The sequence below is a fragment of the Sphaerochaeta sp. PS genome (genome assembly GCF_032144095.1).
Lineage (GTDB): Bacteria > Spirochaetota > Spirochaetia > Sphaerochaetales > Sphaerochaetaceae > Sphaerochaeta.
In genome coordinates this window covers 230,687-288,357 of sequence record NZ_JAVSNJ010000002.1, presented here as the reverse complement: position 1 = coordinate 288,357, position 57,671 = coordinate 230,687, and the positions used below count along the sequence as shown (strand labels likewise).

Genomic DNA, 57,671 nt, shown 5'->3' with positions numbered 1-57,671 from the left:
GCAAGACGGTCAACTCCTGCATGGTCCTGGCTGCCGAGGCTGATGGTGCTGTCATCGAGACGATAGAGGGTGAGGCTACCGAGGGCATGCTCTCAGCCTTGCAGAGTTCTTTTGAGAAGCATTTTGCTGTGCAGTGCGGCTTCTGTACTGCGGGTATGATCATGAGCGCCCGTGAGCTCATCCATCACCATCCCCATCCGACAGCTGAGGAGATCAAGGAGGGGCTAGAGGGGAATTTCTGCCGATGCACCGGCTATGAGCAGATCGTGGAGGCCATCCTCGATGTGACTGGCTCCTTTGTAGCCAAGGAGGTGCTGACCTATGTATGATACCCTCGATCGTTCCCAGCTGAAAAACGTAGGGAAAAGTGCAGTCCGCCTCGATGTCAAAGAGAAGCTTACCGGTGAGGCTGTCTATGTCAGTGATATGGTGCTCCCTGGGATGCTGTACGCACAAATAAAGAAGAGCCCCCATGCCAGGGCAAGGATCCTGAGCATCGACACCTCCAAGGCAGAGGCGTTGCGAGGTGTGCGCGCTGTCCTTACCGGTTCTGAGCTCGATTACCGTCTCGGCCTCTATGTGGTGGACAAGTACCTGCTTGCCAAGGGGGAGGTCCGCCACTACGGGGAGGCCGTGGCCGCTGTGGCTGCTGAGAGCTTGCAGATAGCCCGAGAGGCTGTGGACCTGATAGAGGTGACCTATGAGGTCCTCGACCCTGTCCTGAACCACATGGATGCGATGAAGGAGGATGCCCCCCTGGTTCATCCTGACCTTGGCTCCTACGACTACATCAAGGCGGTCTTTACCCCCATACCGGGGACAAATATCGCCAACCTGACAAAACTGCGCAAGGGCGATGTCGAGCAGGGGTTTGCCGATTCTGCCTTTGTCGTCGAACGTGAGTATGACAATCCCAGTGTGCAGCATGTCCCGATGGAGACCCATGTATCCATCGTGAAGTGGGGTAGTGGCGACAGGGTTACCATCTACACCAGTGCCCAGTCACCGTTTACCGTCAGGAACCTCTTTTGCAGGACCTTCAGCCTCCCTTTCAACAAGGTACGGGTTATCATCCCCTACGTGGGAGGAGGGTTTGGGGGAAAGGCAGGCATCCACATCGAGCCTCTGACCGCCTGCCTTTCGAAGAAGGCTGGGGGTGCTCCTGTCAAGTTCCAGGCTTCACGGGAGGAGGAGTTCTCCCTCCTGCCCTGCAGAAGTGCCTTGACCTACCGTATCAAGACTGGTGTTTCCGAGGAGGGAAAGATCCTTGCCCAGAAGATGGAGATGTACTGGGATGCTGGGGCGTATGCCGATTACGCGGTGAACGTTACCCGAGCCTCGGGCTATTCGGCTTCAGGGCCGTATGAGATCCCCAACGCCTGGGTCGATGCCTATACGGTCTATACCAACAAGCCCTATGGAACGGCCTATAGGGGCTTTGGCCATGTGGAGTTCCACTGGGGCATCGAGCGGCATATGGACCTGGTTGCCAAGACCATTGGAATGGACCCGCTAGAGTTCAGGCACCTCAATGCCTTGAGACCTGGTTCCATCACCCTCACAGGCGAGAAGATCACCTCCCACTCCGGGGATGTGTTGGCCTGCCTGGATGCTGTTGCCAAGGCGATCGGCTATGGCAAGAAGAGCAAGGAGGAGAAGCTGAGGGAGAAGGAGAGTGGGCTTAGGATCGGCAAGGGCATTGCCATCCTGCAAAAGGCCCCTGCGATGCCTTCCAACACAGCAACGGCAGCCATTGTGAAGATGAATGGTGATGGGACTGTCTCGGTCGCAGTCGGGCTGACCGACATTGGGCAGGGTTCCACTACAGCCCTAGCCCAGATTGTGGCGGAGCGGCTTGACTTCCGGTTGGACCAGGTGTTTGTCAAGGTGGAGAAGGATACCGACAGCGACCCGTATGATTGGCAGACTGTCGCTTCCAAGGGTCTGATCATGAGTGGCAATGCCTGCATCCTCGCCTGCAAGGATCTGTTGCAGAAGGGGTATGCCGTGGCCTCCCATGTCCTGAAGGCCTGTGTGGACGATCTTGGCCACGACAGTGAGGCTGTGTTTGTCCGACACGACCCTGAGTCAAGGATCTCATGGCCACAGATTGCCCTTGGGTATGCCTATCCTGATGGGAAGGCGATAGGAGGGCCTCTCATTGGTATTGGCAGCTACATAGCCCAAGGCCTATCCAACCTAGACAAGGAGACAGGGCAGGGCAAACCCGCCCTTGATTGGACCTTCGGAGCCCATGGGATCATCTGCGAGGTGAACCCGGTTACCGGTGAGTACACCTTGAGGAAGATTGCCTCTGCCTTTGATGTTGGTAAGGTGGTCAATCCCCAGTTGCTTCGGGGACAGATCATCGGTGGCATGCTCCAGGGTTTGGGCACAGCGATGTGTGAGGGGTATATCTATGACGGCTCTGGCCATCTTCTCAACCCTTCCTTTACTGACAACAAGATTCCCACTGCCAAGGACCTTCCCTTTGAGGTGGAGACGATCGCGGTGGAGAATGCCCAGGTCGATGGGCCCTATGGTGCACGTGGGGTTGCCGAACACCCGATGATCTCTGTTGCACCTGCCCTTGGAAATGCTATTTATCAGGCCGTCGGAGCTGACCTCAGTCATATGCCCATCAGGGCCGAGGATGTTTGGAGAGCCTTGCACAACAAACAGCCCATTGACAATTGGATTACCAAGACTCCTGTCGGGTCGTGTCGATCGACACCTGTTCTTGGCTCTCATTCGCCCTCTCACGCACTCGAACCCTAAAAGGAGGATGCAAAAGGAAAAACTGGACTGACTGAGAAACAAAAAATTCCGGGCTTATGTCTATGTGCAGAAGATTCGGATTTTGTTGGAGGTTACTAAGGAGGAATGTATCGTGGCTAATAAAGATTTGACTGGAAAAAACATTGTGTTTGGTCTCCAACACACGTTTGTCATGTTTGGTGCTACCGTATTGGTTCCCATTCTGACAGGCTTGGATGTTGGCGTAACCTTGTTTGCTGCTGGTATCGGAACACTCTTGTTCCATGTCATCACCAAATTCAAGGTTCCCGTATTTCTTGGAAGTTCGTTTGCTTACATCCCTGGTATCATAGCCATAGGGGCATCCCAGGGCCTGGCATATGCCCTTGGAGGCATAGTGGTCTCTGGTTTCCTCTATATCATCGTATCTATCATCTTCAGGTATGTAAAGTACGAGAACTTGCATAAGATCCTCCCACCCCATGTGACAGGACCCATGATCATTATGATTGGGTTAATCCTTGCCCCTGTAGCAATACAGAATGCAAACGGTACCAACTCTCCCGCCATTGCACAGGCTATCGGGGTGAATGGTTGCTGGCTTGTCGCTCTCGTTACCTTCGCCACTGGCGTTTTTGTAAAGATCGGTTTCCCGAAGTTCGGTTGGAAGTTTGCCTCTAACCTTCCTGTCCTCATCGCCTTGGTGGTAGGGTATGTATTTTCCATGATCCTCGGGATCATAGACTTTTCTGCAGTATCAAAGGCTGCCTTCATAGGGATCCCTCATTTTACCTTCCCGAAATTCTCCGTCAGTGCCATCACAGTCATGGTTCCTATAGCCATCGTAACCATGGTTGAACACTTCGGTGACATTCTGGCAATCGGCAATGTGGTCGGCCAGGACTTCATCAAGGACCCGGGCATCAAGAGAACCTTGTTGGGCGACGGTCTTGCAACCTCTCTCGCTGGTTTGATCGGCGGTCCTGCAAACACCACGTACTCTGAGAATACTGGAGCTATCGCACTTACTGGCGTATCAAACCCCATTATCATGCGTATCGCTGCAATATTTGCCATTTTCCTCTCTTTGATCCCAAAGTTTACCGCAATTATCGGAACCATTCCGGCTCCAGTAATCGGTGGTATCTCCATCCTGCTCTTTGGTATGATAAGCAGCATTGGTATCAAGAACATGGTCGACGCAAAGGTCAACCTCTCCAATCCTAAGTTGTTGATGGTAAGCGCATCGATGTTGGTCTTGGGTCTTGGTGGTGCTACGTTCTACCTAGGTCCTGTCCAGCTTTCCGGTCTCGGCCTTGCAGCTATTTTCGGTATTGTTCTCAATGCAATACTCAGACCTAAGGACATTACGCTTTCTGAAGGTTGATGGTTTCGGGCACTGGCAGATGTAGTTGTCTAGAACTATCTTCTTGGTCCAAAAGGCCAACATGACAAAATACGACCCTATCTCACCTAGAGGTAGGGTCGTTTCATCTCTACACACGAAGGAAAAGGGAACGACGACGCTTGCCGTCAGGAGAGCGGGAGGCGTGCCCTCTTCCGAAGGTGTCCTCCACCAAAACGATAGAACCAGGGGCAAAGACCCTAGTTTCCCCATCACTGACGGTAATCTCAACCAACCCTTCAAGCATCACTATGTACTGCCTGCATGGGGCGACGTGCCAGGGAAAGTCATACCCTGGTTCGTTCTCCCTCAAGACCATGGAGGAGAGTGGAAGTGGGGCTGACATCAGGCCCAACGGTCCTGACGGGGTGGTCTCTATCTGGGTGTCCTCGAAATGGGAGGATCCGTCAGGGTCTGCATAGATGCGGGTTATGAGCATGGTATCCTCCAGGCAAGCAAAGGACGGTATTGCTATGCAGCACTCAACCTACTGCAAGACTAGCATGGCAGGGAGCCAGCATCTCCTTTCAGGAAAACAGGAGGCAGACTGGCTGGCGCACAGCTACGGTGCACACTGCTTGCAGAGGCACTCCTGTCTGGGTGTCAAGGGGGAATACCACTACAGAGTCTGATGATCCGTTTGCTGCCAGGAGCCATCTTCCGCTTGGGGAGAGGGTGAAGTTTCGTGGTTCCTTGCCCAAGGTGGGGGTGATCGACACCAGGCTGAGCATTCCTGTTTCCTTCTGTACCGCATAGGTGGCTATGCTGTCATGGCCACGGTTTGAGCAGTAGAGGAAGCGGCTGTCAGAAGAGAGATGGATGTCTGCCACGGTGTTTTCAAGATGGTAGAGCGACGGTAGTGTGGGTATGGTCTGCAGATGGGTAAAGCAGCTGTCATACTTGTCGATCTGGTAGACCAGCACCTGGTTGCTGAGTTCACAGCCAATATACAGGAAGCGTCCGTCAGGGGTAAGGACCATGTGTCTGGGCCCCGATCCCAGAGGGAGTTTCTTGAAGGATGGGAAACCCCATTCGGGCTTGGTGTAGTGAATGATGCGATCGAGCCCAAGGTCTGCCACAAAGAGGTTCTTGGAGTCGACTGTCCAATTGGATGAGTGGATGTGGGGGCCCTCCTGCCTGGCAGGGTTGTGACCAACCCCTTTGAAGGATTTATAGCTAACGACGGTTGCTATGGTTCCTTCAAGATCCAATGCGTAGAGGGTGAATACTCCATCACTATAGTTTGATACTGCCAAAAAGGAGTTGTCAGGTGACAGGGAGAGGTGGCAGGGTGAGGTGCCGCCTGTGAGTATGGAATGGGTGGGGGTGAAGGGAGTAGGGGATGAGGGGTTAACCTTGAAGGTTTGGACAGAGCCCTCCTTCTCCAGTATTTCACTGACCGAGTAGAGTAGGGATGCCTTCTTGTTGAATACCTGGTAGGTTGGCATCTCGATGCCACTGTATGATCCTGTAAGGGTGAGTTGCCCTGTCGCTTCATCAAAGGAGAAGAGGGAGAGTCCCTTCTCAGCAGAAGAAACGCGTGATCCTACGATAACAAAACTGCTAGTCATGATGTTCCTCTCTTTACTGGTATTGTACCATGAGAAGAGGAGGTGGGAATGAAATTTATTGAGGGGAGCGAGGCCTAACCAACCATTCCTTGGTGAATATACTTCTTTACTATGTACCTTAGTGGTATACTTTATATACAATCTTGAATTTTGCTATACCTAAGGAATAAAACGAGTGAATACTATCAATGAACGTATCTTTGCAATCCGAGAAAAACATGGGCTGACTCAGAGGGAGTTTGGCCAGAGGCTTGGGATTACCGCCGCATATGTAAGCAGGTTGGAGAAGGGGAAGGCCATCCCCTCAGAACCGCTTGTCAGGTTGATCTGCTATAGCTTTGGCCACTCCCTCTCGTGGTTGCATACAGGGAAGCAAGATACCTTGGATAGTCCAACGAGTGCACAAGGCTTTGACCCTCAACTCCTGCAGGAAGTCCTGCAATTCCGTGATGACAGAGACTGGAAACAGTTCCATACCCCTAAGGACCTCTCTATTTCCCTGACTCTTGAAGCTTCTGAACTTCTTGAGTGTTTTCAATGGTCTGGTTCGGATATGCAGGTACCCGGTAAGCTTGAGGCAATGAAGGAAGAGCTTGCAGATGTGTTTATCTACAGTATTCTCATGGCTTCTTCGTTGGAGCTCGATATCGGGGATATCATTCGGGAAAAACTCGGGAAGAATGGGTTGAAGTACCCTGTATCCAAAGCATTTGGGAGTGCCAAAAAGTATTCGGAGTTCGAGGAAGACTAGAAGATAGGGTAACCACAGGCCTTTTGGGTGTGGTATATTGTACCCTATGTGTAGATGGAGGGTGTGCTGTGCTGGTATATACGGGAGATAAAGAAGAGTTCCTTGACGATGTCTTGTCTGGAAAGATAGAAACAAGGATTGAGTCCCAATTGAAAAGCCGCATGAACAAGCGTGTTGCACAGAACGAAAAGCGATCATGGCTCAATTCCATGCAGTTCATGTATATGATCCTTTCCGATTCTGAAATACCCTCTGATTCAGGAGTAGCCATAGAGTTCAATATCCCTCAGACCAACAAGCGGGTCGATTTCATCCTTTCTGGGTTTGATGGGAATGCAAGGAACCAAGCGGTCATCATTGAACTGAAGCAGTGGAGTGAAGTGAATCGCATCCCCAATATGGATGCGTTGCTGGAAGCAGGCTCTGTTGGAATGGATCATATGGTTGAGACTTTTCTGGGTAAGGGCCTTCACACGACGGTTCATCCTTCCTACCAGGCTTGGTCATACAAGACCCTTATTGGTGATTACAATGCGAATGTGCAGGATAAACCGATAGATCTTGTTCCTTGCTCATACCTGCACAATTATGTACGGAAAGAGGTTGATGACCCTCTTTTCCTTCCGCATTTCAGCCAATTCATCGAAGAGGCACCGGTGTTCTGTAGGCAGGATGCAGACAAGCTTCGTTCGTTCATCAAGAAGTTTATCAAACATGGAGACAAGAAGCAGACACTCGTCTGTATTGAGAATGGCATCATACGGCCCTCCAAGAGCTTGCAGGATTGCCTGTCTTCTATGCTTGCACACAATAAACGGGAGTTTACCCTTATCGATGAGCAAGAGGTTGTCTACCAAAAGGTGCTTACTACAGCAATGCAATGCACCCTTGATAAGAAGAAACGGGTCTTTATCGTGAAGGGCGGTCCTGGTACGGGAAAGACTGTCGTTGCGATAAACCTCTTGGTGCAACTGACTAACTCTGGGCAGTTGGCCACCTACGTAACCAAGAACAGTGCTCCCCGTAATGTGTTTGAGGCCAAGTTGAAGCAGGGGAAGATGAAAAATCGGAACATCTCGAACCTGTTTAGGACCAGTGGTGCTTTCATAGAGGCTGAAAAGGATGATTTTGGTACCATCCTGGTCGATGAGGCCCACCGTTTGAACAAGAGAACCCAACTGGGGCCGATGGTGAAAGGTGAGGACCAGATCAAGGAAATCATCAATGCAGCCCGTTGTTCGGTATTCTTCATTGATGAGGCGCAGAAGGTTACTGCCCAGGATTATGGGAGCATCGATACTATCAAGGGATGGGCAAAAAAATTAGGGGCCGTGGTATATGAAGATGAACTTATGTCCCAGTTTCGATGCAATGGTTCAGATGGGTATCTGGCATGGTTGGACAATACCCTTGGCATCCGGGATACAGCAAACTATACCCTTGATGGCATAGAGTATGATTTTCAGGTATTTGATGATCCAAATGAGCTCAGGCATATCGTTACTGAAAAGAATGAAATCGATGGGAAGGCAAGGTTGTTGGCAGGGTACTGCTGGGAGTGGGTATCGAAAAAACCCAATGGGCCCCAAACTGACATAACCCTCGGAGACTTCTCGATGAAATGGAATTTGAGTGGTGACAAGACGTTTGCTATCTCCGAAGGTTCCATTGATCAGGTTGGTTGTATCCACACCTCCCAAGGTTTGGAGTTCAGCTATGTCGGTGTTATCATCGGCGATGACTTGCGGTATGAAGATGGCAATGTCGTTACGGATTTCACCAAACGAGCTACATCGGACAAATCCCTTCACGGGCTTCTTGGCCCTGCAAAGAAACATGATAGTGAAGCACAAAAAGAAATTGACAGGATAATCCGCAATACCTACCGAACACTTATGACAAGAGGCATGAAAGGCTGTTATGTCTACTGTACAGACAGGGCCCTTGGTGAATATCTGGCAAGCAGCATCAAAAATACACCCCTGTATGATGAAGGGGAGGATGCAATGGGGGATACTGCTGCTGATTTGTTCTGATTGAATAGAAAAAGAAACCAAAAAACAGTACTGGACAAGAGCCTATCTTTTCCGTATTATGGATTGAGTAGCTGGGCGCGTAACTCAGCGGGAGAGTGCTACCTTCACACGGTAGAAGTCGTTGGTTCAAACCCAATCGCGCCTATAGGCAACTAGTTCAAAAGAATTGGTTGCCTTTTTCATTTCTTGTGAAGGTATATGGATTCAAAGGGAATCTATATCAGGAGCAGGAGCTTATACGCAATGAAAGAGTGGAGATAGCAAGAGTGAAAATAGATTATCTCGACTTAGCATACAAAGCTGCTAAAGCATTGCCATATCCTGATTCTTTTGCTTCTGAGTTTCGCTCATCAGAGAATTATGAATACCAATAGTGCTTTTTTCATGGTAACGATCACGTATACTTAAGTTCGCAATTTGGAACCGAACTTGATTTCAAATGCCCCCCAGAGCCCATCAGGCATTTCTTCTACGGTATCTATTACCCATCCTGTGTGGAAAATATCACTAGAGGTTGCAAAAAAGGACGGCATTCCGATATGTTGTAGTTACCAAACACCAACAAAGGAATAGCCGTCCCATGCATGACACTATCATATTTGGCCATGGCCTAGCAAGCTTTGACGTGCACCGCCGACCCCATAACCGTACTGACAAGAACCAACAGGAAACAGACACTGACCTGTGGGACAATCACCGAAGAGCTTCTCAGGATCTGTCCCGAATGTGGAGGGAAGATGGATATTCATCAAGACCACGATATCCTTCTGAGGCACGTCCTCCTGCAGACAAGGCCCCACAACCTGCGTATCAAGAGAAGCCGGACACGATGCAGACATACAGTGATGCTGGCCATTCCTTTCAAGGAGAGGGGCCCCAAGGTCGCCGGCATCTTCGACAAATTCCTTTTTCTGATTCAATATTTTGAACCTATGTGTAGTCACTCCTTGGAGGAACTCAATCCCCTTCAACCTCTCTGATCCTTTTAATCGTTTCAGCCATAAGGGATATCCAAGCAGCCTCATGTTTTAGGTAGGCTTGTATAGGGAAGTACTTTCTGTCCTTCTGCCTAACTGACCAGCTGAAGATGTTGGTTGAATCATCGACGAAGCCACCTACAAGCGAAGCAAGCTTGTGAAGATACTCCATACCTATTTCCTTATGCCCCAACTCTGCAGTTCGTTCTACAATCCCAAAGAAGTATACTTCACCAGTTTCTTGCAATGAGGCAAAGTTGTATAAGTCTCCAGTTGTTTTCAGATTCAAGGAAAGTTTCTTGCCTCTACCGAGTGTTCCCTTCATCCCTAGTTCATCATCAAGGCGCTGTATGAATCTCTGCACCGCTTGGGTTAGGGCAGTGCCAATATTCTGTTCAATCCGTTCGAAAAATACTTTCTCAGAAATGGTTCTGCTCTCATTCTCTTCTTGACCACTTTGTACCTCTTCAGGAGAACCTTCTGAAATACGATAGATAATCCGCTCAATTTCTTTGGTCTTTGCTATAATCCTCGGAGTGATGATGAGCTCTTGGGTTCCTGGAATTCTGTATATGGGCAATTCAACAAGAGCAAGGGTAAATTGCAAATTGCCATAACGCTGAAGGAAATCGGAGAGTTCTTCCATGCTTTCACGTATACCATCTCCGATGGCCATCAGGACGAACCTCCCTCGCTCAAGGTTCCTCTGTACTGCATCGACAAAGCTTGCTTCATCTAATTCTGTATCCTGCTGCGATACTATCTCATACAGGCTTTTTGCGTTGTTGTCCTTTCGAGCTTTCAAGCATGCTCTTTCAAACTCCTCATAGCTCCATTTGCTCAGGTCTTTGGCATATTCCAATATTTGCCCAATGACCGCTCTTCGAGCCTCTGGGTTCCTCCAAAGCTTGCATTCCCCGATCGCAATAAATCCATACTCATTTACATATACCAGATCCATGCTTCCTGAGGGAGATCTCAATTCTTTACAGATGGGAATCATATCGCTGAAGGTCTGCTCTATTTCTGTTATGGGGAGTACACCAGGATTGTCATAGCAGATATCTTGTACCCAAGATTCATTATACTCCTTTGAACCTAGAGATATCTTACTCAGGTATTCTGTGTTCCCATCTTTAATCTTAACCGGAAGAGAGTGTTGTTTCATGATAATCGCCTGCCTCATACTGGATAGACACAGTATAGGGCAGGGGTGATAGGGTAGCAATGTTGTTTTTGAGTGGCACATAGACAAATAATCAATTAAGCGTTATGCCTTTAGTATTCAGGTTTGGTTTTTTCTGTCGTTCCAGTTCAAGAGCTTGCCATGTTGAGATTTCCATTGATTCCAGTGACACTGTACTCTCAAGGGCCAATAGCGTATGATTCCTACCTGATAACAGAGTAGCCAATACGTAGTCTAAAAAGGATCAATCATATATGTCATTTATTTCTTTGGGGGTCTCAGAATCTCTTGTAGCTTCTTTGGAGCGTGAAAACATAACCACGCCCTATCCGATTCAGACCGAAGTAATTCCAGCAGTCTTGGCCAACAAGGATATTCTTGGCATTGCAAAGACAGGATCTGGCAAAACCCTTAGCTATGTATTGCCCATTCTCATGCAACTACAAAAAAAAGCAGTTCAGAAAAACAATAGATATATTCAGGTATTGGTTGTTGTCCCTACCAGAGAGCTTGCAGCCCAGGTACATTCTGTATTTTCCACCTATATCCAAGAGTCTGGGTTTTCTCTGAAAGCCCTTGCAGTCTTTGGTGGAGCTTCGATAAATCCTCAAATGATGGCTATGTCCAATGTGAATATTCTCATTGCAACACCTGGCAGGCTGTTGGAACTGGTCTCTGTGAATGCTGTCCATTTGTCAGCTACTGAGATACTGGTCCTGGATGAGGCAGATAAGATGTTGACTGTTGATTTTGAGGCAGAGATGGATCAAATATTGGCCCTGCTTCCCAAGCAGCGCCAGAATTTGTTCTTTTCTGCGACCTTGAATGAGGGAATCCACTCCCTGGAAAAGATTCTCCTCCACGATCCTGTGGTGATTGAGATGGAAGAGGAAGCCGAGTCAATTGAGCTCATCAAGCAGAGTGCGTATTTTATCCTAGAGGAAGAGAAAGGTCCTCTTCTACGCTACCTTATAAACAGTCAGGATATGAAGCAGGTGCTGGTCTTTACCTCCTCTGCAGTCAGGGCTGATAGGGTAGCTGCCAAACTGCACAAAAACGGTATTGATGCCAAGTCAATCCATAGCAAGAAGAGCCAGGGAGCGAGGACCGAGCTCCTGAGGGCCTTCAAGGAAGGAAAGCTACGGGTATTGGTTGCTACGGACCTCCTGTCCCGAGGAATTGACATTGAGTCTCTTCCCTTTGTCATAAACTATGAACTACCCCGTTCTCCAAAGGATTACATCCATAGGATAGGAAGGACAGGAAGAGCAGAAAATTTTGGGGAGGCCATTACGCTCATCTGTCCTTCTGAAGAGCCCCATTTCTATGTGATAGAAAAGAAGATGAAGAAAAGGGTCCCGATCATCTCCTGTGATGATTTTGATAAGTCAAATCTGTAGGTTGCTCTGTCCCAGTCCACTGGCTCATCGGTGTACTAAAGACCTGAACTATGTATAAGAGGAAAAAGGTATACCATTGAGCAATACAGGGGAGCAAACCTATCTTTACGTGATCAAGTATCCCGACCAGGAACGGGAGTTATGCCTTTTGGAAATGAAGAGCCTCTTTGGTAAGGAGCTTACCCATACATACCTTTTTTCTTCCAGGGATATCGACCCTTCGCGAAGCCCCTACATAAAGGTAAGGATTACCCTTCTGCATACCGCCTCTTCTTTGGAAGAGTTGGTGCAAATCCTTGTTGATGAAAAAATAACCTGCAATGATTTCAAGTTCGAACGGTTCAAGGTTGAGGAAGGGCAGCTTGGGTATGCAACCTGGATAGAGAGTGTTACCGAGTTGGGTAAGGTCATCCAAGGTGAAGTGGATATGAAGAACCCTTCTGTGCAATTTGGCCTTACCCTTATTGATGGCCTGTGGCTATTCGGGACCTATGAAAAGAATGAGAATCCTTGGGAACAGCACAACCTGAAACCCTATACCAACAGCAACTCCTTAGACACTCGTGTAGCACGGGCCCTTGTGAACATTGCTGTTGGCCAGCAGCTCCAAACTCGATTGGTGGACCCCTGTTGCGGAATAGGTACGGTAGTGCTTGAGGCCCTTTCCTTGCATATTCCCGTTACTGGGTATGAGATCAGCTGGATCATTACTGAACAAGCCAAGGTAAATGTATCTTTCTTGGGGTATGACAATTGTATCTCAAGAATGGATATACAAGAGGTGACCGAGAAATATGATGTGGCAATACTTGATTTGCCCTACGGCTTGTTTGCCCATATTACCCATTCACAACAGCAGGATATCATTACTGCTGCAAGGCGTATCACAGAGAAACTGGTGATTCTTACCTTCTCCGATATGGATGAGGATATCGCTTCAGCAGGCTTTTCCATTGTTGAACGGTGTACGGTCAACAAAGGGAAGTTTGTTCGCTTTGTAAGGGTGTGCTCTTAGGCAATGTGCTGACCTGGTCTTTTGGATGGGGAGACGAAACACACAATAATAGATTTATCTAAAATAAACCGATTGCATTAACCATGCCCATGTGGCACAAATGCTTCAGGCCGAATGTATCGGCATTTGTAGCTAATCTGGACTTGCTGTCATAGTGACCTAAATAGTGAAATGGTATTGCTCTTCTCGATCAATAGATCGTTGGTGCAAACGTATCGCGGACATTAAACCTCTGATCAAAGAGATTGGTTTTTGGTTTTAGTGTATTCTTGCAAAAATCTTGGAGTATTCTGCCAATATGGTAGTAGCGATGATCAAATTTGTTACTCCAGGATAGAGATCGTTCAAAAAATATCATTATCGAGGACGTTCATCTATGTATGGTTTCAATAAATACTATTTTTTCTTGGTACTTGAATTAGAAGTAAGATAGACTACGAATGGAATGAGGAGAAAGAAATGGATACTGATATACTCATAACTACAACCAACATTATTGAAGGCTCACAGATTACTCACTACCTCGGTGTAATCAATGCTAGTATTGTTGTCGGTACTAATCTATTTAGTGATTTCTTTGCCGGCTTATCTGATATCTTTGGGGGTACTTCAAAAACCTATCAAAAGCAATTACAAAACTTATACTCATTTGTATTAGAAGAACTTATCGGTAAGGCTAAACTTCTACATGCTGATGCCATAGTGGGACTTCAAATTGATTTTGATGAGTTGTCAGCGCAAAATAAAAGCATGTTCATGATGAATGCAGTTGGAACTGCCGTAAAGACCTTGAGAACCAGTGACCACTTTAATCATAAAGTTCCAAACCAGGTTTTAGATAGAGAGAGCTTTGAAAATATACAAATCATCTCTCAAATTAGGGGAAAAATTACCAGTGGGATAGTGTTGGATGATGATGAAATTCGATTCATGTTATCTAACAGGATCTCTGGTTGTGAAGATTATTTTTATAAACGATTATTCAGTAATGTGTCAAATTATGGTTATTCAACAAATGACTATACATTTGATCTTGATATGTTAAAGAATTATATAGGGTTGTTTTCAGTCCCAGAAAAAATCAAAATGATATATCCTTATCTAGAGCAATATACCAACCAAAGTGATTTTTTCTTGGAGTTGCTGAAAGAATTACACATACTCGATTATGCATACATTAAGAGGGCTATCAACTCAAGAGACATGGAAAGCCAACTTTTAGCCCTCAAACTAATTGGCATATCAAATGAATCCTATACTCAAGAAAATATATCAGACTATATGGAGATAGCATCTCAAATAAGAGCAAATATTCCTTATAACTATGAAGAAGAAGCACCCCAAAAAAAATGGGCTTGTTCTTGTGGGAAAACGAACTCCCCAGATAGACAGTATTGTACTAAATGTTCAAAGGATATGTTTGGATTTACTGAAAAAGACATAAACCCAAAACAAGCGATTGAGGGCATTCAAGAAACGATTATGATTCTAGAATCATATTTTGAAATAAAATAAAATCTTCTTTTTAGCAGGAAAATCATGATACAACCTGATGGGTGTAACTATGCCCATATGGCCCAAAAAAGTTTGGCAGATTTACCGGCATCTGTAGCTACTCTGTAATCAGATGGAAAGCTGACTCTGCCAAATCAAACTTCTCCTTTTCTGTTTGCTAGTACCAATACGAATGTGTAGGACAATTGCTCCTCTTTTCAGGATATGAAACAAGGGAGGCTATTTGACCAAGCATTTGGATTTCAACAATACCTTTCTCCCCCCCATTTATTCTCCACAGGGGAAATATCTATGCTATGATACCGACAGTACATTTTTGATTTTGCTTACGTATTTTTGGCATGGTGTTGCAGGAATAGGTTGCGGCTTGTACGTCGAACAGCTTTTTTCTCAGCAAAAATGCAGGATAAGAGAGGTGAACTCTCACACCTGCCTGTTTCTTAGAGAGTCTATGCATCAATACTGTTTGCTGTATGGCAGCAGAAAATGATAAAAAAGAGGAAAAAAGAAATGAAAAAAACTGTCAGGATCGTGTGTATCGTCGCCAGTTTCCTTTTGGTAGGAAGCATGCTCTTCTCTGCAGGTGCCCAAGAGAAAGCACCCAAAGAAGTATCAACGGCAATGGAAGAGAAAGTCTCCCTCTATGCAAGCATTACATCCATCGAACCCCTTCTTGCTGCATTCCAGGATGATACAGGCATCATAGCTGAGAATACCCGACTCTCCACAGCTAATTTTGCCTCAACCGTGCTTACCGAGTTCCAGGCAGGGAAATTGATGGCTGATGTCATACAGGCACCACTGCCAGTACTGGAAATTCTCAAATCCTATGGTGTCGTCAAGGACTATGTCTCCAAGGTTGGGGAAACCTATCCAGAATGGGCCAGAAAGAATGGTGGTATCTACCAGTTTGGCATCGAGTATGTCGCCCTGATCTACAATACCGAGCTTGTAAAACCTGAAGACGTTCCCAAGCGGTATGAAGACATCACCCTTCCAAAATGGAAGAACAAGATTGTCATGGCAAACCCAGGCAACCACGCCACAACCATCTCCTGGCTGGTAGGGCTGAAAGAGAATAATGTATTTGGTTCTGATGCCAAATGGATGGATTTCCTCAAAGGCCTTGCTGCAAACAACCCAATGTTCGTTGCATCCTTTGGCCCGACCCCTGCACCCATTGAGAGCGGGGAGAAACTCATTGGCATTTCAATGCCCAAATACATCGTCACCAAGGCTCCAGCCCCGCTTGCCTGGGCACAGGTTGACCAGCCGATGCTGGGTTCCCCCCGCGCAATAGCCATCACCAGCAAGGCTCCCCATCCGAATGCTGCTGCAGCCTTCATGGAGTACTGGCTTGCTGACAAGGCGATGTCTATTCTTGCAGATGATGTTGGCGAATATGTACTTACCCCAGGGGTATTCCCCCCAGTTGAGGGTATCGAGAATGCCAAGGTGATCCCTATCCGTGACCTTTCCGATGAAGAACTCCTGAAATGGGGTGCTGAGTTTGAAAAGATCTTTGCTCTGAAATAACCATACCAACGAGGGGACGTTTCTCATGGAAATTCAAATTCGAGGACTTAAGAAGTATTACTATTCAGAGGGGAAGACCATCAAGGCACTTGATGACGTGAATCTTACGATTCCGGCAAACAAGATCTTCACCCTTCTTGGACCAAGCGGATGTGGCAAAACCACACTCCTGAGAAGTATCGTTGGATTGGAAACCCCTGATGAAGGGGAGATAACCATTGGCGATACCATAGTGTGGTCGAGCGAGAAAAACATCTATGTCCCTACCGAAAAGAGGGGACTGGGGATGGTTTTCCAGACCTATGCCATTTGGCCCCATATGAATGTATTCAACAACGTCGCCTATCCTTTGCAGAACCAAGGCATGCCCAAGGCTGAGATAGAGGAGAGGGTGCGTGAGACCTTGAGATTTGTACAGTTGGAGGGATTTGAGAAACGTCCCGCTACCAGACTTTCCGGTGGGCAGCAACAACGGGTGGCCCTTGCAAGGGCACTCGTTGCCAAGCCCAAGGTCATCCTCTTCGATGAACCGCTTTCCAACCTTGATGCCAAGCTCCGCGAGGAGACCCGTAAGGAGCTTCGCTCGTTCCTCACCGAGCTTGAGATCACCGCTGTCTATGTCACCCACGACCGGGTGGAAGCTCTCTCCCTCTCCGATTCCATCGGTGTGATGCGCTCTGGCAAGATTGTGGAGATTGGAGCTCCCAAGAAGATCTACTTCAATGCCGAACACCAGTTTGTTGCCGATTTCATCGGTCGTTCCAACCTGCTGCCTGCCGTAGTACAAAAACAGGTGGGTGCCTATACCATAGTGGAAACATCCTTAGGTAAGTTTGAGTGCAAGGAGAGGGACTATCCTTTGGGCAGCAGCCTGACCCTTTGCATACGGCCTGAATTCATAGATATCGAAACACAGGAGGGTGCCAAACAGAAGAATACCCTCACCGGTGTGATGGAGACCATGGTCTTTGTAGGTGATGTGTATGAGAGTGAGATCAGGGTAGGGGATGTCTTGTTCATGGCAAAGGTCGACCCAGAGACAACGATAGAAGTAGGCGATAGCGTAACCTTCTCCGTCAAGCCCGAACACTGCCTTCTGGTTTCAGAGTAGGGGTGGGAGCATGAGAAAACGCCAATCCAGACTTACCTACCTTCTTATTGTAATCCTTGCACTGCTTACCCTCAGTCCTGTGGTAATGCTAGTTGTCGGTAGCTTCTCCAAAGGGTTGAACGCCTTTGGCAATTTTACCATTTCCAAATATGTTTCTGTCTATAGTGACCCTGCATTTTATGCTGTACTGGGCAATACCCTGGTGTTTGTGGGTTTTTCAGCCCTGTTTTCCACCATTCTCGCCCTCTTTCTTGCATATTTGAACAACAGGACAAACATACCCGGCAAATTCATGTTCAAGGTAATCTCCGTGGTTCCCATGATGATCCCTCACGTGCTCTTTGCTGTCAGTTGGGCCTTGTTGCTGAATCCCTCAAATGGGATACTCAACCTGCTGCTCATGAATATCTTCAAGCTTGAGAATGCCCCTTTCAACATCTATACCATCAGGGGAATGATCATGGTTGAAGGCTTGCTGGACCTTCCCATCGCCTATCTGATCATAGCCCCGGCAATGGCTTCCTTTGACATCTCCCTCGAAGAGTCATCCAGAGTATTTGGGGCAGGAAACATGAAGACCCTGTTCAGGGTAACCCTGCCTGTTCTGCGTCCTGCCATCCTTGCTGCCTTCATCCTCTGTGTCGTACGATGCCTGGCATCCTTCGCAGTTCCCTCAGTACTGGGGATGCCTGGTAGGACCTATGTATTGGCTACCTACATCTACCGTACGGTCACCACAGGCTTCATTGCTGACTATGGCAAGGCTGCGGCTGTCGGGATGAGCATTCTGGTACTCTCCATCTCTCTTATCTATGTCTATCGGTACATGACCCGATCCAGCGAAAAGTATGTCACAGTCTCAAGCCGTGGTTTCAAACCGGTAGTGATCGAGCTGAAGAAAGCAAAGGTGCCCTTGTTCATTATCCTGCTCATCTTCTCGTTTATCCTTATCATGTTACCCATACTGGTGCTGCTGTACACCTCCTTTGTGCCATATTCCATGGTACCCAGCGCAAAGGCCTTTGCTTCGATGAACCTATCGCATTGGAAAAATGTCCTGAATGACCCCATTTCCCTGCTGTCCCTGAAGAACAGCCTGTTCCTCTGCATTGTAGGGGCCTCCCTGGGAACGCTCCTTTCCATATTCATCTCCTATGTCATCGTCAAGGTGAAAACCAGGGCTTCAGGGGTATTGGAGTCGCTGAGCTTCCTTTCCTTCTCCTTCCCCGGTATCGTCATTGGTATCGGGTTCATGTGGTTTTTTGTCAGGACCCCGCTCTACTCAACCATCTGGGCCCTGCTCATCGGCTATATTGCCACCTATCTCCCATATGGAATTCGCCCGATGACCAGCGCCTTCATTCAGATCCACAGCCATCTGGAAGAGTCATCCACTGTTTGTGGTGCTTCCTTTCTGACAACCATCAGGCGCATTGTTGCACCCTTGCTGGTGCCTGGAATTGTTTCGGGTTGGATACTGATGGCAACCATGTTCTTTAGGGAACTCTCCCTGTCTGTGGTGCTCTCCAGGCCAGGGACAGAGACCATGGCAGTCCAGATCCTCAAGTTCTCCAATGACGGGCTTTGGGGAAGGCTTTCTGCCTTGGGCATCATCATGATAGGGATCTCGATCCTTCTTGTGGTAACGGCCAACTTGGTAGGAAACCATTTCAAGCCTGTGACTGACTGATCACTCAAGGGACAGAAAAAGAGAACCTATGCAGGAATTGACACCTGCATAGGCCGATGTCTGGGTCTGTATCTATATTCTTATTCCACCAAGAGAAACCTTATTTTCGATCCCTTTCTATTTCATGGGCATTGACTCCCTCTATGCCCAATTGTATAGTTTCAATCTACCCTTTCCATGCGATCTTCCCATATATTTGAACAGATGGTTCTTGGTGAAGTGGTTCCCCTCATACGATTCCTCACTCTTTTCAGGGTGGGTATGTATAGGGAGATTCCACAACGTTCAAAAAAATGGAAAGGAGAGAACAGTATGGGAAAAAGCTATTCAGTGACTTTCATCAAGGCAGCACACAAGGCAACCATCTTTCATGAGAAGGAGGTATTGGCCAGCAGTTCATGCACCTGCTTCTATTGTGGTCATCAGTTTGATCCCCAACAAGAAGAACACCTGTATTGGACGGACCTCTCCCATCCCCAGAGCAAGACATTGGTTTGCCCCATGTGCGGTATCGATTGCATCATTGGCTCGGCATCAGGCTTTCCGATAACAGACCCTGAGTTCATCATGGCCTGTACCGAACAGTGGTTCGGAGGCATCAGTCGTATCAGCGACGGGCTTGCAGTAGAGAAGGTACGGCAGTGGCATATCACTGTAGAGTGATGCCACTGGCTGTTACTGGTTGCTCCCCTTGAGATCCAGCGCCCTATTGAGGCTTCCCTCACTATCCTTCAGCAGCTTTTCAGCATCATGGGTTGAGAGGTTCAGCATGAAGGATAGGATGGCGACCCGTACATTGCCCTTGCTCGCCACATAGAGTCGCTCAGCTTCAATGCGGTCACAGCCTGTAACCTCGCTGATAAGGCGCTTGGCACGGTCCACTAGCTTGGCATTGAGGGGAAGCAGGTCAACCATGAGGTTGTTGTACACCTTGCCGATACGGATCATTGCAGCGGTTGTGATCATGTTCAGCACCAGCTTCTGGGCTGTCCCTGATTTCATCCTGGTTGAACCTGTAATGATCTCGGCATCGACAGCAAGGTAGATCTTGTGGTCAGCATGGTCGAATACCTGGGAGTGCTCGTTGCAGGAGATGGCCCCCACCTTGGCGCCAATACCCTGGGCCCAGGCCATTGCCCCTATCACGTACGGTGCCTGGCCTGAGGCTGTGATGCCTACCAGCACATCGTCCTGGGTAAAGCCACGCCTTTGCAGCTCAGTCACCCCAGCCTCCGGGTCATCCTCAGCTGATTCTATCGCATTGGTAAGGGCGGGGAGGCCACCCGCTATGAGGCCCTGTACCATTGTGGGCGGGACCCCAAAGGTGGGTGGACACTCTGAAGCATCCAAGACCCCAAGCCTGCCTGAAGTGCCGGCTCCAATGTAGTAGAGGCTTCCCCCTTTCCTGAAGGAGGCCACCACATCGTCGACCAAGGCTGCGATCTCAACAAGCCTCTCTCCGACAGCCCTGGGGACCTTGTGGTCCTCCTGGTTGATGATGGTAACTATCTCAAGAGTCGATTTGGTATCGATTCGGTAGGATGCAGGGTTTCGTTGTTCGGTTGTAGGAAGTGATGCTTTCAAGATGGATTCTCCTATTTGACCGCACCAGCGGTCATTCCCTTTATGAAATATTTCGACATGAACAAATAGAGTATGAGCATCGGCAGTATTGCAATGGAAAGGCCGGTAAAGAGCAGGCTCCAGTTTGTGCTGTGCTGGCCAAAGAATGTACTCAATCCGACAGGCAGTGTCTTCACCGAGTTGGACTGGAGGAAAACCAGGGGGAAGAAGAAATCATTCCAGATCGGCACTGCATTGTAGATGGTCACCAGGGCCATGGCCGGAGCCACCATCGGCATGACTATCTTGCGATAAATCATGAAGTCATTGCAACCATCTATCTTGGCTGCATACTCAAGTTCAAGAGGAATGGTCTTCATGAACCCTGCCAGGATGAATACGGTGGAAGGCAACCCCATGGCAAGGAATATCAGGATGACCGACCAACGTGAATTGATGAGACCCAACGTCTTTATCAACAAGAATAGCGGTATGATGGCCGCCTTCAGGGGCAACATGATGCCGCTGAGGAATAGCATGTAGACCAGGGTGTTTCCCCTGTAGATATAGCGGGAGATGCCATAGGAAGCCATGGACCCGAAGAGCAGTACAAAGGTCATTGAGATGGTGGTGACAAAGAGGCTGTTTGCAAAGTAGTGGGAAAAACCCTTGTCGACCCAGACCGTCTTGAAGGTGGCAAAGGAAAAGGTTTCGGGAAGGGCAAAAGGAGTCGAGATGATCGCCCTGTTGGTCTTGAACGAACTGAGGACCATGTTCATCAAGGGATAGAGGATCAACAGGACATAGCCAGCCATGACAGCGATCGACAGGGTAATGAATACCCTCTTGCCTGTAGAGGCCCCACGGTAACGAAGGTCAGTTATCATAGCTGTACCTCCTTGCGCTTGGTCACAAAGACAGAGAGCAGGGAGGTGGCAAAGGTCAACAGGTAGATGACCAGCCCGATAGCTGAGCCTATCCCTATCTCTGGGCTACCCGCATCGATGGAACCGAAGGCAGTCCTATAGAAGAGGGTACCTATGGTATCGGTAGAGTAGTTCGGGGCCCCATCAAGGCCTGTCATCGTATAGATCTGCTCAAAGACATTGAGGCTGCCGATGATGGTAAGGACCATGATGATGGTAATCGAGGGGATGATGAGTGGGAAAATGATCTTCCAGAAGAGCTTCCACTCACCGACACCCTCAAGATAGGCGGCCTCCAGACACTCCTGGGGGACGCTGTCTATGGCAGCGAGAAAGACGAGGGAAGGGAAGCCTACCCATCGCCAGATATTCACAAGGATAATGGAGGGGGTTGCAAGATGCTCAAGCCCAAGCCAGGGCCGTTGCAGTGATGCAAGCCCAACGAGCTTGAGAAAGCTATTCACCAAGCCTGATGGCTTGAGATACATACCCCAGAGAAACCCCACTGCAACAATGGAGAAAAGCACCGGGATGAAGAATACACGTTTGAAGAACTGGGCTCCCGGGAGGTTCCTGCTCAGTAGGTAGCCAAACAGCAGGCCGAGGGAGTTCTGGATAAGGGTGGTGGAGAGAAACCAATAGAGGTTGTTCTTCATCGCATTGAAGAACCTCTGCTGATAGGGAAAGGTAAACAAGAGCCGCTTGAAGTTATCAAGGCCGACGAAATGGAGTCGGATAAGCTGTCTCCACGAGAAGAGGCTGTTGTAGAGCGACATGAAGAGCGGCAAGAGGATGAAGAGCCCTACAACCAAGAGGCCCGGGGTAATGAAGAAAGCTATCCACCTTGCTTTGCTGCGCTGGATTCTGTGCATGGCAGTTCCTTGGGAAAGAGTGTTGATGGGAGAGATCCTACAGGGGCATGCCCCTGTAGGAGTGGAGATTAGGCCTTATTTCTTGAAAGGCTTGTAGTATGATGCGATACCATCCTGGACTTGCTTGGCTGCCTGTTTTGCAGTCAAGGTTCCAGCCATGACGCCTTGGGCAGCAGCTTGCCAGAGTGAGGAGCCGGTAGGCTGCTCATAGCGGAAACCGACGAGGAAGAGGTATGGGGTTGCATTCTTCTGTAACTCCAGGACTCTGGAGATGAAGGGGTCTGCCGAGGCATCGACGCCAGGGACTGCACTTACCATCTGCATCTCAGTGACCATCGACTTGCCAAAATCCTTGCTTGAGAGGAACTTCAGGAATTTGATGGCTGCATCTTTTTTGGCTGAGTGTGCGTTCATAGCGAAGTTCATGTCAGCATAGACAGAAACATAGGCAGGGTCGGTCGCCTTCTCGCTTGGGACAGCGAAGATACCGAAGTTCAGTTTTGGGTTCTGGGATTTGAAAAAAGCAGCTTCGTAGGAACCGGCAATGAGGTGTGGGCTCATCTCGTTGATGAAATTTGCACGCATATCTTCATAGCTGATGCCCATGAACATGTCTGGCATGTACTTGGTCAACGATTTCATCTGTTCGATCATCCGGATGAATGCAGGGTCCTCAAAGGTCTTCGTACCGGCAACTACTGCATTGTAGAAATCAGAGCCACCGTAGAAACCGGCGCCCATTCCACCAAGGAGGGTCTCAAGGCACCAGCCATCCTTGGCACCGTTGCCCAAAGGAATGTACCCGGCTTTCTTGACTGCCTCGAAGTTGCTTATCATCTCATTCCAGGTCTTGGGAATGGAGAGTCCAAGCTTCTTGTAGACATCCATGTTGTAGTACATGAAGACTGTCTGGCTTACCGCAGGGCTTCCGTAGATCTTGCCATCGGTAGGGCTGGTAGCACCTAGCAGGGCGTTTGCAGAGTAGTTCTTCAGTTCTGGCATCCAACCTTCAAGGGGTTCAAGAAAGCCAGAGTCAGCGAAGGTCACCAAACCGCCATATGCACGGCCCTGGAATACATCAGGTCCTGCGCCACCAGAGAGGGAAGAGGCGAGGATGGTGTTGTATTCGGTGTTTTTCAAGGCAGTCTGTACGACCTTGATGTCTGGGTTGGCAGCTTCAAAGAGGGCTATCTGCTTCGCGTAGAAATCGATGTCCTCAGGCCTCCATGTCCAGAACTCAAGGGTGGTCTTCGCCTTGGCTTGTGTAGTCTGCGCTTCTTGCGCGCCTGCTGCAAAGAGCATGCTTGCAGTGAAGAGTGCAACCAACAGGATTAAGAGCATGTGTTTTTTCATTGCGTTTCTCCTTTTGTTTTGTAAGCAAAGTAATTGCTTCCAACTGAATTCTCCTCCAGCAAGGGGTAGTTGTCAAGAAGAAACAAAAAATAATTTTATTCAAAAAGGTTCATTCATAAAAAAAAATTTCAAAACAAGAAAAACCGTGGTATGCTCAACCTATGAGTGGATGTTTGTATATCCTCAAGCAATTTCTCCCCAGCCTTGCACACAGCGAACGAAAGGTAGCTGAGTTTTTGCTGGCAAACCCGATGCAAGCAGTAGGCCTGGGAGTCCAGGAGATTGCGCTCATTACCCAGTCAAGCTCCTCAGCCTGCATCAGACTGGCCAACCATCTTGGGTACTCAGGATATTCAACTCTTAAGATGGCACTGGCGCAAGAGGTCTTCTCGACCGACAGGATAACTGAGGATCTGCCAACCCTACATATTTCACCACAGACAACTACCGATGCAATCGTGCATTGGGTCATAACCACTACCAGCGATAGCATCAAGGCACTGGAACATCGGGTCGATGGCAAGGCTCTGGAAGGGGCAGTGGAGGCGATCATCCATGCACCACATTTGGTGATAGCAGGGGTAGGGGCTTCAGGCATAGTGGCAAGCGACCTACAGCAGAAACTTGCACGTTTGGGCCTATCGGCTCTCTATACTGCAGACAGTGATATGCAGATAGTGGAGGCCTGTGCCCTTTCCAAGAACGATGTCCTGGTAGCCATCTCCTACTCAGGGGAGACGAACAGTGTACTCAAGGCATCCAAGGAAGCAAAGAAGAATGGAGCCGTAGTAGTGGCCATAACCCGGTTCGGAGGCAACTCGCTTTCCCGCATCTCTGATTGGACACTACAGGTGGTAAACAGTGAATCCCTCTTTCGGGAGGGTGCAACCCTATCCCGTTTCGGCCAGTTGCTGGTAGTCGACCTGATCTATACCGTCATCCTTGCACGGTGCCATGATACGGTCAGTGAATTGTTGAAGCGATCTTGGGAGGCAGTCTCCCATGTATCGGGATAGTGAAGCAGACCGTACAGATTACCCATACCAGAGAGAGGAGATCGCATGTATATCATCATTCCCATAAAGCAGGTACCCGAAACGGGTGATGTCCAGATGGACAAGGAGAGCGGTACCATGATCCGCAGTGGTTCAAAGTCCATCGTCAATCCCCTGGACCTCTACGCCCTGGAAGCGGGTCTCAGGCTGAAGGCGTTGCATGGAGGACGGGTTATCGCCATTACCATGGGACCTGTCAGCGCCGTGAAGGCCCTCAAGGAAGCGCTGTCCATGGGCTGTGACGAGGCCCTCCATCTCTCTGACCGGGCTTTCGGTGGCTCGGACACCTGGGCAACCTCCTATGTCCTCTCCAAGGCCATCGAGAAGCTGGGCAAGCCGGATCTCATCATAACAGGGGAACGGGCCACCGATGGCGATACTGGCCAGGTGGGACCTGCCTTGGCTTCCTGGCTTGATATGACCCTGGTCTCCTATGTCTCTTCCCTCGAAATGGAGGATGGGAACCACCTCCTGGCTGAACGCCTCATTGAAGAGGGGTACCAGAAGGTACGGGCCACCCTTCCTGCCGTCCTTACCGTTGTCAAGGAGATCGCCTGCCCGAGGCTGCCGACCTTGGCGGGAAAGAAACGCTCCATGGTAACGCCTATTCCGGTCTGGACAGCCATGGATATCGAAGCCGACCCTGCCTGCATTGGCCTGAAAGGGTCTCCTACCAGGGTGGTAAAGATTGAGAGCCCTAGCGTAAGTCGCCATTGCAAGGTTGTCCATGCCCTTGATGATGCCTCTACTGCCGACGCTGTGGAACAACTCTTCTCCTTTCTTGAAGAGAGGGGCCTGGCTCCTCTGAAAGGAGGCCAACATGCATGAGGTCTGGATCATTGCAGAAGAGAATGAAGGGAAGATAAAGGAAATTTCATATGAGCTCTTGGCACGGGGGAGGGCCCTTGCCGACACTCTGAAGGTAGAGCTTGGTTCTGTTGTTTTGGGGCATTGTATCCAACCATCAGGGCTGGATGCACTGATCGCTCACGGCTCTGACAGGCTCTATGTGGTGGACGACAAGGCCCTTGCAACCTTTTCTTGTGAACGATATGCACTTGTGTTGGAAAGCCTGATAACCACCCAAAAGCCCCAGATCGTCATAGCAGGTGCTACGACCATGGGACGGACACTCATGCCCTATGTGGCGGTCAGGACCCATGCAGGTCTTACAGCAGACTGCACGGAACTGGGTATAGAGGAAGGCAGTGGTAACCTGCTGCAGACCCGTCCTGCCATCGGGGGGAACATCATGGCTACGATCAAGACACCGAACCATCGCCCCCAGATGGCGACGGTCCGCCCAAGGTCTACCCGAGCCCTGCCCATCGACCTACAGCGTAGGGGACTCATTGAGTACATCCCGTTCTTGAGGGAGTGGGATGATGGCCGCCTTGAGGTCCTTGGCCTCCGAAAGCCGGAAGGGCAACAGCTCTCCATAGAGGAGGCTGACATGGTCGTCTCTGGTGGAAGGGGCATGAAGAAGCGTGACAATTTTCAGCTCATCGAACGCCTAGCAAGGTTGTTTGGGGCCCAGGTTGGGGCTAGCCGTGATGCAGTTGACCGGGGATGGGCAAGCTATCCCCACCAGGTGGGACTTTCTGGCAAGACCATCTCACCACGCCTCTATCTTGCCGTGGGGATTTCCGGTGCTGTCCAACACCTTGCAGGTATCAAGACAGCCGGCTGTATAGTGGCCATCAACTCCGATGAGCATGCGAACCTGCTGGATATAGCAGATTTTGCCATTGTAGGGGACTTGTTTTCCATCCTCCCCCAGATCGAGCGACACCTAGAGCAAAGGAGCAAGGTATGAGCATTCCCTACACCCGAATCGATCGACAGATCCTCAGTGAGCTCCTGGAAATAGTGGGAGCAAGGAATCTGATAACCGACCTGGAAAAGATGGAGCACTACAGCCATGACGAGACCTCTGTTGAGGAGTATGGCCATATGCCGGAGGTGGTGCTTACGCCCACTACTGTCGAGCAGGTTGCCTCCATCATGAAACTTGCAAGCAGGTACTGCATCCCAGTTACCCCAAGGGGTGCTGGTTCAGGCCTTTCCGGCGGCGCCATCCCCCTCTTCGGTGGGATCGTGCTCTCCTTGGAGAGGATGAATCAGGTCCTGGAGATTGACGAGGCCAACCTGACGGTTACGGCCGAGGCTGGCATCATAACCAACGAGCTGAATGAACAGATAAAGGCAAAGGGATTGTTCTTTGCCGGATACCCCATGAGCCTTGAGACCTGTTTCCTGGGTGGCAACATTGCAGAGAACGCTGGGGGAGGAAAAGCTGTCAAATATGGGGTTACCGGACGCTATGTCCTGGGCATGGAGGTCGTTACCCCCCAAGGGGAGATAGTCGAACTTGGTGGCAAGGTTACCAAGGATGTAAGTGGGTATGACCTCAAGCAGCTCTACATAGGGTCCGAGGGGACCTTGGGGGTCATCACCAAGGCTACCATCAGGTTGTTGGGGAAACCACAGTTTGCCTCTGACCTGTTGGTTCCCTTCACTACTGCCCAGGATGCAATCTCCGTTGTCCCCTTGGTCATGAAGGGTGGCATCATACCCACCAGCATCGAGTTCATGGACCGCAGTTCCCTAGAGATGTCCTGCTCCTACCTCAATGAGAGCCTTCCCCTGGAAGGAGTGGGGGCGATGTTGCTGATCGAGCTTGATGGCAGTGATGAGGCCCAGGTAGAACACGATCTCATGGCAGTGGGCGATCTGTGCATCCAGCAAGGGGCAATGGAGGTATACATCGCCGAAGACGCCTCCAACCGCGAGCGTATCTGGTCTGTACGAAGGAATATAGCAGAGGCCATCAAGGTCTTCAGTCCAGTGCAGAGCCTTGAGGATGTTGTGGTTCCCATAGGCTCGATTCCCAGTGTACTGCCCGAGCTCAAGCGGCTTGCAGAGAAATATGATGTGACCATTCCCTGTTACGGACATGCAGGTGATGGCAACCTCCATGCAACCATTGTGAAGAACCCTGCAAGCAGCATGGAGAGCTGGCACAGTATCGAGCCGAAGATTCTCACTGAGCTGTATGCATTCATTGTGGGGAGACTGGGGGGCAAGATCAGTGGCGAGCACGGCATCGGGCTCAAGCGAAGGGCCTACCTCAAGAGCCTGACCCCACCTGCTGAGTACAGGCTCTTCGAGGCGGTGAAGAAGGCCCTCGATCCTGCGATGATCATGAATCCTGGGAAGATTATTTGGTAGGAGTTTCCAAACCAATATCCTGAATATCCTTTCCATGATACAATACATCAATCATGACGAGGCCATCGGCCTTTCTCTGTAGTTCATATTGCCTCGCAAAAGGATAGGAAAGTTGACAAATGCCACCTGTTTGGGTAGAGTAATTTTTGAAAGTTTCCTTGTTTAGAACCCTATATTTCTGAATCACGATTCTTTCCATTCCCTATCCTATTTGCGTATGGCATGTATCTTGGAGAATCCACATGGAACTGATCGTGATAGAGCTCTTTTCCTTGGCAATCGTATTGGCCATTAGGTTTGGCCATAGGAATGCTTTGAAGACTGCTACAGAGTGCATTGATTGCAGAGATGATGGGATGTTGCTTGATGAAAACATTTGCATCGTCTATCTCGTTCTTGCAATCAACATCCACTTGCACCTAAGCAACATTATACAATTCTGGTCTTTGTACGCAAAGGTAACAATGATCCTCCATGTAATTTCGATTCCAGCTCTTGTCTACGTCTGGATGACCGGAATCGAAAAGCGGGTACTCTCAAGAAAAAGTGCAAAACCTGTGATACTCAGCCAGAAAATACTCCTCTGGATTTTTGTCGGTCTTTCATTGGCCGATATCCCGATCGGCAAACTCTATCTGTTTTCAGATGAAGCACTGCTCATAGGTGGGTATGGCATTCCCCTCATGTTGGGATTGAGCATCTCTTTCATAGTGCTGGAGTTGGTGATTGTCTTGGCTAAAAGGCATGAGATTACGAGGGCCCCTCGTATGCTCATGATCCTTTCTGCTCTTTTCCTTTTGCTTTCTGTCATCCTCTTTGAGGTGTTCAGACAACCCTACCTTTTTGCAGTAAGCAGTATCTTCATGCTTTTGGTCAGCTACCTCTCGTGGCAACGCAAGGAGTTGATGATGGATCCGGTAACCAAGGTGCCGAATTATCAGTCCTCCCTAGAGGCCATTACCCGCCTGACCTCCTCGAACGGGAAAGCAAGCTTGCTCATGATAGACATTGAAAATTTCCGTCTCATAAACGAACGCTACGGTGAAGAGAAAGGAGATGAGGTCCTCCGTATCTTTGCATTATTCCTTCGATCCACCTTACTTAACGGTTCCGTATACTGTATGGGAGGCAATCGGTTTCTCCTGCTGTTTCCCCATCTTTCCCATAATGAGCTTGTACGCATTGTAAGAGTGATCCAGGTGAAGATTTCAGAAGGATGGAAGGTCGGGGATGTGCAGGTCTCATTTCATGTGAACATTGCCATTGTCGAGACCCCCCTCAGAAAGAATACCACTGCAGAGGTTGTTGACTCCCTGAATTTTACCATGATGGAGATTAAGGAGAAACGACGGCAGTCGATAATCATCTTTAACCAGAAGCTCATCGATGTCAGACAGCGCAAGCTCAATGTCCTCTCCGTCCTGAGGAAAGCAGTGGTACATCAGGATATGGTGAAGGTCTATTTCCAGCCAGTGGTTGACGTTGAGAGCAACCGTCCCATAGCTGCAGAAGCCTTGATGCGTCTGCAGGACGACCAGTTGGGTATGCTCTCCCCCGGAGAGTTCATTCCCCTTGCAGAACAGGCAGGCCTGATTTCGTTGTTTACAGAAATCATATTGAAGAAAGTCTGTTCCTTTATCGTGGAAAACAAGGAACGGTTGCATCTTTCCCATATCTCCATAAACATATCCTCTGAAGATCTTTCCAATAGTGAGGCCTCCCAAAAATTGCTCGATGTGCTTAAGCAATCACCGGTAGATCCTGGAAAGATATGGTTTGAAGTGACAGAATCGATGGTCCTTGATGCAAATAGGTTTGTGAACAGGTCCTGGGAAGCATTCCAGAAGAAAGGCATCCGTTTCATGCTGGATGATTTCGGCACCGGTTATTCAAACCTTGAGTCCCTGGTTACCCTTCCCTTTGATATCGTAAAGATCGACCGTAGTGTGGTCTCCAACTCCAAGAACCGGTATGAGTTGCTCTCCTTGATCTCTGCGATGCTCCACCGTTTGAATAAGCAGATCGTTGCCGAAGGGGTTGAGACCCAGGAACAGCTGGATGTTGTCCGTTCTGCCCAGATACACCAGGTGCAGGGCTACTTCTATTCCAAGCCCCTTGATGAGCAGCAGTTCTTGGCATGGATGGACAAGGAGTTCCACTGACCCGATCTTTCGGAGCTTTTTCCGTAGGCTCTCAATAGCACAATTGTTTTCCTCACAAAATCATACCCACCTGCACTGCAGGTGGGTATGAAAATCAAGTAGTCGTTCTCCTAGCTTCTGGTTACCTGTTCAGGGTATCTGTAGCAATCCCTTCTGCAAGCTCAGCTGCAACGGCAAAGGTCTCGCTGAGGGTAGGGTGGGCATGGATGGTGAGGGCTATGTCCTCGGCAACCGAGCCCATCTCAAGGGCAAGGGTGGCCTCGGCGATGAGTTCCCCTGCATTCTTTCCACAAATACCTGCACCAAGGAGCCTGCCTGTCTTCACGTCGAAGAGGGCTTTGCTCACCCCTTCGGAAGCCATAGCACTCAAGGCCCTTCCATTTGCCATCCAAGGGAAAGAACCCTTCTTGTAGGCAATGTTTTTCTCCTTGGCCTCAGCCTCGGTCAGCCCTACCCAAGCAACCTCGGGGTTGGTATAGGCAACAGAGGGAATGCCCATGACCGAAAATGCAGAAGGTAGGCCAGAGGCAACCTCTGCAGCTACCTTACCCTGATGGCTACTCTTGTGGGCAAGCATGGGGTCTCCTACAACATCCCCGATGGCAAAGATATGTGCAACGTTGGTACGCAGTTTCTTGTCCACCTCGATCCAACCCCTTTGGGTGGTCTTCAGTGAGGTGTGCTCAATGCCAATCCTATCGGAATTTGCCTTACGACCCACCGCCACCAGCACAGCATCGGCCTCGATGGTCTGTGGTGCCTTTTCTCCCTTCAGCGAGAGTACCAGACTCTCTTTCTTTGCTTCCACCTTCTCAACCTTGGTTGAGGTGTAGATGGCCTCGTATTGGCCTTTCAACTTCCTCACCAAAGGTTGTTTCAGGTCCCTATCAGCAGGAGGGATGAGGGAATCCATCATTTCGATGATGGTCACCTTCGAACCAAGGGCGTGGTACATCGTAGCCACTTCAAGGCCAATGATCCCCCCTCCTATGATTGCCAACCGGTCAGGGATGAAGGCAAGGTCGAGGGCCTTGGTCGAATCCCAGACCCTCTCATCCTCAAAGGGAATTCCTGGTATCTGGACCGAGCGGGAGCCAACAGCGATGATCAGATCGGTAAAGGTAAGGTGTAGCTCTTCCTTTTCTGTCTGGACCTTTAGGGTAGTATCGGAGAGGAAGGTTCCGACTCCGATGATGCGCTCAACCTTGCGGGCCTTGCACAGCGACTCAAGGCCCGAGGTGAGGGTTCCCACCACAGAATCCTTATGGGCTCGCATCTTGGCAAGGTCAAAGGTGGGCTTGCCGAAGGAAACACCAAGAGGGGCAAGCTTTTCAGCTTCCTCTATCACCTCTGCAAAGTGGAGCAGGGTCTTGGAAGGGATGCAGCCTACGTTCAGGCAGACACCTCCCAATACATCCTCCTTCCCAATGAGGGTAACTTTCCGGCCAAGGTCAGCAGCCCTGAAGGCTGCACTATATCCACCAGGTCCTCCTCCGAGGACCAAGAGGTCAGTCTGTATTTCTCGCATCTGTACCTACCTCCTTAGAGCAGTACCCTTCGAATATCGCCCAACAGTGAGGCGAGATAGGTGGTGAACCGAACCCCTGTTGCCCCATCAATGACCCGATGGTCATAGGCTAGGGAGAAGGGGAGGATGTCCCGTGGCACAAAGGCCTCACCGTTCCATACCGGTTCCTTCGACAGCCGGGAAACGCCCAGTATGGCAACCTGTGGTGGGTTGATGATCGGGGAGAAGGCAGTCCCTCCAATTCCCCCAAGGCTTGAGATGCTGAACGAGCCACCTGAAAGGTCCTCGCCCTTGAGCTTCCGCTCCCTCGCCCTTTGGCTTATCTGGGCGAGCTCAGCCGCCAGTTGGGTGATGGTTTTCTTGTCCGCGTCCTTGATGACCGGTACAACAAGACCCTCCGGTGTATCGACCGCTACCCCAATGTGGTAGTAGTGTTTGAGGATCAACTCACCGGCATCCTCATCGAACGAAGCGTTTATCTCAGGGAACTTCATCAATGCGGCAGTCACTGCCTTGATGATGAACGGCAGGATGCTGATGGTCGGACCCTCACCATCCTTTTGCTTCTTCATCTCTTCCTTGAGTGTCTTTCTCAGACTCTCCAGGTCAGTGACATCTGCCTTGTCATACTGGGTGACATGGGGGATGATCTGCCAGCTCTTCTGCAGGTGAGGGCCGGATATCTTCTGGATACGGGAGAGGGCTTTGCGCTCAACACTCCCATACTTTGAGAAGTCCTCCAGCTCAATCTTTGCACCAGTTGTCTTGGAAAACCCACCTTGTAGGGCCTTCTTGACCAGGGCCTGGACATCCTCATGCAAGATCCTGCCATGGGGGCCGGTACCGGTCACCTGGGATAGCTCGACCCCAAGCTCACGGGCATACTTGCGTAGCGAAGGGGTTGCGTGATAGAGGGCTCCGGGTTCCTGTTCGTTGACCAGGTCTGTTTTGCTCTCTTCCTTCACTGGCTCCTGCTTTTCAGCCTTGGGCACTTCTGCCTTGGTCTCGGCTGGTTTTTTTGCCTCAAGGGGTTTTTCCTCTTCTTTTTTGGGAGGTTCAGGTTTCTTGCCTTCATCAGCCTGTTCGCCGGAGACCTCGATCTCGGCAACGGGGGTGTCCTTGGAAACAAGGTCGCCCTCCTTTACCAATATCTTGGAGACGGTACCTGCATAGGGGGAGGGGATGTCTATCACAGCCTTCTCACTTTCCAGCGAGAGGACAGAATCCTCCATTGCAATGGTGTCGCCAACCTTGATATATACTTCAACGATCGCAACATCCGCGAAATCCCCAATATTTGGGATTAGTATCTGCTTTACTGCCATGTCGTAAATCTCCTTAACTCAACAGAGGATTGGGTTTGTCGATGTCGATGTGATAGAGCTCAATGGCTTCACGCACTTTCTTGGCAGGGATGGTTCCCTCATCGGAAAGGCCCTTGAGGGCAGCGAGAGCGATATAGAACCTGTCAACCTCAAAGAACCTACGCAGAGCATGCCTGAAGTCAGAACGGCCAAAGCCGTCGGTACCAAGGATGGTAACGTTTTTCTGGGGTATGAGCCTTCTGATCTGTTCAGGATAGGCCCGTAGGTAGTCTGTGCTGATGACAACAGGACCCGTATGGCCTTCCATGACCTTGGTCAGATAGGCCACCTGTTTCTCCTGCTCAGGATGGGTGAGGTTGTACCGATCTGCCGCTATGCCATCACGATGCAGTTCATTTACCCCAAGGATGCTCCATATGTCGGATTCGACACCGAAGTCCTTTTGGAGAAGGTCTGCAGCTGCAAGGACCTCCCTCAAGATGGTTCCGCTACCCATGAGCTGTACCACAGGGGCCTTGCTCTTCTTGGCTTTCCTGAAGAGATAGGCACCTTTCTTGATACCCTCCTCGACACCCTTGGGCATCTCTGGATGGATATAGTTCTCGTTCATCAGCGTGATGTAGTAGAAGATGTTCTCATCGTCGACAAACATTCGTTTCAGGCCATCCTCGATGATGATGGCAAGCTCATAGGAGAAGGTCGGGTCGTAGGCCTGGCAGGAGGGGTGCGTTGCAGCCAAAAGCAGGCCATGGCCGTCCTCGTGCTGGAGGCCTTCACCATTGAGTGTCGTCCTTCCTGCAGTAGCTCCCATCAAAAATCCCTTGGCCCTGCTGTCCCCAGCAGCCCAGATAAAGTCCCCAACTCTTTGGAAGCCGAACATCGAATAGAAGGCGTAGAAGGGAATCATGGTCTTCTGATGGTTTGCATAGGAGGTTGCAGCAGCTATCCAGGAGGAAATTGCACCGGCTTCGGTGAGCCCCTCCTCAAGGATCTGCCCCTTTACATCCTCGCGGTACCACAAGAAAGCCTCCTTGTCCTGGGGCTCATAGAGCTGTCCGACCGAGGAGTAGATACCGATCTGTCTGAACAGACCCTCCATGCCAAAGGTCCTGGCCTCATCAGGAATGATCGGGACAACCCGATTTCCTATGTTCTTGTCCTTTACCAGCTTGGTGAGAAGCCTGACAAAGGCCATGGTAGTGGAGAGCTCCCTCTCACCGGAAGAGGTGAGCATGTCATCATACTCCTTGGCCTCAGGGACGTTCAGTTTCTCGCCCTTGCTATGACGGAAAGGAACAGGCCCTCCCATTGCCTCACGCCTTCGTGCAATGAACTTTGCTTCCTTGCTCTCCGGATCGGGTTTGATGAAGGCAAGGCTCTTGGCCTGCTCATCGGTGATGGGGACGTGGAAATGATCCCTAAAGGCGAGCAGTTCCTCACCATCAAGATGTTTCTGGTTGTGAGCCCCCATCGAGGCCTCTCCCGATCCCATGCCAAAGCCCTTGACCGTCTTGAAGAGTATTACTGTAGGCTCGTTCTTGTGCTTGGAAGCTTCATGGAAGGCTGCATAGACCTTTCTGGGGTCATGGCCCCCTCGGCTCAGCTGCCAGAGCTCCTTGTCGCTCTTGCCCTCTATCAGGGCCTCGAGATACTCATCGCCTGAAAAGAGCTTTTCCCTCAGGTATGTGGGTCCCCTTGACTGGAGGGTCTGGAACTCGCCATCGACCATGGTGGAGAGCTTCTGCAAAAGAATACCCTTGGTATCCTTTTCAAATATCTCGTCCCACTCTGTTCCCCAGATTACTTTGATTACATTCCAGCCGGCACCCCTGAACTTGCCTTCCAGTTCCTGTATGATCTTGCCGTTTCCACGGACAGGTCCATCAAGGCGCTGTAGGTTGCAGTTTACCACAAAGATCAGGTTGTCCAGATGCTCGCGTGTTGCCAAGGTGAGGGCTGCAAGGGATTCTGGCTCATCCGACTCTCCATCACCCATGAAGACCCAGACCTTCCTGTCGCCGACCTTCATGAGCTCCCGCGATTCCATGTATTTCATGAATCGGGCCTGATAGATCGCCATCGAAGGGCCAAGGCCCATCGATACGGTGGGAAACTGCCAGAAATCCGGCATCAGGTAGGGGTGGGGGTAGGACGAAAGGCCCTTGCCATCGACCTCCTGTCGGAAGTTGTCCAGCTGCTCTTCGGTAAGCCGTCCTTCCACATAAGCCCTTGCGTACATCCCAGGAGAAGAGTGGCCTTGAAAATAGACAAGGTCAGCACCATTTTCAGCCTGTGGACCCTTGAAGAACCAGTTATATCCAACCTCATACATTGCAGAGGCGGAAGAGTAGCTTGCGATATGTCCACCCAGGCCCTTGCCCTCGGCATTTGCACGGGCAACCATGACCATGGCGTTCCATCGTACAAAAGCGGCAACATTTCTGGCTATGAGAGATTCTTCAGGTGGAATGGTCGCTGCAGTCCCCTGTATTGGTGTATTTGTATAGGGGCTTATTACCCCAGGGGAGGTGTTCACCCCCTGTTTGCGTGCAGATTGGGTCAGTTCGGAGAGTAGATAATCTACCTTCTGAGCCCCTTCCTTTGCGATAACTCCATCTATAGAATCCAACCAATCTTTGGTCTCTGCAGGGTCCTGATCATGAAAAATCGTATTACTCATACATCTCCTCCGATAGTGAGTTCATTATTTTTGATACAACAGCCACATAATTGCTGGTCTAGTCACCACCTGAAGAATACTACCAAAATGGTGGTAATTCAATACAATAAAGGTGTCGTAACATAAAATAGTGTACAATATAATTTAGAAAAGGGCTATCACCTGGGAAACTCTGCCTTTTGGCATAGTAGCGTGTCGGAATGGGTACCTTTGTTGCAACCTGCGTTTAGGCGGAAAAAAGCCCAAGGGGTTGCAACAATGTTGTCCCGCTTGGGCTGCAGAATGGAATAGCAAGAGCCTGAATGCATGGGAACCATCGCCCCATGAAGAATTTATTTGTTTTTCTTCTTCTCGAGTTTCTCTTGTTTCTTTTCTTTGGCTGTTTTAAGAGGCTTCTTTTTCTCTTCTTTCTTTGCGTCCTGGGATTTAGCCATATTCGGCACCTCCTGATTTTGATTTGCTGATGGGAAGAATCATAACTTCATTCGATTTGATAAGCAACCTTTCGGATGAAATTGGCAAGACTTTATCGGGACATTACCCGGTCCTTTCCCTGTTCCTTGGCGATCATGAGATACCGATCGGCATGGGCCATCAAATCCTCGCATGTTGATTCATCCTCGGGAAAGAGGACCAGACCTATGGAAAGGGAGAGCTGGGGGTAGCTGGGGCAGATGTCTGAGATGTCCAGATCCTTCACATCCAAGCGGATTTTGTCAGCTATCATGAACAGCTCATTTTTGTTGGTATCAGGAAGGATAATGGCAAACTCATCACCACCATAGCGGCATACAATGCTGTTCCTCTCCATTTCTCCAGACAGGAAGCTCCCTATTCTCTGGAGGATGGTATCCCCCGTGGCATGGCTGAAGTTGTCATTGTAGCGCTTGAAATTGTCGATATCCATCAACATGATGCCATAGGAGATATTCTTTTCAGAACCTCGTTTGACCCTATCCTCCAGGGTTGCATCAAAGTAGCGTCTGTTGAGCAGCCCTGTCAGGTGGTCCCTGATGGAGCTTTCCATAAACATCCGGACCTGACGGGTTCGTATATAGTTGGCAACCATGCTCAAGGCGGAGACCATCAGCACATAGGAGAGAAAGCTCGCCCAGTTGCGAGCCATCAGGGCGGGGGTGGAGAAGACAATGAGGGAAAGCAGTACAAACTGCAGTGATGCGATAACCAGGGTATAGAGAAGTGGCAGGCTAACGCTTGAGAGGATGACCGTTATGGTAACATAGATAAGGGGAAAAAACTCTGTTATCCCGTGCTGGGCATCAATCAGGATCGATCCCCAGGAGCCGAGCAATGCGATGCTCACCGTCAATAGGGTGGAAACCAGAAATTTTCTTTTGCAGGTAAAATACCAAGCAACAAGATCAATGGCCATGAGGCCAGCTATGAGGGGTGGATAGGTTTTCCATTGATAGGAACCCACCGCATTGGTCGTGAGTGCAAGAATACAGACAAGTAGAAGCAATATCAGGATAATCGGTTGGACCCATTGTAACAGTTGCCTTCGTATGTCTGCAGATTCATTGTCTCCCATTTGTCTGATGCCTTCCATTCACGTAAGATTCGCCGCTAACCTGGGTATTCATCACAAGGAGGATCAAAGGCGGTTCTTCAATATAGCACTGCATATTGGTAAATTCTAGAGAGATATTGTATACCCTGTACAAAAAAAAGGAAATATCTTCTTGCATGTGATGTCCTGCCTCTTATGTAACGGTTGGATCGCATGATCAGAGCATGAAGTATAGGCTGTGGTACCAAGAGGCATACCCTAGGGCAACTGTTGGAAGACCCTTGCCAATTCTGCATACACCCGCTTGGCAACCAGGACCTGCTCAAACTTGACATACTCGTCAATGACATGTGCCATCGTGGGTGAGGAGGGTCCAAAGCCGATGGTAGGAATCGATCGGTTTCCGGCACTCTCGCTGCCGTCGGTGCAGAAAGGGTAGTAGCCTGTAGCGTAAGGAAGCCCCGCTTGCCTCATCGCCTCCCGGCCAAAGGCAACGAAGGGTGACCCTTCATCAATGACCCATGCGGGGAAGAACCGCCTCCCTCCCAAGGACGCCCCTGTATAGCATGTTTCTCTGCTTGTCTTGACCGAACAGGCAAACTCATGCTCCCCTTGGGGGAAAACCTGCAGCAACTGTTCCCGTATCCCTGAAACCAGGGATTGCTCCGTCTCCCCAACGAGCGTCCTTCGGTCGATGGTAATCGTACAGAGGTCCGGGATGACAGAGCAACCCGGGTAGGGATGGGAGAGGATATCGGTGACAACCATGATGCCTTCACCAAGCAGTGGACAGGTTGGGGTGGGCATAAGTGGAAGGCAATGCAAGACCTTTTCCATCGCCTCGATGGCATTTTTTCCCTTCTCTGGGTGGGCTGAATGTGCATTTTTCCCAAAGGTCTCTATGCTAAGCTCAGCCCTTCCTTTCTGGCCCAACATCAACTTGAGATCTGAAGCCTCACCAAGCACCACTAGGTCGGGAGCATACCTGTCCAAGACCTTGCCAAAGGCAATGCCTTCGAAAATCTCCTCATGTACCACTGCCACGACAGAGAGTGTTGCGTGGTTCCTGTTCCCTTCCTTGGCGAGCGAACCTATGGCATGGACCATGGCAGCAAGGGCGCAGCGCATGTCGCTTGTTCCCCGCCCATAGAGTTTGCCGTCAACAAAGTCTGAACCAAAGGGGTCATACTTCCAGGACGCACGGTCTTGGATACCTACCGTATCCATATGCCCTTCAAACATCAGGTTTCCAGGCCTATTCCCCCTGACCTTGCCAATGATGGTGCCATACCCATCCCTGATGACCTCATCAAACCCAACTCTCTGCATCTCTTCTGCAATGAGGTCTGCTACAGGTTTTTCAGACCCTGACAGGCCTTCTACACCGATGATTCGTTTGCAAAATTCCAAAAGGGAAAGATCAGGGGCATGCATCAAGGACCTCCAAGGGTAGGAATAGTGTTAGGACCTCCCCATTGTACCATATGTTGATGAGCGCTGAACAACTCTAGAGAACGTGCAGGAGCCGAGATCTATCCTGATGCTCTAGCAGCTACTGGATTTTTTTCCTTCGCTCCACTGCTCCCGGGTTATGCTGTAGTGTTGGTTATCACTGACCTTTCCAAACATGGTCTCCCCCAAGGCAAGGTGGGTCCATCGCATCCCACATTTTGTCATTACCCTCCCTGAAGCTTGATTCTCCTTCTCATGACAGCTTTCCACCTCCCCCATTCCAAGTTCCTCAAAAAGGTAGTCAAGCATGCAGTGCAGCGCCTCACTCATGAAACCCTGGTTCCAGTATGCCCTGTTCAAAACATAGCCAAAGGATGCCTGCGTTTCGGTCAGCAATCGAAGGTCGATGCAACCTACTACCTTATCAGTTTGCTTGAGGACAATGGCATAGGTCTGGTCGTTGGACAGGAGCTTGTGGATGATCTCTTCAGACTCCTGGACGCTCTTGTGCCTTGGCCAGGTGAGATAGCGAACTGTCTCCTCATCGCCTGCATACTCAAAGAGATCCTGGGCGTCATGGGCGGAGAAATGGCGGAAATGGAGGCGTTCTGATTCCAAGGTTGCTGCAAATCTTTTGTGGGTTTGTCCACTCATGAGGACCTGCCTTTTGCAAGAAATATCGCCATAAACTATAGTACAACCTGAAAAAGGTTGCAATGCGTCCCATCCTTATGGTTTACCTGTACAATCTATGGTAAGCTTCTTGCAGGAAGATGTACAAGGAGCTTGATGCCATGGAACGAGAAAAGACCTATGCAAATGGGCAAAAAATCTCTTCCCAGAGGGGAAATATTCTTACCTATTATTTCAAGACAGGAATGGTAAAAGCCCAGGGACCTGTGGTAGGGGACGAGCAGATGGAAGGCAAGTGGGTCTTCTACCGTGAGAACGGGATGCTTTGGCAGGTCGGCAATTTCAAGAACGGACAAAAACAGGGAACCTGGATCAGGTATGACAAACTGGGACAGATCGAGTATGAGGCCGAATTCTCTGAAGGGAAGGAAGTGAGGAAGAGCCTATACCGTTGATCTCTAGCCATAGGCTTCATTGTGTATATTTGCGGATATTCGGCTCTATACACTTTCTATATAGTGTCTTGTTTTGGTAAATAATTATCGCTATTTGTCAGCAATTTTTACAGTATTCTTGTTTTTTGTTGTATGATTCCTTCTAGAAGTACTAGGGAAGGTCACATGCAACGGTTCCAAAAAAAAACTTTCTCCTCCATTAGGCTCTCGCCAGGCCTGCTTGTATTGGTTTTGTGCGCAGTTGCTGCTTTTTCTGCAGTTTTTGCATACCATGCGATTACCAAGACTTTTGAGGAGAAGGTTATCAATGGCGTTCATATCTTCTCAACATTTTTTACAGCTGATGAACTGCTTGCATTTCAGGATTTTGCACAAGGTGCAGGTGGGGGCGAACATCTAGAGCTTACCCAGAGGGTGTCGAGCACAGTCTCCGTGATACCAGCGGTCAAGAGTGCATTTTTATACTCCATTGAATCTGGAACCATCCATCCTCTGGAAGTGGGACAGCCCTTTCATTCCTTTCCCGATGGGACTTTCAGCTCCCAATTGGTTGGCGGTCCCATAATAACAAAACCCTATTCCGACTCCTTTGGAACCTGGACAACTGTCTTGGTCCCCATCTCGTCCATACCAACAGGCCTAGGGCTTGGCCTTACCTTCAGGACGAGGGATTTCTACTCCCTCGCAAGGTTGCGTACAGCAGAAATTACCGCAGCCCTCTGCATTGTGTTCCTGTTGGTACTCTTCATGGTGGGCATCCTGAAAAATAGTAGGCGGGCAAGGGTCGAGCAACAAAAGGCCCAGGAAGCCTCCGAGCATTTTCAGCTGTTGCAAAGACGGGACAATGAAGAGAAAAAACTTATGGAGACTACATTGCGTTCCCTTGGGGAGGGAGTCATCACCACCGACACCGAGGCTAGGGTAGTGTCCATGAACCGGTTGGCAGAGAAGATGACCGGATGGTCCATCCAGGATGCGAAGGGTAGGGAGTTGCGGGATATCTTTCATATTGTCGATGGTCTGACATTGGAGGCGTGTGAACCCTGGGCGTATGCAGTCCTCAGGACCGGTCTTCCCAAGGAGTATAACAACACGGAAGTCAGGTTGATCGACAAGGGTGGCAAGCTACTTTCCATCGAAGACAATGTCTCCCCGATACTGGATGATGATGGCAAGATACTCGGGGTTGTAATCATCTTCATCGATGGAACGGAGAAGCGGTCACAGCTGAGCAAACTGCACTACGTGAGCACCCACGATGCCCTCACTGGCCTGTTGAACAGGCAATCGTTCTATGCAAGGGTCCAGGAGCTGGATTGGTCAACCAACTATCCCCTGATCTTGATGTTGCTTGATATCAATGGGTTGAAACTTATCAATGAGGCCTATGGCCATGCAACCGGTGACTCCCTGCTCACCGAAATTGCCATTATCCTGCAACGGCCCTGGCATCCAGGCCAACTGGTTGCTAGGGTCGATGGTGATGAGTTTGCAATCCTCTTTACCAATTCTGATGAACAGGTGGCCGAGCGGGTGATCAAACAGATCCAGGAGGCCCTCTCCGAACAGTCATTTTTGTGGTATGGCCTCTCCATCTCCATTGGATATGCAAAGAAGGAGTATGTGCAGATGTCTATCGGGGAGCTCCATAAGCGAGCTGAGGATACTCTCTTAAGCAACAAGGTTGTAGAAAGCCAGGGTGCACGGCTAAAGATGATAGACCTGTTGCTCCAATCCCTCTTCAGGAAGAGCTCCAGGGAGATGGAGCACAGCAAGAGGGTAGCCTCCCTGGCAACACGCTTTGGCATGAAGTTGGGACTGTCTGAGAAAGAGATCCAGGATTTGAGTACGGTAGCGGTCATGCACGATATCGGGAAGATCGCCATCTCCGATAAGGTTCTCAACAAGAAAGGTGCCTTGAGTGGCCAGGAGTGGAACGAGATATTCCGACACCCGGAGATTGGGTTCAACATCCTCAGTTCGGTCACCCTCTATGCACCCATGGCCGAGCAGGTGCTCTGTCATCATGAACGGTGGGATGGAACAGGCTATCCCAACAAGCTTGCAGGCCAGCAGATACCCTTCAATTCCCGTATCCTTGGGTTGTGCGATGCCTTTGATGCAATGACCAGCCAAAGGACCTACCGTAGTGGTGTCTCACTGCAGGAGGCAATGCAAGAGATAGTGCGCTGCAGCAATACCCAGTTTGATCCTGAGCTTGCGCCCCTGTTTGTCGAGATGATCGCAGAGGAATCTATCCACTATCCAGAAACTGTCCAAGAGGGGTGATAGGTATAGGGTTTAGGTCGCCGACAAATCTTATCGCTATTCCCTTTCTTTGTTGTGGAGGGATACAGGCAGTGGTACAATTACCTATCACGCAAATCGTTCGGATCGACTGGTCTGTTGCATATGTTTCGGTCCGGGCTTGGAGGAAGAGATGAGAAAACGCGGTCTGAAGCTGTTTGTCCTCGTTATGATGGTCCTCTCGTTTTCGTTGGGCTTGCTAAGCGCCCAACCTTTGCCTGAAACGCAAAACCTGACCATTCTCGCGACGACCGACCTGCATGGAAACGTATGGGGTTTTAGTTATGAAGATAACAAGGAAACCACCAACAATGGAATGGCAAGGATAGCATCCTATGTCGAAGAGGTCCGTTCCAAGGAACAACATGTCATTCTTGTGGACAATGGGGATGTCATCCAAGGTAACATCATGACTGATGATATCTACAACAAGCAGGATGGTGACCACCCAGTCATCAGGGCGATGAACCTTATGGGGTATGATAGCCTTACCCTGGGAAACCATGAGTTCAACTTTGGGGAGAAACTTATCAAGAGGATCCAGACCCTCGCCGATTTCCCGGTGCTTGCTGCGAATATGGCCAGGGTCGATGGAACGATGGCAGCACTGCCATACACCATCATTACCCGTGGGGATGTACGGATCGGGATCATCGGCCTTACCAACCCCAACGCTCCTCGTTGGGATGGGGAGAAGACCGATCCTTTCGTGTTCGCCCCTGTAGGTCCCGCTTGCAGAAGGGTGGTTGATATCATCAAGGACAAGGTAGACATCATCATCGCCGTAGCCCATGTAGGTATCTACCCTGAATATGACGAGGAGGAAGGCAGTGACGGCGGTAACGCAATCCTGGACCTCTGCCCCGAGATCGATGTCCTCATCCTTGGCCATGACCACAATACCCTCAAGAACATTGAAGGTACCACGGTAGTCGGGGGAGCCAAGAACCTTGGACCAGAGGTTATCCGCATCGACCTGGGCCTCGATAAGGCAAAGAATGTGATTTCCCGCAAGATCGAGATCGTCAAGATGGATGCCTTTGCGCCAAGCGATTTGATTCGCAAGGATGCATTCATCATGGAAGCCCACCAGAAGACCCGTGACTTCATCTCCGGTGGGGCCCCCTCTGCTGACGGTACCCCAAGTGGTGGTATCTTCGGTACGGCTTCTGTTGATTTCCAACCCAAGAATGAGATCAAGGGTATTCCTGAAGGCAAGCTTCGTGATACCGCTGTCATGGACCTCATCAATGCTGTCCAGCTCGCAAATTCCGGTGCCGATGTATCGGCTGCAGCCCTCTTTGCAGATACCAGCAACATCCTTGCTGGAAACATCAACTACGGGACGATCTTCGGCATCTACAAGTTCGACAACACCCTCTACAAGGTTGAGGTTACCGGGGCCGAACTGAAGGCATACATGGAGTGGTCAGCCGCCTGCTACAACCAGTGGAAGAGCGGTGATATCTCCATCAGCTTCAATCCTGAGAAGCCTGGATACCTGTATGACATGTTTGCCGGAGTTGACTACCAGATCGACCTCTCAAAACCTGTAGGGAAACGGATCGTGAATGTCATGTTTAAGGGAAAACCCCTTTCCGACACCCAGACCCTTACCCTGGCTGTAAACAACTACCGCTACTCCTCTGCCCTGAAGGCACAGAAGCTGGTAAAGGCCACCAAGCAGTGGGAGTCCCCCAACTCGATTCGTGACATGCTCGTAGAGCATATCAAGAAGGAAGGGACCATCAAGCCGATGGTAGACAACAACTGGAAGATCGTTGGTGTAGACCTCACTTCCCCATACCGTGATGCAGTCATCAAGATGGTCAATGAGGGAAAGCTTGAACCACCCTATGCAAAGTCGTTGAACATCAATGACCTGAAGAAGAGTGGAGTGATCTGAGCCTAGAAAGAACAACCAAGCGCCCTTGGAAATCCAGGGGCGTTTGCTTGTCTACTCTCTCTCTCCTATCTTTTTTGGTTACTCTGTATCCTTGTCATCAACTGGAGCCTTTGGCTTTCTCTTTCTTACGCTTTCGGTAAGCAAATACTCGATCTGGCCGTTGATGGAACGAAAGTCATCCTCTGCCCAGGAAGCAAGTTCTTTCCACAACGAAGATGACAGTCGAAGCAGTACCTGTTTTTTTCCTGTTTCCTTACTCTCCATGGGTCATCTTCCTTTCAATTTGTCCTTTAATAGATGGAACCGCTGTTTACGATAGGCTGGGCATCGCGGTTGCCGCAAAGTACCACCAGCAGGTTGCTCACCATCGCAGCCTTCCTCTCATCGTCCAGCTCAACCACAGACTTTTCGCTCAGCTGCTTCAGTGCCATCTCCACCATCCCTACGGCCCCTTCGACAATCTTCTGCCGTGCTGCGATGATCGCTGAAGCCTGTTGTCTCTGCAGCATCACGGCAGCGATTTCCGGAGCATAGGAGAGGTGGGTGATCCTGGCTTCCACAATCTCAAGGCCTGCCAACTCAACTTTTGCAGAGAGTTCCCTCTTCAGGTCATCTGCAACCTCCTTGCTGCTGCCTCGTAAGGATTTCTCGTCTTCCTCTTCAGGTGCATCGTAGGGGAAGAGCCTTACCACATTGCGGAGGGCCGAGTCGCACTGTATGGAAAGGTACTCAACAAAATTGTCCACATTGAAGACAGCCTTTGCGGTATTGACCACTTTCCAGATGACCACAACCCCGATGATGATCGGATTGCCCAAGGCATCATTTACCTTCTGCTTGTCGTTGTTCAGCGTCATCGCCTTCAGGGATATCTTTTTGTTCGGGAAGGCTATGGCTGTTCCAGAGGAGAATTTCATGGTCTCCTCAAGACTCTTTGCCATCGGTTTGGTCGACCCTTGCTCGCCCTTTGCCGCTGGATTGACTGCACTTACGAAGGGGTTCACAAAGAAGAACCCGGGCCTTTTGATCGTACCGTAGTAGCTGCCGAACAGGGTGAGTACCAAGGCTTCATTGGGCTTGATGACCTTAAGGCCAGCATAGAGGATGGGCCCTACGATGAACCCATACAAGGCTGTGGCTACGATAAGCACAACCCTCCCAACCAAGGGTAGGCTTACTATCATGGCCAATACAAATACAAGGATTGATACGATGATGAGCAGGGTGTTTGCCAAAAGGAAAAGCATGCCACTAGTTGGGTTGTCCAAAACCTTCTCCTGTCCATAGTCCGGTGATGTGTTCTCGATCATTGGGGAACCTCCTAAACAAAGAGCCATAAGATATCAAAATGATATCAATAGGATATTGAACCCAACGAAGACATTTGTCAAGAGATTTCTGGCAGGTGAAGGGAGGAGACTATGCGATTCCCCCTTAGTAGGGTATACCATGGACATGATGAAAAAAACCTTGGCTGTGGTATTGGTGTTGGCATTCAGCTCCTGCATGCTCTTCTCAGCCTCTTTTGAAGAGGAGAAGACAAAGAGCTCCGATGGAAAGGATTTCCTTTTTCCCCAGGATGCACTACAAGAGGGAGCGGCTATCTTTGCCCTTTCCCTTGGAACCGACCGGGAGAACGGTGAGGAGCAACAGAGTTCTTTGCTTGGGTGGCAGACCTATTTCAATGACAACCCAAATGTTGTCGGGTCCATCCCTGTATACCATTTTCCTGTCCTCGCAGGGGTACCTTTCTTTGTGAAGGGAGCCATCAGGAAGGCCCTGTATGAGTCCTATGTGGGACTTGTCGATCCCGGTAGGGTCGCCATCCTGTTCATCTCCAAGGCCGAATCGTTTGCAAAGAGGGCTAACCTACCGCTGGATAGGGAGAGTACCCTTGCGGTGGTGGCCTCAGATGGCACAGTGTCAGGCTATGTAAAGGGCCCCTTGTCACCGGAGAAGATTGAGGCTCTGAAGGCCTTGCTAGCACGGCTGTAGCTGCAGGATGGAACCTCCATACAACCCCTCAAATAAAGCCTATAGCTTTACCATGTTATCTATCTTGCTTATCTGCTATACTGGGCCTTACCAATATGAGGAGGGTTTATGTATAGGAAACCAACCGAAGAGTGGACCATCAAAGATTCAGCTGACCTCTACCGTATCGAGGAGTGGGGTAACGGCTATTTCCATATTCAGGAAGATGGGGAGGTGGAAGTCCGACTTAAACGGGACACCCCAGAATCATCCATAAGTTTGTTGAAGATCGCCCAGGGCCTGAAGGATAGGGGTACCAAGCTGCCTGTCCTGCTCCGCTTCAGCAATATCCTTGACGATCGTATCCAACACATCAACGAGAGTTTTGCCTCTGCCATCAAAGAGGTTGGGTATGAGGGGGTCTACCGTGGGGTATATCCGGTAAAGGTAAACCAGCAACAGCAGGTAATTGAAGAGATCTGCCGTTTCGGCAAGCAGTATCACCATGGCCTTGAGACCGGAAGCAAGGCTGAACTGCTCATAGCCATGGCCTATGTTGATGACCCTGAAGCCTACGTTATCTGTAACGGATATAAGGACGAGGAGTATATCGACCTTGCACTGAAGGCATTGGCCCTTGGTATCCAGACCATCCTGGTCATCGAGATGCCCGGTGAGGCTGCCATCATTGTAGAGCGGTCAAGGGCCCTTGGGATCAAGCCAAACATCGGCATACGGATGAAACCCTCCACTGTTGCCGGTGGGCATTGGACCGACTCCGGTGGGGACCGAAGTGTATTTGGCTTGAATACCACCCAGGTGATCGAGGTGGTGGACATGCTCAGGCGTGAAGGGATTCTCGATTGCCTGAAGCTGCTGCACTACCACCTTGGGTCACAGATCCCAAACATCCGGGCGATCAGGATGGGGGCCACCGAGGCCGCCCGTTTTTATGCCGGACTGCTCCATGAAGGGGCTCCAATGGGCCTTCTGGACATAGGCGGTGGCCTTGCCATCGACTACGACGGAAGCCATTCCGACAACAGCAATAGCCGGAACTACACTACGATCGAGTACTGCACCGACGTGGTTGAGGAGATCATGACCATCTGCAAGGAGGAGAGGATACCCCATCCTACCATCCTCAGCGAGTCTGGCAGGGCCCTGGTGACCTACTACTCGGTCCTGCTTCTCAACATCCTCGATACCAATGTATTCTGGAATGGGAAGGGAAGGGAAGAACCCATAGCGGAAGAGCTGTTGCCCGCCCTGGACAACTTGTTGTATGTGCGGACCATGCTCAACAAGGATACGGCACAGGAGTGCCTGAACGACCTCAACTACTACCGGGAGGAGATCCGGAACAAGTTCCTCTACGGAAAGGTGAACATGCGGGAACGAGCTGCGGCCGAACACCTCTATTGGTCCATCATCAGCGAGATATACCTGCTGTTACGGGACCAAGAGCATGTTTCTGCCCACCTCAGGCTTGTGGAACGGCAGCTTTCGGACATCTATTATGGCAACTACAGCCTCTTCCAGTCCCTGCCCGATGTCTGGGCGATCGACCAGCTCTTTCCCATCATGCCGATCCATCTTCTGGACAAGAAGCCCGACCGCCAGGCAATCCTTTCAGACATAACGTGCGACAGTGAGGGAAAAATTGACCGGTTCATAGGACGCAATGGGGTGGAGAACACCCTTGCCTTGCATACTCCTCCACAGGATGATGACTATATCCTGGGGGTGTTCCTTGTCGGTGCCTACCAGGAGACCCTGGGGGATCTGCACAACCTGCTCGGCGATACCAACGTCATGAGCGTCACCTACGATGAAGAGGGTAAGTTCAAGTTCCATAACGAGCTTGAGGGCGATACCATAGCCGAGGTGCTCAGCTATGTGGAGTATGATACCAAGCAGATGGAAGCCATGATCCGCTCCAAGGCAGAACAGGCAGTCCAGGAAGGTCGCATTACAGCCCAACAAAGAAGGAAGATCATCTCAGCCTACACCGCAGGCATGAGGGGATACACCTACTACGAGACAGACCAGGAGGAGTGAATACGATGAAAAAACGTTTGATGATAATTGGCGCCGGTGGCGTTGGCAATGTAGTAGTAAAGAAGAGCGCAAGGATGACCGACCTGTATGAAAAGATCATGCTTGCAAGCCGGACCAAGGCCAAGTGCGATGCCATTGCAAAAGAGGCAGGTCCTGTTCCTGTCGTCACAGCAGAGGTTGATGCCGATGATGTCCCATCCCTGGTCTCCCTTATCCGGAGTTTCAAGCCGGACCTGCTTATCAACGTGGCTCTTCCCTACCAGGACCTTACCATCATGGATGCCTGCCTGGAGACAGGGGTGCACTATGTGGACACGGCAAACTATGAGCCGAAGGACAAGGCGGAGTTCGAATACTCCTGGCAATGGGCCTATGAGCAGAAGTACAAGGATGCCAACCTCACAGCCCTCCTCGGCAGCGGCTTCGACCCTGGGGTGACCAACGTCTTCACCGCCTATGCTGCCAAGCATCTTTTTGATGAGATACACTACCTTGACATCGTCGACTGCAATGCAGGCTCCCATGGCAAGAGCTTTGCAACCAACTTCAACCCGGAGATAAACATCAGGGAGATCACCCAGAAGGGTCGCTACTGGGAGGATGGGGTGTGGAAGCAGACCGAACCATTGGAGATCAACCAGATGGTCGACTATCCCCATATCGGGCCGAAGGCCTCCTACCTCCTCTTCCACGAGGAGCTGGAATCCTTGGTAAAGCACTTTCCCACCATCAAGCGGGCTCGCTTCTGGATGACCTTCTCCAAGGAGTATATCAACAACTTGCAGGTGCTCGAAAATATAGGCATGACCAGCATCAAACCCATCCTCTACAACGGTATGGAGATCCAGCCTTTGCAGTTCCTCAAGGCTGTACTGCCTGAGCCCTCTTCCCTTGGGGAGAACTATACCGGTGAGACATCCATAGGGTGCCAGATGCGGGGCATCAAGGATGGAAAGGAACGGACCGTCTTCATCTACAACAACTGCAAGCATCAGGCTGCCTACAAGGATACCAAGGCCCAGGGTGTCTCCTATACCACCGGGGTCCCTGCTTCCATTGGGGGAAGGCTTCTGGCCCAAGGAGTTTGGAAGAAGCCTGGGGTATGGAATATGGAACAGTTCGATCCAGATCCTTTCATGGCCCTCCTTCCCGAACTGGGACTTCCCTGGGAGGTTGTCATCGATGGAGAGCTTGCGTTCCCCAAAGAGGAAACGGCCCATGCTTGACAGCACAAGAATAACCCATACTCCAGCCTTTGTGCTGGAGTATGATGCCTTTGAGAAGAACCTCGCTCTCATTGGGGGCCTGCAGCAGAGCCTGGGCTCTACCTTCCTGTTTGCCCTCAAGGGCTTTGGCATGCACAGGGTGTTCGGTGAGATCTCAGCGTGCGCAAAAGGGGCTACCGCCAGCTCGCTCAATGAAGCACGCCTGGCATCAGAGTATTTTTCTCATGTCCATGCGTACGCCCCTGTCTACCAACCCGATGAGTTCGATGCCATTTCCCAACTATCCAGTCACATCACCTTCAACTCCCTGGGCCAGTATGAGCTCTACAAGAATCGCCTCGGAAGGGCAAAGGCAGGCCTCCGGGTCAATCCAAAGCTGGATATGGTTGCAACAGAGCTGTACGATCCCTGTGCACCTGGCTCGAGGCTGGGCATCCAGCCCGATGCCCTGACCATGCTTCCTGAGGGAATTACAGGCCTCCATGTCCACAACCTCTGTGAAAGTGGGGCTAAAGAGATGCAGGCTACCCTTGCCAATGTCGAGAAGCTCTATGGGAGGTTCTTCGGCAACATCACCTGGCTTAACCTGGGAGGTGGCCATCTGGTTACCCGGAAAGGGTATGACCTGGCCCTGTTTTCTGCGACCGTGCAGTCTTTCCGGCAGAAGTATCCCCACATAGAACTTATGTTTGAGCCAGGGGCTGCCTATGTCTGGCAGACAGGGGTCCTGGTCTCCGAAGTGCTGGATATCGTCACCAGTGATGGCATCGATACGCTCATGATGGACACCTCCTTTACCGCCCATATGCCAGACTGCCTGGAAATGCCCTACACCCCCTCAGTTCGTGGGGCCGTTGTCTGCAAGGATGGCGAAAGCGGCGTACGACTTGGGGGATCGAGTTGCCTTGCAGGTGATTGGGTAGGGGAGTACCGGTTCGCTACCATGCCGAAAATTGGTGATAGGTTGGTCTTCGAGGACATGATGCACTACACCATGGTAAAGACCACGATGTTCAATGGCCTGGCCCATCCCGATATCGGCATCTGGCGCGATGGCTGCTATGAGGTTGTCAAACAATTCTCCTACGAGGATTACAAAAACCGTTTGTCATAAGGACTCACAACAATGAAATCCTATTTTTTAGATTCAGAATATCCCAATAGCTCACCAAGAGAGGCATATTTCCATGTCATCCCCTTTCCCCTGGAAGAGACCGTCTCCTACATGGGAGGGACAAAGGAAGGACCCCAGGCCATCCTGGAAGCTTCCGGTCAGCTGGAAAAACTGGTTGAGGGGTTTGGAGAACCCGGCTTGTTTGGTATCCATACCACCGACGCCATCTCCTGTACCTATATCCAGAGTGAACAGGAGGTGTTTGCAAGGGCCTCGCTGTTGGTCAGCCGGGCTTTTTCCCAAGGCTCGGTTCCCGTCGTTCTTGGGGGAGAGCACAGCGTTACCAATGCATCCATCCAGGCGATTAGCGCGACCTATGCAAAAGGGGAGGTGGGCATCCTCCAGTTCGATGCACATATGGACCTGCGCCAGGCGTATGAAGGGTCTATCTTTAGCCATGCAAGTGTCATGAAACGTGCGGTTGAAGCGGGCATTCCCCTGTTTCAGGTAGGGATACGTAACTATAGCAGTGAAGATCTGCAGGCCAGGGAGGAATTCGGTGTCGGCCATCTTGATGGCAGTGCTGTCAACGCCCTGAAATATGGAAAGGGTGGGCTAGCCTCGGCAAGGCTACCCGATTCCTTCCCCGAGAAACTGTTCATAACCTTCGATGTCGATGGCCTTGATGCCTCCCTTATGGGCAGCACCGGCACCCCTGACCCGGGTGGACTCTTCTGGTGGGATGCCATTACCTTGTTGGATGTGCTTACCGAGGGTAGGACCATCATCGGCTGCGATGTGGTTGAACTCGCCCCGAATCCGATGGCGCACCATTGTCCCTACATTGCAGCAAAGCTTACCTACCATCTGATGGGATTGGCTTCCGATCGAAACAGATAGCTACATAGTTTCCCATTGTGCCCTTTTTCAGAAAAAGGACCACCCGAAGGTGGTCCAAGAGAGTGAAAATGGGTTCATTGGTATGTGGCCAGTGCGGCTCCCAATGCCTTGCACGCAGCAATGGCGGTGGTATCGGGGTCTTCGACGGTGATGACAGGTTCGGAAACCAGGATGGCACCAAGATCCTTGGTCCTTTGTTCCCAACTCCTCATCCACTCTCCGTCACCCCAGCCGTAGGAGCCAAAGAGGGCAATGCGCTTCTTTGGAAGCTTTCCCTCAAGGGAAGAGAACATGGGCTCAAAGTACTCTTCCTCAAGCTCCTCGACCCCCATCGAGGGGCAGCCAAAGGCGACTCCATCATAGCTATCCATCATCTCTGGGGTGAAAGACTCCGCATGGATGATCCTGACATCAGATCCTGCTGTCTTGGCTCCCTCGGAGACCGCTCCTGCCATCTCCTCGGTGTTTCCCGTACCACTATAGAATACTACCGCTATCTTTTTCATAGGCTTACCTTCCTTACTGCCAAGCTGTCCAAGGGTTTTCCTTCCTTGTATTTCTTGATATACAATGCAGTACATTTTTTGAATTGGGCAAATCGTTGTTTTGCTTCTAGTTCATTTGCATAGACCTTCCAGCACCCATCGCATTTCCCATTGCACCCTTTGTTCTCAATGAAGAGGCGGACATCGGTAGAGGGATAGCCGAGAAAAAGTCCGATTTCATGGGGAAACGCCCCTTGTTGCAGGAGTTTGTCGGAGAGATAGGATAGGGATGCCTGGGGTGTATCTACCGGATACCCATAGGTAGTGAGAAGATCCTTGGATTCCTGTTTTTGGAGCTCCTCAGCAAGCAGGGCAGGGCGATAGACATAGATGAGGGCGGTGTTTGAGCTTTTGCTCAATATCAGGATCTCTACACCTTTGCTGTTGAGTCTTGCATTCCATGTCTGTACCGTCTGTTCAAGCATCGGCATGGAACCATACGGGCAGGAGAACATGTTCCCGGCCTTGAGTGCAGCCAACGTTGGTGAACAGTGTTGCAACAAAAGTTCTTCTGACATGGGCCCCTCCATTAGTTAGGCATTGCTAACTATTAAAGAGTATAGGCATTCCTACCCCATGGGTCAAGCTAACTGCTCCTCTTGGCAAACGCTACTCTTTCAGGGAGTATGTGCTGGTGATCTTCTTCATCTTTACCGTTAGGGGAGATGCATGCCCGTAGAGGGTAATCGATTCCCTCAAAGCCCATTGATAGGCCATTTTAGACTCTTCGAATTTCCCTATCTTGTGGTAACACCTGCCGATATGGGCCATGAGCCCTATTTTCTCGGCATGGGTTGAGAGCTCTTTTTCATTATCCAGGAAGGCTCGGATGGTGATGTACTGTTCCAAGGCCTCACGGTAGCGCTTCATCTTTTCCAGGCAGTAGCCATAGGCTGCCCTGGCTATGATGCTCTGGTTGTTGGCAGAACCCTCGAACTCCTCAAGGATGGTGAGGACATGGAGGCGAAGCGGCAGTTCTTTGGTGAAGAGCTCCTTCTTGTGGTGGATATCCGCCTGTAGGCAGACCACATCGAGGTAGAGGTCGTAGGAAGGGCCCTCTTTTTCTGACCAGTCACGTTTGAGCAGTTCAGTCGCTATCTTTTGTGCCTCATCGTTCCTGTCGTCGTCGAGGTAGGAGTTTGCCAATGCTATCTGTGATTCGATGGTAACCTCATCCTCCAGACCGTAGAGCGCTTTGGTGATCTCGAATATCTGCTTTGCCACTTCCAGTTCACTGGTGGAGTCATTTGCCTGTAGGTAGGCCATGTTCAGTTCACCCATGAGCGTCACATACCCAGGATTTGCCGGACCGTGTAGATTGAAATGTTCTACACGCTTCTTCTCCAGATCCATGATGGTCTGATGCACCTGAGCAAAAAATACTGGGTCATCAAGCTCGCTGGTAAGCAGCATGCGTGCTAGGTAGTTTTCCATATTTCCAGTATATCGGTTGAATTTTTTCCTAACAAGAGCCCTTGGAGCCTTTCTTTGCACGTATTGCCATGTAGCAGTCGTGTACAAAGCTGTCCATCATCAGGCATCCGCTCGTGTCGGTATAGAGGTCAATGATGGAGAACCCTTGCTTGCACAACCCGCCCACCAGATCGTTGATCGTATGGCTGAACTCGATGGTATCGTGCTTTTTCAGTCGTTTGAGGAGTTCCTTTTCGCTGAGGCTTTTCAGGTCCGAGAAGGGTATGGTGTATTTCACCTTCATCTTGCCCCGCACGGCAGCCTTCTCGTCAAACATGTAGAGGGCAGGGTTGGTTGCACTGGTAAGAAGTGTCCCCCCATCCTTGAGTATCCTGTTGCACTGGTGGTAGACCTTCTGTACATCGTCGATGAAACAGGTAGAGGTTGGGTTGAAGATGAGGTCGAACCTCTGGTCAGAAAAACGGGAGAGGTCGCTCATGTCCCCGTGTTCGATGGCAATGGTCAGGCCCTCCCTCTTGGCAATGGTTGCATCCTGCTTCAACTGTTCTGAAGAGATGTCGAACACTGTTACCTTCGCCCCATAGGAAGCAAGCAAGATGCCTTGCTGGCCACCTCCACAGGCGAGGCAAAGGACCTCTTTTCCCTTGGTCTCTGCTATCCAGGAGTGCGGGACCTGCTTGAAGGGGGAGAGGCTCATCATCAGGTTGCCTTTTCTTGCTTCCAGGATCTGTTCAGCGGTACAGCCGTCAGTCCACATGTTGCCCCTACCAACCTCAAAGTCCCAAGCCTGTTCGTTATATGTAGTGTACTTTTCCATTTGGACCACCATAGCATGGAACCAGTTTAGCTACAAGCAACTCTTGAGCCAAAATTTTATCCTGCAAAAATTTGTTAGAGGACCAAGGTGTAGAGAGGGGTATATACCAGTTGGAATTGTGTCTGGTGGGAGTGCATGAGTGATAGTTTGTTGCAGGTAGTAGTGAATGGTTCCAGCACTGGAAGCTTCTTGATTTTTATGTTCCTGGCCAGGGTCACATGGGCGGTGAACGGGAGGGGGTCCAGATAGAGTCCTTCCCCATTGAGTTTCATCGCTAGGGTTGCCTGAACCTGCTCGAGAAGGGGGTTGTGTTCTAGCCCCAGCCAAAGGATATCCCCTTGCCTGTTCTTGAACAGTCCAAGTTGGTTGAAGGTGAGTGCAAGGGGAGCGGCTTCGAGGGAGAGGAGGATTTTTTCCAGCAAGGCCAGGTACTGAGCGTCGATGTCACCGAGAAAGCAGAGGGTGAGGTGGAGGTTTTCCTCCTTGGTAAAGGAGCCTCTTGGGCAATCCTGCTGCATGAGGACTTGTAGGTCAGAGATGTGTCTTCTTGTTACCTGATCTAGCTGAAGAGCGTAGAAAAGTCTCATGGCCAGAGTATAGGGGGTGTATTTGCATCTTTCAAGGGTAGATCTGCCAGTTCTGGCTCTTTACCCTGTATTCCTTGCTTTGGAAGGCCTTACATCCTAAACTAGGGGAAAAGGAGATGATGGAATGAAGATAGTTCTTATCGGGGCAGGAAGTGCCCAGTTTGGATTTGGTACCCTAGGGGATATCTTTCAGAGCAAGAGACTTGCAGGCAGTGAAGTGTGTCTGGTTGATATTGATGGTGCAGCCTTGGAACATGTCCACTCTGTGGCCAAGCGCTTCATCGAGGAACATACCCTCCCATTTTCCCTTCAGGCCTTTACAGAGCGCAAAGCTGCCCTTCCCGATGCTGATGTAGTTGTCATATCCATCGAGGTCGGCAAGCGCTTTGCCCTTTGGGATGAGGACTGGACCCTTCCCCAACAGTACGGTTTCAGGCAGGTATATGGGGAGAACGGAGGTCCTGGAGGGGTATTCCATGCCCTACGCATCACCCCTGTCATCATGGAGATATGCGCCGATATAGCCCTCCTCGCTCCGAGGGCCTGGGTGTTCAACTACTCCAACCCGATGACAGCCATCACCACGACGGTGTTACGCAAATATCCGGATATGAAGTTTGTAGGGATGTGCCACGAGATCGCCTCCCTTGAACGGTATCTTCCTGCCATACTCCATACCCCGTTTGAAAACCTTTCGCTGAGGGCAGGTGGGTTGAACCACTTCAGCGTCTTGCTAGAGGCTAGCTACAGGGATACGGGACATGATGCCTATGCCGATATTCTCAGGCTGGCCCCTGCCTTCTTTGAGAAGGAACCCGGGTACTCTGACATCCTCTCCTATGTGCTGAACAACCAGCAGCTCTTCCAGACTGAAGGTCAGCGGGAGAGGGTATTGCCTGAAGGGATGACAAGTGCAAAAGCGTGGGCAGACAGGACCCTGTTCAAAAAGGTCCTTGAAAACTACCACCTGTTGCCCATCACCGGCGACAGCCATCTGGGGGAGTACATCCCCTGGGCCCATGAGGTTGCCGACCATAGGGGCATCAAGGACTTCTATACGCTCTATCAGATGATGCTCGCCCATACCCAGCCGAAGATTGAACTGCAGGTGCACGAGAGGCTGGTCACAATCCTGGAGGGAATCGTTGACGATAGTGGGTATGAGGAGGCTGCTGTAAACATCCTCAACAACAACCTGATCCCTTCGCTCCCATCCTGGATTGCCGTGGAGGTACCTGCTACGGTGCACGCCTCTGGCTTGCAAGGCATTGCTTTCCCCTCCTATCCCAAGGGCTTCGCCGCCTTGCTGAGAAACTACTGTGGGGTGTATGACCTGGTTGCGGAAGCGGTCCTAACCGGCAAGAAGGAGTATGTCATCCAGGCGTTGCTTGCCAATCCGATAGTCGACCGTTGTGAACATATCCCGGAACTGGTCGACCTTATGATCGAGAGGCAGAGGAGGTGGCTTGGTTATCTAGAGTAGCAGCACACCCTGTTGGAGGAACCAGGTCAAACAGAGGAAGACAAAAAAGAAACCTTCCTGGTGTAGGAAGGTTTCTAGTAGCGGCAAAGGGACTCGGACCCCTGACCGAACGGATATGAGCCGTTTGCTCTACCAACTGAGCTATGCCGCCATGTGCTGTATGCAACAACTCTTGCACTATATTGAAAGGTACTCTGTTAGTCAAGTAGGTTTTTTTGCATGGTCGCTTTTTGCCCATATTTCGGGAAAGGCAAGTACGGGGGAACCAGTTTACAACCGGCTTTTTGCTTCCTCAGCGAAGGCTTTGCTTGCTAGCAAGAATTCTGAGCGAAGGAGCCTGCTATCCACTTGGGTCAGCTCATGGTCCTTCACCACCCACTCTCCCTTGGTAAAGAGATGGCGTACATTCTGTACCCCAGCACTGTAGACAACAAGTGAGTAGGGATCGAAACAGGGGATCATGTTCGGGCTGTCCAGACCAAGGACCAGAATATCAGCCAGCTTGCCAGTTTCCAGGCTTCCCAGTTCTGCTCCAAGGCCCAAGACCTTCGCAGCTACACTGGTAGCCATGGGGACGACTGCTTTTGCAGGGAGAATCGTCCGGTCCTTGTTCCAAGTCTTCTGTAGGATGGCGCACAGTTTCATCTGGGTGAACAGGTCCAGGGTATTTCCGCTTGCAGGGCCGTCGGTACCCAGACAGACCGGTATACCTAGCTTGAGCATCTTGTAGACCTGCGCGATCCCTTTTCCCGATTTGGCATTGGCCCCTGGGCAGTGGACGACTGCTGTCCCCTGGTTTGCAAGCAGTGCAAGATCTTCATCGGTGGTATGGATGCAGTGGACTGCAAGCAACCTATCGTCCAACACACCGATTTCAGCAAGATAGCCAATAGGGGTCTTGTTGTAGGTTTTCTGGAATTGCTCCATCTCAAAATCCATCTCCGAAAGATGCATGGTCCACTTCATCCTGTGTTCCCTGGCCATGTGGCTGATGGCCAGCAGGGTATCAGAGGTCACGCTATAGGGGGCATGTGCAGAAAACAGCGGCTTGAACCAAGGGTTGTCCTTTGTAGAACTGAGCAGGTTTTCGGCATAGGAAAGGCCCTCCTCCCCATTGGCGCTGTTGCAGGGGCTCTCCTCCATGATGGTCTCAGATCCCAGCAGGCGAAAATGCATCTCGCTTGCTGCCCTGGCGATCGCCTCCTCAAAATAGTACATGTCAACGGCAGTGCCTATTCCTGCAAGCTGCATCTCTGCCATGGCAATCTTTGCAGAGAGGGCGGCAAGCTCTTCGGTCATGCACGTTGCTTCGAGGGGTAGGAGGAACCGTTTGAGCCTATCGGCTACGTCATCGCCAAGGCTACGGAAAGCGACCATGCCTGTATGGGTATGGCTGTTGATGAGAGCCGGCATGATGAGGCAATCGGAACAATCGAGGGAGGGTAGGAGAGCAAACTGGTGGGGTAGGGAGCCATCAGGGCCAACAAAGTCGATGACTTCCCCCCGGATAACCAAGGCACCATCGGCGATGATGCTCTGGTTGCTGTCTTCGGTCAGGATCACTGCATGTCGTAGTACCAATTCCATCGCATTACTCCCAG

At 50.3% G+C, this 57,671-nt stretch carries 50 protein-coding genes and 2 tRNA genes (2 of these 52 running past the window's edge); 28 read left to right on the top strand and 24 right to left on the bottom strand.

Annotated features, from left to right (window positions below):
• The 3 genes from ROJ03_RS03855 to ROJ03_RS03845 form a co-directional block, all read left to right on the top strand.
• Nucleotides 1–329: the 3' portion of a 2Fe-2S iron-sulfur cluster-binding protein gene (locus tag ROJ03_RS03855; RefSeq protein ID WP_313725670.1), read on the top strand. 157 nt of this gene lie to the left of the window's left edge; 329 of the gene's 486 nt are visible here — the last part of the coding sequence; the start codon falls outside the window, past its left edge; its stop codon occupies nucleotides 327–329.
• Nucleotides 322–2,778, top strand: coding sequence for a xanthine dehydrogenase family protein molybdopterin-binding subunit (locus tag ROJ03_RS03850; protein ID WP_313725669.1), 2,457 nt, complete (start codon nucleotides 322–324; stop codon nucleotides 2,776–2,778). Before ROJ03_RS03855 ends, ROJ03_RS03850 begins: the two co-directional genes overlap by 8 nt.
• Nucleotides 2,779–2,890: 112 nt before the next feature.
• Entirely contained in the window at nucleotides 2,891–4,144 is a 1,254-nt protein-coding gene (locus tag ROJ03_RS03845; RefSeq protein WP_313725668.1) for a uracil-xanthine permease family protein, read from the top strand.
• A gap of 109 nt (nucleotides 4,145–4,253) precedes the next feature.
• Here ROJ03_RS03845 and ROJ03_RS03840 read toward each other — a convergent pair whose 3' ends face one another.
• A complete protein-coding gene (locus ROJ03_RS03840; RefSeq protein ID WP_313725667.1) occupies nucleotides 4,254–4,601 on the bottom strand; it encodes a hypothetical protein in 348 nt (115 codons plus the stop codon).
• 88 nt (nucleotides 4,602–4,689) lie between these two features.
• The gene (locus ROJ03_RS03835; RefSeq protein WP_313725666.1) at nucleotides 4,690–5,733 is read right to left on the bottom strand and encodes a lactonase family protein; all 1,044 of its coding nucleotides are present in this window, start codon (nucleotides 5,731–5,733) and stop codon (nucleotides 4,690–4,692) included.
• A 175-nt stretch (nucleotides 5,734–5,908) separates the two neighbouring features.
• On the opposite strand from ROJ03_RS03835, the gene ROJ03_RS03830 reads away from it, so the two are divergent.
• The 4 genes from ROJ03_RS03830 (at nucleotide 5,909) to ROJ03_RS03815 (ending at nucleotide 9,500) form a co-directional block, all read left to right on the top strand.
• Nucleotides 5,909–6,484, top strand: coding sequence for a MazG-like family protein (locus tag ROJ03_RS03830; protein WP_313725665.1), 576 nt, complete (start codon nucleotides 5,909–5,911; stop codon nucleotides 6,482–6,484).
• Nucleotides 6,485–6,552: 68 nt separating this feature from the next.
• Nucleotides 6,553–8,520: a DUF2075 domain-containing protein gene (locus ROJ03_RS03825; protein ID WP_313725664.1), complete on the top strand. Its 1,968-nt coding sequence runs from the start codon at nucleotides 6,553–6,555 to the stop codon at nucleotides 8,518–8,520.
• A 73-nt stretch (nucleotides 8,521–8,593) separates the two neighbouring features.
• A tRNA-Val gene (locus tag ROJ03_RS03820) sits at nucleotides 8,594–8,665 on the top strand.
• Between the two features lie 592 nt (nucleotides 8,666–9,257).
• Nucleotides 9,258–9,500, top strand: a complete 243-nt coding sequence (locus ROJ03_RS03815; protein WP_313725663.1) for a hypothetical protein — start codon at nucleotides 9,258–9,260, stop codon at nucleotides 9,498–9,500.
• Here the strand turns inward: ROJ03_RS03815 and ROJ03_RS03810 are convergent.
• Nucleotides 9,478–10,683 (bottom strand): hypothetical protein, encoded by a 1,206-nt coding sequence (locus tag ROJ03_RS03810; RefSeq protein WP_313725662.1) that lies wholly within the window; start codon nucleotides 10,681–10,683, stop codon nucleotides 9,478–9,480. The two genes, ROJ03_RS03815 and ROJ03_RS03810, sit on opposite strands and share 23 nt — an antisense overlap.
• Before the next feature lie 254 nt (nucleotides 10,684–10,937).
• Between ROJ03_RS03810 and ROJ03_RS03805 the strand changes: the two genes are divergently transcribed.
• The 7 genes from ROJ03_RS03805 to ROJ03_RS03775 all read left to right on the top strand — a co-directional run bounded on the left by ROJ03_RS03805 (nucleotide 10,938) and on the right by ROJ03_RS03775 (nucleotide 19,613).
• Complete coding sequence (locus ROJ03_RS03805) at nucleotides 10,938–12,083, top strand: DEAD/DEAH box helicase (protein WP_313725661.1); 1,146 nt, start codon at nucleotides 10,938–10,940, stop codon at nucleotides 12,081–12,083.
• A 109-nt stretch (nucleotides 12,084–12,192) separates the two neighbouring features.
• On the top strand, nucleotides 12,193–13,098 hold the full coding sequence (locus ROJ03_RS03800; protein ID WP_313725660.1) for an SAM-dependent methyltransferase: 906 nt from the start codon (nucleotides 12,193–12,195) through the stop codon (nucleotides 13,096–13,098).
• Nucleotides 13,099–13,557: 459 nt separating this feature from the next.
• Nucleotides 13,558–14,613: a heavy metal-binding domain-containing protein gene (locus ROJ03_RS03795; protein WP_313725659.1), complete on the top strand. Its 1,056-nt coding sequence runs from the start codon at nucleotides 13,558–13,560 to the stop codon at nucleotides 14,611–14,613.
• A gap of 510 nt (nucleotides 14,614–15,123) precedes the next feature.
• A complete protein-coding gene (locus ROJ03_RS03790) occupies nucleotides 15,124–16,149 on the top strand; it encodes an extracellular solute-binding protein (RefSeq protein ID WP_313725658.1) in 1,026 nt (341 codons plus the stop codon).
• A 25-nt stretch (nucleotides 16,150–16,174) separates the two neighbouring features.
• Complete coding sequence (locus ROJ03_RS03785; protein ID WP_313725657.1) at nucleotides 16,175–17,260, top strand: ABC transporter ATP-binding protein; 1,086 nt, start codon at nucleotides 16,175–16,177, stop codon at nucleotides 17,258–17,260.
• Nucleotides 17,261–17,270: 10 nt separating this feature from the next.
• Nucleotides 17,271–18,950, top strand: a complete 1,680-nt coding sequence (locus ROJ03_RS03780) for an iron ABC transporter permease (RefSeq protein ID WP_313725656.1) — start codon at nucleotides 17,271–17,273, stop codon at nucleotides 18,948–18,950.
• Nucleotides 18,951–19,262: 312 nt separating this feature from the next.
• Nucleotides 19,263–19,613 carry a hypothetical protein gene (locus ROJ03_RS03775; protein ID WP_313725655.1) on the top strand — a complete coding sequence of 117 codons (351 nt, stop codon included), beginning with the start codon at nucleotides 19,263–19,265 and terminating at the stop codon, nucleotides 19,611–19,613.
• Nucleotides 19,614–19,625: 12 nt separating this feature from the next.
• Here ROJ03_RS03775 and murQ read toward each other — a convergent pair whose 3' ends face one another.
• The 4 genes from murQ to ROJ03_RS03755 form a co-directional block, all read right to left on the bottom strand.
• Complete coding sequence (murQ, locus tag ROJ03_RS03770) at nucleotides 19,626–20,534, bottom strand: N-acetylmuramic acid 6-phosphate etherase (protein WP_313725654.1); 909 nt, start codon at nucleotides 20,532–20,534, stop codon at nucleotides 19,626–19,628.
• An 11-nt stretch (nucleotides 20,535–20,545) separates the two neighbouring features.
• Nucleotides 20,546–21,400: a carbohydrate ABC transporter permease gene (locus ROJ03_RS03765; RefSeq protein WP_313725653.1), complete on the bottom strand. Its 855-nt coding sequence runs from the start codon at nucleotides 21,398–21,400 to the stop codon at nucleotides 20,546–20,548.
• Complete coding sequence (locus ROJ03_RS03760) at nucleotides 21,397–22,311, bottom strand: sugar ABC transporter permease (RefSeq protein WP_313725652.1); 915 nt, start codon at nucleotides 22,309–22,311, stop codon at nucleotides 21,397–21,399. Before ROJ03_RS03760 ends, ROJ03_RS03765 begins: the two co-directional genes overlap by 4 nt.
• A 75-nt stretch (nucleotides 22,312–22,386) precedes the next feature.
• Nucleotides 22,387–23,664, bottom strand: a complete 1,278-nt coding sequence (locus ROJ03_RS03755; RefSeq protein WP_313725651.1) for an extracellular solute-binding protein — start codon at nucleotides 23,662–23,664, stop codon at nucleotides 22,387–22,389.
• A gap of 161 nt (nucleotides 23,665–23,825) precedes the next feature.
• Here ROJ03_RS03755 and ROJ03_RS03750 point away from each other — a divergent pair, with 161 nt between their 5' ends.
• The 4 genes from ROJ03_RS03750 to ROJ03_RS03735 are packed head-to-tail and all read left to right on the top strand — an operon-like array spanning nucleotide 23,826 to nucleotide 27,950.
• Nucleotides 23,826–24,680, top strand: coding sequence for a MurR/RpiR family transcriptional regulator (locus ROJ03_RS03750; protein WP_313725650.1), 855 nt, complete (start codon nucleotides 23,826–23,828; stop codon nucleotides 24,678–24,680).
• A gap of 45 nt (nucleotides 24,681–24,725) precedes the next feature.
• Complete coding sequence (locus ROJ03_RS03745; RefSeq protein ID WP_313725649.1) at nucleotides 24,726–25,547, top strand: electron transfer flavoprotein subunit beta/FixA family protein; 822 nt, start codon at nucleotides 24,726–24,728, stop codon at nucleotides 25,545–25,547.
• Complete coding sequence (locus ROJ03_RS03740; RefSeq protein ID WP_313725648.1) at nucleotides 25,540–26,535, top strand: electron transfer flavoprotein subunit alpha/FixB family protein; 996 nt, start codon at nucleotides 25,540–25,542, stop codon at nucleotides 26,533–26,535. The genes ROJ03_RS03745 and ROJ03_RS03740 overlap by 8 nt, the downstream gene beginning before the upstream one ends.
• Nucleotides 26,532–27,950 (top strand): FAD-binding oxidoreductase, encoded by a 1,419-nt coding sequence (locus ROJ03_RS03735; protein ID WP_313725647.1) that lies wholly within the window; start codon nucleotides 26,532–26,534, stop codon nucleotides 27,948–27,950. Before ROJ03_RS03740 ends, ROJ03_RS03735 begins: the two co-directional genes overlap by 4 nt.
• On the opposite strand, the gene ROJ03_RS03730 is transcribed toward ROJ03_RS03735, so the two are convergent.
• Nucleotides 27,940–28,149: a hypothetical protein gene (locus tag ROJ03_RS03730; protein ID WP_313725646.1), complete on the bottom strand. Its 210-nt coding sequence runs from the start codon at nucleotides 28,147–28,149 to the stop codon at nucleotides 27,940–27,942. The genes ROJ03_RS03735 and ROJ03_RS03730 overlap by 11 nt on opposite strands.
• A 43-nt stretch (nucleotides 28,150–28,192) precedes the next feature.
• Here ROJ03_RS03730 and ROJ03_RS03725 point away from each other — a divergent pair, with 43 nt between their 5' ends.
• Nucleotides 28,193–30,112, top strand: coding sequence for a bifunctional diguanylate cyclase/phosphodiesterase (locus ROJ03_RS03725; protein WP_313725645.1), 1,920 nt, complete (start codon nucleotides 28,193–28,195; stop codon nucleotides 30,110–30,112).
• A 121-nt stretch (nucleotides 30,113–30,233) separates the two neighbouring features.
• Here ROJ03_RS03725 and lpdA read toward each other — a convergent pair whose 3' ends face one another.
• From lpdA to ROJ03_RS03695, 6 genes are all read right to left on the bottom strand, one after another.
• On the bottom strand, nucleotides 30,234–31,640 hold the full coding sequence (gene lpdA, locus ROJ03_RS03720) for a dihydrolipoyl dehydrogenase (RefSeq protein ID WP_313725644.1): 1,407 nt from the start codon (nucleotides 31,638–31,640) through the stop codon (nucleotides 30,234–30,236).
• A gap of 14 nt (nucleotides 31,641–31,654) precedes the next feature.
• Nucleotides 31,655–32,965, bottom strand: a complete 1,311-nt coding sequence (locus ROJ03_RS03715) for a 2-oxo acid dehydrogenase subunit E2 (RefSeq protein ID WP_313725643.1) — start codon at nucleotides 32,963–32,965, stop codon at nucleotides 31,655–31,657.
• A 13-nt stretch (nucleotides 32,966–32,978) separates the two neighbouring features.
• Nucleotides 32,979–35,645 (bottom strand): pyruvate dehydrogenase (acetyl-transferring), homodimeric type, encoded by a 2,667-nt coding sequence (aceE, locus tag ROJ03_RS03710; protein WP_313725642.1) that lies wholly within the window; start codon nucleotides 35,643–35,645, stop codon nucleotides 32,979–32,981.
• Between the two features lie 526 nt (nucleotides 35,646–36,171).
• Nucleotides 36,172–37,197, bottom strand: coding sequence for a GGDEF domain-containing protein (locus ROJ03_RS03705; protein WP_313725641.1), 1,026 nt, complete (start codon nucleotides 37,195–37,197; stop codon nucleotides 36,172–36,174).
• A gap of 237 nt (nucleotides 37,198–37,434) precedes the next feature.
• The gene (locus tag ROJ03_RS03700) at nucleotides 37,435–38,610 is read right to left on the bottom strand and encodes a YgeY family selenium metabolism-linked hydrolase (RefSeq protein ID WP_313725640.1); all 1,176 of its coding nucleotides are present in this window, start codon (nucleotides 38,608–38,610) and stop codon (nucleotides 37,435–37,437) included.
• A 111-nt stretch (nucleotides 38,611–38,721) separates the two neighbouring features.
• Complete coding sequence (locus ROJ03_RS03695) at nucleotides 38,722–39,282, bottom strand: GNAT family N-acetyltransferase (protein WP_313725639.1); 561 nt, start codon at nucleotides 39,280–39,282, stop codon at nucleotides 38,722–38,724.
• Nucleotides 39,283–39,422: 140 nt separating this feature from the next.
• On the opposite strand from ROJ03_RS03695, the gene ROJ03_RS03690 reads away from it, so the two are divergent.
• The 3 genes from ROJ03_RS03690 (at nucleotide 39,423) to ROJ03_RS03680 (ending at nucleotide 43,929) form a co-directional block, all read left to right on the top strand.
• Complete coding sequence (locus ROJ03_RS03690; protein ID WP_313725638.1) at nucleotides 39,423–39,716, top strand: hypothetical protein; 294 nt, start codon at nucleotides 39,423–39,425, stop codon at nucleotides 39,714–39,716.
• Between the two features lie 165 nt (nucleotides 39,717–39,881).
• On the top strand, nucleotides 39,882–42,005 hold the full coding sequence (locus ROJ03_RS03685) for an HD domain-containing phosphohydrolase (RefSeq protein WP_313725637.1): 2,124 nt from the start codon (nucleotides 39,882–39,884) through the stop codon (nucleotides 42,003–42,005).
• Between the two features lie 151 nt (nucleotides 42,006–42,156).
• The gene (locus ROJ03_RS03680) at nucleotides 42,157–43,929 is read left to right on the top strand and encodes a bifunctional metallophosphatase/5'-nucleotidase (RefSeq protein ID WP_313725636.1); all 1,773 of its coding nucleotides are present in this window, start codon (nucleotides 42,157–42,159) and stop codon (nucleotides 43,927–43,929) included.
• A 78-nt stretch (nucleotides 43,930–44,007) separates the two neighbouring features.
• Here the strand turns inward: ROJ03_RS03680 and ROJ03_RS03675 are convergent, their stop codons facing one another.
• Together ROJ03_RS03675 and ROJ03_RS03670 are read right to left on the bottom strand one after the other, a co-directional pair.
• A complete protein-coding gene (locus tag ROJ03_RS03675) occupies nucleotides 44,008–44,193 on the bottom strand; it encodes an Arc family DNA-binding protein (protein WP_313725635.1) in 186 nt (61 codons plus the stop codon).
• 26 nt (nucleotides 44,194–44,219) lie between these two features.
• Entirely contained in the window at nucleotides 44,220–45,239 is a 1,020-nt protein-coding gene (locus ROJ03_RS03670; protein WP_313725634.1) for an SPFH domain-containing protein, read from the bottom strand.
• A gap of 148 nt (nucleotides 45,240–45,387) precedes the next feature.
• On the opposite strand from ROJ03_RS03670, the gene ROJ03_RS03665 reads away from it, so the two are divergent.
• The 5 genes from ROJ03_RS03665 to ROJ03_RS03645 all read left to right on the top strand — a co-directional run bounded on the left by ROJ03_RS03665 (nucleotide 45,388) and on the right by ROJ03_RS03645 (nucleotide 51,204).
• On the top strand, nucleotides 45,388–45,924 hold the full coding sequence (locus ROJ03_RS03665; protein WP_313725633.1) for a hypothetical protein: 537 nt from the start codon (nucleotides 45,388–45,390) through the stop codon (nucleotides 45,922–45,924).
• A 108-nt stretch (nucleotides 45,925–46,032) separates the two neighbouring features.
• On the top strand, nucleotides 46,033–47,964 hold the full coding sequence (speA, locus tag ROJ03_RS03660; RefSeq protein WP_313725632.1) for a biosynthetic arginine decarboxylase: 1,932 nt from the start codon (nucleotides 46,033–46,035) through the stop codon (nucleotides 47,962–47,964).
• A 5-nt stretch (nucleotides 47,965–47,969) separates the two neighbouring features.
• On the top strand, nucleotides 47,970–49,190 hold the full coding sequence (locus tag ROJ03_RS03655; protein WP_313725631.1) for a saccharopine dehydrogenase family protein: 1,221 nt from the start codon (nucleotides 47,970–47,972) through the stop codon (nucleotides 49,188–49,190).
• Entirely contained in the window at nucleotides 49,183–50,304 is a 1,122-nt protein-coding gene (gene nspC, locus ROJ03_RS03650; RefSeq protein WP_313725630.1) for a carboxynorspermidine decarboxylase, read from the top strand. The genes ROJ03_RS03655 and nspC overlap by 8 nt, the downstream gene beginning before the upstream one ends.
• Before the next feature lie 12 nt (nucleotides 50,305–50,316).
• Entirely contained in the window at nucleotides 50,317–51,204 is an 888-nt protein-coding gene (locus ROJ03_RS03645; protein ID WP_313725629.1) for an agmatinase family protein, read from the top strand.
• A 74-nt stretch (nucleotides 51,205–51,278) separates the two neighbouring features.
• Here ROJ03_RS03645 and ROJ03_RS03640 read toward each other — a convergent pair whose 3' ends face one another.
• The 5 genes from ROJ03_RS03640 to thpR form a co-directional block, all read right to left on the bottom strand.
• A complete protein-coding gene (locus tag ROJ03_RS03640) occupies nucleotides 51,279–51,710 on the bottom strand; it encodes a flavodoxin (RefSeq protein WP_313725628.1) in 432 nt (143 codons plus the stop codon).
• Entirely contained in the window at nucleotides 51,707–52,267 is a 561-nt protein-coding gene (locus tag ROJ03_RS03635) for a DUF3793 family protein (RefSeq protein ID WP_313725627.1), read from the bottom strand. Before ROJ03_RS03635 ends, ROJ03_RS03640 begins: the two co-directional genes overlap by 4 nt.
• Nucleotides 52,268–52,358: 91 nt before the next feature.
• Nucleotides 52,359–53,183, bottom strand: a complete 825-nt coding sequence (locus tag ROJ03_RS03630) for a tetratricopeptide repeat protein (RefSeq protein WP_313725626.1) — start codon at nucleotides 53,181–53,183, stop codon at nucleotides 52,359–52,361.
• A 28-nt stretch (nucleotides 53,184–53,211) separates the two neighbouring features.
• Entirely contained in the window at nucleotides 53,212–54,000 is a 789-nt protein-coding gene (locus tag ROJ03_RS03625) for a class I SAM-dependent methyltransferase (protein WP_313725625.1), read from the bottom strand.
• A gap of 74 nt (nucleotides 54,001–54,074) precedes the next feature.
• Nucleotides 54,075–54,587, bottom strand: a complete 513-nt coding sequence (gene thpR / locus ROJ03_RS03620) for an RNA 2',3'-cyclic phosphodiesterase (protein WP_313725624.1) — start codon at nucleotides 54,585–54,587, stop codon at nucleotides 54,075–54,077.
• 124 nt (nucleotides 54,588–54,711) lie between these two features.
• On the opposite strand from thpR, the gene ROJ03_RS03615 reads away from it, so the two are divergent.
• Nucleotides 54,712–56,070, top strand: coding sequence for an alpha-glucosidase (locus ROJ03_RS03615; protein WP_313725623.1), 1,359 nt, complete (start codon nucleotides 54,712–54,714; stop codon nucleotides 56,068–56,070).
• 78 nt (nucleotides 56,071–56,148) lie between these two features.
• Here ROJ03_RS03615 and ROJ03_RS03610 read toward each other — a convergent pair.
• The 3 genes from ROJ03_RS03610 to ROJ03_RS03600 all read right to left on the bottom strand — a co-directional run.
• Nucleotides 56,149–56,221 (bottom strand) — tRNA-Met (locus ROJ03_RS03610).
• Between the two features lie 119 nt (nucleotides 56,222–56,340).
• Nucleotides 56,341–57,657: an amidohydrolase gene (locus ROJ03_RS03605; protein WP_313725622.1), complete on the bottom strand. Its 1,317-nt coding sequence runs from the start codon at nucleotides 57,655–57,657 to the stop codon at nucleotides 56,341–56,343.
• 4 nt (nucleotides 57,658–57,661) lie between these two features.
• Nucleotides 57,662–57,671: the final stretch of an adenine deaminase C-terminal domain-containing protein gene (locus ROJ03_RS03600; RefSeq protein WP_313725621.1), read on the bottom strand. The gene runs 1,664 nt beyond the window's last position; only the last 10 of its 1,674 coding nucleotides appear in the window; its start codon lies off the right edge, out of view; the stop codon is at nucleotides 57,662–57,664.

What these genes read in the sequence shown, in the direction of transcription:
- ROJ03_RS03850 (WP_313725669.1), top strand. Translation starts at nt 322, where the DNA reads ATGTATGATACCCTCGATCGTTCCCAGCTGAAAAACGTAGGGAAAAGT.
- ROJ03_RS03840 (WP_313725667.1), bottom strand. Translation starts at nt 4,601, where the DNA reads ATGCTCATAACCCGCATCTATGCAGACCCTGACGGATCCTCCCATTTC.
- ROJ03_RS03835 (WP_313725666.1), bottom strand. Translation starts at nt 5,733, where the DNA reads ATGACTAGCAGTTTTGTTATCGTAGGATCACGCGTTTCTTCTGCTGAG.
- ROJ03_RS03815 (WP_313725663.1), top strand. Translation starts at nt 9,258, where the DNA reads ATGGATATTCATCAAGACCACGATATCCTTCTGAGGCACGTCCTCCTG.
- ROJ03_RS03810 (WP_313725662.1), bottom strand. Translation starts at nt 10,683, where the DNA reads ATGAGGCAGGCGATTATCATGAAACAACACTCTCTTCCGGTTAAGATT.
- ROJ03_RS03805 (WP_313725661.1), top strand. Translation starts at nt 10,938, where the DNA reads ATGTCATTTATTTCTTTGGGGGTCTCAGAATCTCTTGTAGCTTCTTTG.
- ROJ03_RS03795 (WP_313725659.1), top strand. Translation starts at nt 13,558, where the DNA reads ATGGATACTGATATACTCATAACTACAACCAACATTATTGAAGGCTCA.
- ROJ03_RS03790 (WP_313725658.1), top strand. Translation starts at nt 15,124, where the DNA reads ATGAAAAAAACTGTCAGGATCGTGTGTATCGTCGCCAGTTTCCTTTTG.
- ROJ03_RS03785 (WP_313725657.1), top strand. Translation starts at nt 16,175, where the DNA reads ATGGAAATTCAAATTCGAGGACTTAAGAAGTATTACTATTCAGAGGGG.
- ROJ03_RS03780 (WP_313725656.1), top strand. Translation starts at nt 17,271, where the DNA reads ATGAGAAAACGCCAATCCAGACTTACCTACCTTCTTATTGTAATCCTT.
- ROJ03_RS03775 (WP_313725655.1), top strand. Translation starts at nt 19,263, where the DNA reads ATGGGAAAAAGCTATTCAGTGACTTTCATCAAGGCAGCACACAAGGCA.
- ROJ03_RS03765 (WP_313725653.1), bottom strand. Translation starts at nt 21,400, where the DNA reads ATGATAACTGACCTTCGTTACCGTGGGGCCTCTACAGGCAAGAGGGTA.
- ROJ03_RS03760 (WP_313725652.1), bottom strand. Translation starts at nt 22,311, where the DNA reads ATGCACAGAATCCAGCGCAGCAAAGCAAGGTGGATAGCTTTCTTCATT.
- ROJ03_RS03755 (WP_313725651.1), bottom strand. Translation starts at nt 23,664, where the DNA reads ATGAAAAAACACATGCTCTTAATCCTGTTGGTTGCACTCTTCACTGCA.
- ROJ03_RS03750 (WP_313725650.1), top strand. Translation starts at nt 23,826, where the DNA reads ATGAGTGGATGTTTGTATATCCTCAAGCAATTTCTCCCCAGCCTTGCA.
- ROJ03_RS03745 (WP_313725649.1), top strand. Translation starts at nt 24,726, where the DNA reads ATGTATATCATCATTCCCATAAAGCAGGTACCCGAAACGGGTGATGTC.
- ROJ03_RS03740 (WP_313725648.1), top strand. Translation starts at nt 25,540, where the DNA reads ATGCATGAGGTCTGGATCATTGCAGAAGAGAATGAAGGGAAGATAAAG.
- ROJ03_RS03735 (WP_313725647.1), top strand. Translation starts at nt 26,532, where the DNA reads ATGAGCATTCCCTACACCCGAATCGATCGACAGATCCTCAGTGAGCTC.
- ROJ03_RS03730 (WP_313725646.1), bottom strand. Translation starts at nt 28,149, where the DNA reads ATGGAAAGAATCGTGATTCAGAAATATAGGGTTCTAAACAAGGAAACT.
- ROJ03_RS03725 (WP_313725645.1), top strand. Translation starts at nt 28,193, where the DNA reads ATGGAACTGATCGTGATAGAGCTCTTTTCCTTGGCAATCGTATTGGCC.
- lpdA (WP_313725644.1), bottom strand. Translation starts at nt 31,640, where the DNA reads ATGCGAGAAATACAGACTGACCTCTTGGTCCTCGGAGGAGGACCTGGT.
- ROJ03_RS03715 (WP_313725643.1), bottom strand. Translation starts at nt 32,965, where the DNA reads ATGGCAGTAAAGCAGATACTAATCCCAAATATTGGGGATTTCGCGGAT.
- aceE (WP_313725642.1), bottom strand. Translation starts at nt 35,645, where the DNA reads ATGAGTAATACGATTTTTCATGATCAGGACCCTGCAGAGACCAAAGAT.
- ROJ03_RS03705 (WP_313725641.1), bottom strand. Translation starts at nt 37,197, where the DNA reads ATGGGAGACAATGAATCTGCAGACATACGAAGGCAACTGTTACAATGG.
- ROJ03_RS03700 (WP_313725640.1), bottom strand. Translation starts at nt 38,610, where the DNA reads ATGCATGCCCCTGATCTTTCCCTTTTGGAATTTTGCAAACGAATCATC.
- ROJ03_RS03695 (WP_313725639.1), bottom strand. Translation starts at nt 39,282, where the DNA reads ATGAGTGGACAAACCCACAAAAGATTTGCAGCAACCTTGGAATCAGAA.
- ROJ03_RS03690 (WP_313725638.1), top strand. Translation starts at nt 39,423, where the DNA reads ATGGAACGAGAAAAGACCTATGCAAATGGGCAAAAAATCTCTTCCCAG.
- ROJ03_RS03685 (WP_313725637.1), top strand. Translation starts at nt 39,882, where the DNA reads ATGCAACGGTTCCAAAAAAAAACTTTCTCCTCCATTAGGCTCTCGCCA.
- ROJ03_RS03680 (WP_313725636.1), top strand. Translation starts at nt 42,157, where the DNA reads ATGAGAAAACGCGGTCTGAAGCTGTTTGTCCTCGTTATGATGGTCCTC.
- ROJ03_RS03675 (WP_313725635.1), bottom strand. Translation starts at nt 44,193, where the DNA reads ATGGAGAGTAAGGAAACAGGAAAAAAACAGGTACTGCTTCGACTGTCA.
- ROJ03_RS03670 (WP_313725634.1), bottom strand. Translation starts at nt 45,239, where the DNA reads ATGATCGAGAACACATCACCGGACTATGGACAGGAGAAGGTTTTGGAC.
- ROJ03_RS03665 (WP_313725633.1), top strand. Translation starts at nt 45,388, where the DNA reads ATGAAAAAAACCTTGGCTGTGGTATTGGTGTTGGCATTCAGCTCCTGC.
- speA (WP_313725632.1), top strand. Translation starts at nt 46,033, where the DNA reads ATGTATAGGAAACCAACCGAAGAGTGGACCATCAAAGATTCAGCTGAC.
- ROJ03_RS03655 (WP_313725631.1), top strand. Translation starts at nt 47,970, where the DNA reads ATGAAAAAACGTTTGATGATAATTGGCGCCGGTGGCGTTGGCAATGTA.
- nspC (WP_313725630.1), top strand. Translation starts at nt 49,183, where the DNA reads ATGCTTGACAGCACAAGAATAACCCATACTCCAGCCTTTGTGCTGGAG.
- ROJ03_RS03645 (WP_313725629.1), top strand. Translation starts at nt 50,317, where the DNA reads ATGAAATCCTATTTTTTAGATTCAGAATATCCCAATAGCTCACCAAGA.
- ROJ03_RS03640 (WP_313725628.1), bottom strand. Translation starts at nt 51,710, where the DNA reads ATGAAAAAGATAGCGGTAGTATTCTATAGTGGTACGGGAAACACCGAG.
- ROJ03_RS03635 (WP_313725627.1), bottom strand. Translation starts at nt 52,267, where the DNA reads ATGTCAGAAGAACTTTTGTTGCAACACTGTTCACCAACGTTGGCTGCA.
- ROJ03_RS03630 (WP_313725626.1), bottom strand. Translation starts at nt 53,183, where the DNA reads ATGGAAAACTACCTAGCACGCATGCTGCTTACCAGCGAGCTTGATGAC.
- ROJ03_RS03625 (WP_313725625.1), bottom strand. Translation starts at nt 54,000, where the DNA reads ATGGAAAAGTACACTACATATAACGAACAGGCTTGGGACTTTGAGGTT.
- thpR (WP_313725624.1), bottom strand. Translation starts at nt 54,587, where the DNA reads ATGAGACTTTTCTACGCTCTTCAGCTAGATCAGGTAACAAGAAGACAC.
- ROJ03_RS03615 (WP_313725623.1), top strand. Translation starts at nt 54,712, where the DNA reads ATGAAGATAGTTCTTATCGGGGCAGGAAGTGCCCAGTTTGGATTTGGT.
- ROJ03_RS03605 (WP_313725622.1), bottom strand. Translation starts at nt 57,657, where the DNA reads ATGGAATTGGTACTACGACATGCAGTGATCCTGACCGAAGACAGCAAC.